The organism is Mesorhizobium sp. WSM3859 (genome assembly GCF_002295065.1).
Taxonomy (GTDB): domain Bacteria; phylum Pseudomonadota; class Alphaproteobacteria; order Rhizobiales; family Rhizobiaceae; genus Mesorhizobium.
The window spans coordinates 115,344-173,014 of the sequence record NZ_NSGG01000015.1 but is presented as its reverse complement, the minus strand read 5'-3'; the positions used below and the strand labels follow the sequence as shown (position 1 = coordinate 173,014).

At 58.6% G+C, this 57,671-nt stretch carries 43 protein-coding genes and 8 pseudogenes (1 of these 51 only partly in view); 13 read left to right on the top strand and 38 right to left on the bottom strand.

From position 1 onward, the window contains the following. The 3 genes and pseudogenes from CK230_RS26475 to CK230_RS26465 form a co-directional block, all read left to right on the top strand. Positions 1-588: pseudogene (locus CK230_RS26475) on the top strand (ornithine cyclodeaminase); it begins 475 nt to the left of the window's first position. Next, positions 585-1,526: an arginine deiminase-related protein gene (locus tag CK230_RS26470; RefSeq protein WP_095796042.1), complete on the top strand. Its 942-nt coding sequence runs from the start codon at positions 585-587 to the stop codon at positions 1,524-1,526. The pseudogene CK230_RS26475 and the gene CK230_RS26470 overlap by 4 nt, the downstream one beginning before the upstream one ends. 58 nt (positions 1,527-1,584) lie before the next feature. After that, the gene (locus tag CK230_RS26465; protein WP_095796043.1) at positions 1,585-2,472 is read left to right on the top strand and encodes an arginine deiminase family protein; all 888 of its coding nucleotides are present in this window, start codon (positions 1,585-1,587) and stop codon (positions 2,470-2,472) included. Between the two features lie 1,154 nt (positions 2,473-3,626). Here CK230_RS26465 and CK230_RS26455 read toward each other — a convergent pair. Then, complete coding sequence (locus CK230_RS26455) at positions 3,627-4,541, bottom strand: LysR family transcriptional regulator (protein WP_095796045.1); 915 nt, start codon at positions 4,539-4,541, stop codon at positions 3,627-3,629. Positions 4,542-5,156: 615 nt separating this feature from the next. On the opposite strand from CK230_RS26455, the gene CK230_RS26450 reads away from it, so the two are divergent. Continuing rightward, on the top strand, positions 5,157-6,059 hold the full coding sequence (locus CK230_RS26450) for a LysR family transcriptional regulator (protein ID WP_095796138.1): 903 nt from the start codon (positions 5,157-5,159) through the stop codon (positions 6,057-6,059). A 536-nt stretch (positions 6,060-6,595) separates the two neighbouring features. Here the strand turns inward: CK230_RS26450 and CK230_RS33745 are convergent. Both CK230_RS33745 and CK230_RS26445 read right to left on the bottom strand, forming a co-directional pair. Then, the gene (locus CK230_RS33745) at positions 6,596-6,724 is read right to left on the bottom strand and encodes a CoA transferase (RefSeq protein ID WP_245430071.1); all 129 of its coding nucleotides are present in this window, start codon (positions 6,722-6,724) and stop codon (positions 6,596-6,598) included. A gap of 169 nt (positions 6,725-6,893) precedes the next feature. Continuing rightward, entirely contained in the window at positions 6,894-8,060 is a 1,167-nt protein-coding gene (locus tag CK230_RS26445; protein ID WP_095819948.1) for a Xaa-Pro peptidase family protein, read from the bottom strand. 1,397 nt (positions 8,061-9,457) lie between these two features. Between CK230_RS26445 and CK230_RS26440 the strand changes: the two genes are divergently transcribed. Then, positions 9,458-10,579: an NAD/NADP-dependent octopine/nopaline dehydrogenase family protein gene (locus tag CK230_RS26440; protein WP_095796047.1), complete on the top strand. Its 1,122-nt coding sequence runs from the start codon at positions 9,458-9,460 to the stop codon at positions 10,577-10,579. Positions 10,580-10,591: 12 nt separating this feature from the next. Here the strand turns inward: CK230_RS26440 and CK230_RS32695 are convergent. The 11 genes and pseudogenes from CK230_RS32695 to ectB all read right to left on the bottom strand — a co-directional run. Beyond that, positions 10,592-10,696 (bottom strand): annotated as a pseudogene (locus CK230_RS32695) (transposase domain-containing protein); the annotation flags it as partial. 258 nt (positions 10,697-10,954) lie between these two features. After that, a complete protein-coding gene (locus CK230_RS33740; protein ID WP_245330178.1) occupies positions 10,955-11,227 on the bottom strand; it encodes a hypothetical protein in 273 nt (90 codons plus the stop codon). Positions 11,228-12,061: 834 nt separating this feature from the next. Next, complete coding sequence (locus tag CK230_RS33735) at positions 12,062-12,268, bottom strand: tyrosine-type recombinase/integrase (RefSeq protein ID WP_245330179.1); 207 nt, start codon at positions 12,266-12,268, stop codon at positions 12,062-12,064. A 605-nt stretch (positions 12,269-12,873) separates the two neighbouring features. Further along, entirely contained in the window at positions 12,874-13,122 is a 249-nt protein-coding gene (locus tag CK230_RS33730; RefSeq protein WP_245330180.1) for a hypothetical protein, read from the bottom strand. A 759-nt stretch (positions 13,123-13,881) separates the two neighbouring features. Next, positions 13,882-14,461: pseudogene (locus CK230_RS26415) on the bottom strand (transposase); the annotation flags it as partial. A gap of 415 nt (positions 14,462-14,876) precedes the next feature. Then, the gene (locus CK230_RS26410; RefSeq protein ID WP_095796049.1) at positions 14,877-16,109 is read right to left on the bottom strand and encodes an acetyl-CoA carboxylase biotin carboxylase subunit family protein; all 1,233 of its coding nucleotides are present in this window, start codon (positions 16,107-16,109) and stop codon (positions 14,877-14,879) included. A 542-nt stretch (positions 16,110-16,651) separates the two neighbouring features. Beyond that, positions 16,652-17,158 carry a GNAT family N-acetyltransferase gene (locus tag CK230_RS26405; RefSeq protein WP_095796050.1) on the bottom strand — a complete coding sequence of 169 codons (507 nt, stop codon included), beginning with the start codon at positions 17,156-17,158 and terminating at the stop codon, positions 16,652-16,654. Positions 17,159-17,430: 272 nt separating this feature from the next. Beyond that, positions 17,431-18,276, bottom strand: a pseudogene (gene istB, locus CK230_RS26400) (IS21-like element helper ATPase IstB). Next, positions 18,246-19,816: pseudogene (istA, locus tag CK230_RS26395) on the bottom strand (IS21 family transposase). Before istA ends, istB begins: the two co-directional pseudogenes overlap by 31 nt. A 270-nt stretch (positions 19,817-20,086) precedes the next feature. Next, positions 20,087-20,929 carry a hypothetical protein gene (locus CK230_RS26390; protein WP_176480223.1) on the bottom strand — a complete coding sequence of 281 codons (843 nt, stop codon included), beginning with the start codon at positions 20,927-20,929 and terminating at the stop codon, positions 20,087-20,089. Next, entirely contained in the window at positions 20,919-22,178 is a 1,260-nt protein-coding gene (ectB, locus tag CK230_RS26385) for a diaminobutyrate--2-oxoglutarate transaminase (protein WP_095796051.1), read from the bottom strand. Before ectB ends, CK230_RS26390 begins: the two co-directional genes overlap by 11 nt. A gap of 978 nt (positions 22,179-23,156) precedes the next feature. On the opposite strand from ectB, the gene CK230_RS26380 reads away from it, so the two are divergent. The 6 genes from CK230_RS26380 (at position 23,157) to CK230_RS26350 (ending at position 27,056) form a co-directional block, all read left to right on the top strand. Continuing rightward, the gene (locus CK230_RS26380; protein ID WP_095796140.1) at positions 23,157-23,477 is read left to right on the top strand and encodes an iron-sulfur cluster assembly accessory protein; all 321 of its coding nucleotides are present in this window, start codon (positions 23,157-23,159) and stop codon (positions 23,475-23,477) included. Positions 23,478-23,482: 5 nt separating this feature from the next. Continuing rightward, a complete protein-coding gene (locus CK230_RS26375; protein WP_245330181.1) occupies positions 23,483-23,965 on the top strand; it encodes an iron-sulfur cluster assembly scaffold protein in 483 nt (160 codons plus the stop codon). 236 nt (positions 23,966-24,201) lie between these two features. After that, positions 24,202-24,837 (top strand): 7-carboxy-7-deazaguanine synthase, encoded by a 636-nt coding sequence (gene queE, locus CK230_RS26365; RefSeq protein WP_095796053.1) that lies wholly within the window; start codon positions 24,202-24,204, stop codon positions 24,835-24,837. Then, entirely contained in the window at positions 24,834-25,187 is a 354-nt protein-coding gene (gene queD / locus CK230_RS26360; RefSeq protein ID WP_095796054.1) for a 6-carboxytetrahydropterin synthase QueD, read from the top strand. The genes queE and queD overlap by 4 nt, the downstream gene beginning before the upstream one ends. Before the next feature lie 4 nt (positions 25,188-25,191). Next, positions 25,192-25,929: a 7-cyano-7-deazaguanine synthase QueC gene (gene queC, locus CK230_RS26355; protein ID WP_095796055.1), complete on the top strand. Its 738-nt coding sequence runs from the start codon at positions 25,192-25,194 to the stop codon at positions 25,927-25,929. Between the two features lie 923 nt (positions 25,930-26,852). Beyond that, positions 26,853-27,056, top strand: a complete 204-nt coding sequence (locus CK230_RS26350; RefSeq protein ID WP_141246102.1) for a hypothetical protein — start codon at positions 26,853-26,855, stop codon at positions 27,054-27,056. A gap of 716 nt (positions 27,057-27,772) precedes the next feature. Here the strand turns inward: CK230_RS26350 and CK230_RS26345 are convergent. The 13 genes and pseudogenes from CK230_RS26345 to CK230_RS26290 all read right to left on the bottom strand — a co-directional run bounded on the left by CK230_RS26345 (position 27,773) and on the right by CK230_RS26290 (position 42,120). Beyond that, entirely contained in the window at positions 27,773-28,786 is a 1,014-nt protein-coding gene (locus CK230_RS26345; RefSeq protein ID WP_095796142.1) for a 1-aminocyclopropane-1-carboxylate deaminase, read from the bottom strand. A gap of 398 nt (positions 28,787-29,184) precedes the next feature. After that, complete coding sequence (locus tag CK230_RS33245; RefSeq protein WP_245430069.1) at positions 29,185-30,015, bottom strand: S8/S53 family peptidase; 831 nt, start codon at positions 30,013-30,015, stop codon at positions 29,185-29,187. A gap of 350 nt (positions 30,016-30,365) precedes the next feature. Beyond that, a complete protein-coding gene (locus CK230_RS26335; RefSeq protein WP_245330182.1) occupies positions 30,366-31,382 on the bottom strand; it encodes a S8/S53 family peptidase in 1,017 nt (338 codons plus the stop codon). A 1-nt stretch (position 31,383) separates the two neighbouring features. Continuing rightward, positions 31,384-32,028, bottom strand: a complete 645-nt coding sequence (locus tag CK230_RS26330) for a hypothetical protein (protein ID WP_245330183.1) — start codon at positions 32,026-32,028, stop codon at positions 31,384-31,386. Between the two features lie 1,395 nt (positions 32,029-33,423). Continuing rightward, positions 33,424-33,717, bottom strand: a pseudogene (locus CK230_RS33725) (ATP-binding protein); the annotation flags it as partial. A gap of 63 nt (positions 33,718-33,780) precedes the next feature. After that, positions 33,781-34,101, bottom strand: a complete 321-nt coding sequence (locus CK230_RS26320) for an exopolysaccharide production repressor protein (RefSeq protein WP_095796058.1) — start codon at positions 34,099-34,101, stop codon at positions 33,781-33,783. Positions 34,102-34,139: 38 nt separating this feature from the next. After that, on the bottom strand, positions 34,140-34,457 hold the full coding sequence (gene fdxB / locus CK230_RS26315; protein WP_095796059.1) for a ferredoxin III, nif-specific: 318 nt from the start codon (positions 34,455-34,457) through the stop codon (positions 34,140-34,142). Beyond that, positions 34,454-34,657, bottom strand: a complete 204-nt coding sequence (locus tag CK230_RS26310) for a CCE_0567 family metalloprotein (RefSeq protein ID WP_027033222.1) — start codon at positions 34,655-34,657, stop codon at positions 34,454-34,456. Before CK230_RS26310 ends, fdxB begins: the two co-directional genes overlap by 4 nt. Positions 34,658-35,429: 772 nt before the next feature. After that, positions 35,430-36,584, bottom strand: a complete 1,155-nt coding sequence (locus CK230_RS26305) for a TlpA disulfide reductase family protein (RefSeq protein ID WP_176480221.1) — start codon at positions 36,582-36,584, stop codon at positions 35,430-35,432. A gap of 282 nt (positions 36,585-36,866) precedes the next feature. Then, on the bottom strand, positions 36,867-36,992 hold the full coding sequence (locus CK230_RS34050; protein ID WP_280952412.1) for a hypothetical protein: 126 nt from the start codon (positions 36,990-36,992) through the stop codon (positions 36,867-36,869). 349 nt (positions 36,993-37,341) lie between these two features. Continuing rightward, positions 37,342-39,342: a class I tRNA ligase family protein gene (locus CK230_RS26300; RefSeq protein ID WP_095796146.1), complete on the bottom strand. Its 2,001-nt coding sequence runs from the start codon at positions 39,340-39,342 to the stop codon at positions 37,342-37,344. Positions 39,343-39,643: 301 nt separating this feature from the next. Next, positions 39,644-40,423, bottom strand: a complete 780-nt coding sequence (locus CK230_RS26295; protein WP_095796060.1) for a phytanoyl-CoA dioxygenase family protein — start codon at positions 40,421-40,423, stop codon at positions 39,644-39,646. A gap of 200 nt (positions 40,424-40,623) precedes the next feature. Beyond that, positions 40,624-42,120: a SidA/IucD/PvdA family monooxygenase gene (locus CK230_RS26290; protein WP_245330184.1), complete on the bottom strand. Its 1,497-nt coding sequence runs from the start codon at positions 42,118-42,120 to the stop codon at positions 40,624-40,626. Positions 42,121-43,442: 1,322 nt separating this feature from the next. Here CK230_RS26290 and pyrE point away from each other — a divergent pair. Then, positions 43,443-44,039 carry an orotate phosphoribosyltransferase gene (pyrE, locus tag CK230_RS26280; protein WP_095796062.1) on the top strand — a complete coding sequence of 199 codons (597 nt, stop codon included), beginning with the start codon at positions 43,443-43,445 and terminating at the stop codon, positions 44,037-44,039. A gap of 564 nt (positions 44,040-44,603) precedes the next feature. On the opposite strand, the gene CK230_RS26270 is transcribed toward pyrE, so the two are convergent. The 11 genes and pseudogenes from CK230_RS26270 to nifH all read right to left on the bottom strand — a co-directional run bounded on the left by CK230_RS26270 (position 44,604) and on the right by nifH (position 56,447). Continuing rightward, on the bottom strand, positions 44,604-45,770 hold the full coding sequence (locus CK230_RS26270; protein ID WP_095796063.1) for an FAD-binding oxidoreductase: 1,167 nt from the start codon (positions 45,768-45,770) through the stop codon (positions 44,604-44,606). 67 nt (positions 45,771-45,837) lie between these two features. Continuing rightward, positions 45,838-46,494: pseudogene (locus CK230_RS26265) on the bottom strand (ATP-binding protein). A gap of 124 nt (positions 46,495-46,618) precedes the next feature. Further along, on the bottom strand, positions 46,619-47,461 hold the full coding sequence (locus tag CK230_RS26260) for a universal stress protein (RefSeq protein WP_095796147.1): 843 nt from the start codon (positions 47,459-47,461) through the stop codon (positions 46,619-46,621). A gap of 97 nt (positions 47,462-47,558) precedes the next feature. Next, positions 47,559-48,344, bottom strand: coding sequence for a response regulator transcription factor (locus CK230_RS26255; protein WP_095796064.1), 786 nt, complete (start codon positions 48,342-48,344; stop codon positions 47,559-47,561). Between the two features lie 24 nt (positions 48,345-48,368). Next, entirely contained in the window at positions 48,369-48,848 is a 480-nt protein-coding gene (locus tag CK230_RS26250) for a NifX-associated nitrogen fixation protein (RefSeq protein ID WP_095796065.1), read from the bottom strand. Positions 48,849-48,865: 17 nt separating this feature from the next. Next, positions 48,866-49,363 (bottom strand): nitrogen fixation protein NifX, encoded by a 498-nt coding sequence (gene nifX / locus CK230_RS26245; protein WP_095796066.1) that lies wholly within the window; start codon positions 49,361-49,363, stop codon positions 48,866-48,868. Next, complete coding sequence (gene nifN / locus CK230_RS26240) at positions 49,329-50,711, bottom strand: nitrogenase iron-molybdenum cofactor biosynthesis protein NifN (protein WP_095796067.1); 1,383 nt, start codon at positions 50,709-50,711, stop codon at positions 49,329-49,331. The genes nifX and nifN overlap by 35 nt, the downstream gene beginning before the upstream one ends. A gap of 9 nt (positions 50,712-50,720) precedes the next feature. After that, positions 50,721-52,211, bottom strand: a complete 1,491-nt coding sequence (nifE, locus tag CK230_RS26235) for a nitrogenase iron-molybdenum cofactor biosynthesis protein NifE (protein ID WP_095796068.1) — start codon at positions 52,209-52,211, stop codon at positions 50,721-50,723. A gap of 62 nt (positions 52,212-52,273) precedes the next feature. Then, positions 52,274-53,815 carry a nitrogenase molybdenum-iron protein subunit beta gene (nifK, locus tag CK230_RS26230; RefSeq protein ID WP_095796148.1) on the bottom strand — a complete coding sequence of 514 codons (1,542 nt, stop codon included), beginning with the start codon at positions 53,813-53,815 and terminating at the stop codon, positions 52,274-52,276. 127 nt (positions 53,816-53,942) lie between these two features. Beyond that, positions 53,943-55,448: a nitrogenase molybdenum-iron protein alpha chain gene (nifD, locus tag CK230_RS26225; protein WP_095796069.1), complete on the bottom strand. Its 1,506-nt coding sequence runs from the start codon at positions 55,446-55,448 to the stop codon at positions 53,943-53,945. A gap of 105 nt (positions 55,449-55,553) precedes the next feature. Beyond that, positions 55,554-56,447 carry a nitrogenase iron protein gene (nifH, locus tag CK230_RS26220; protein ID WP_095796070.1) on the bottom strand — a complete coding sequence of 298 codons (894 nt, stop codon included), beginning with the start codon at positions 56,445-56,447 and terminating at the stop codon, positions 55,554-55,556. A 367-nt stretch (positions 56,448-56,814) separates the two neighbouring features. Between nifH and CK230_RS33715 the strand changes: the two are divergent. After that, a pseudogene (locus CK230_RS33715) lies at positions 56,815-57,215 on the top strand (IS110 family transposase); the annotation flags it as partial. Between the last annotated feature and the right edge of the window lie 456 nt (positions 57,216-57,671).

The window sequence follows — 57,671 nt, the reverse complement described above, 5'->3', positions numbered from 1 at the left end:
CATCGATTCATCGGCAACGCGCCGTTGCGTGAAGAAGGTAGCCGGCATGGGCTATGACGTCACAGCTTGCGCCTCCTCACAAGAAGCGGTCGAGAGGGCCGAAATTGTGACGACCGTGACGGCCGACAGGCAATACGCCACGATCCTCACTGACAACCTGGTCGGGCCAGGCATCCACATCAACGCGATCGGGGGGATTGTCCCGGCAAGACGGAGCTTCACCATGACATCCTGCTACGGTCCGGCATTTTCGTGGAATACCAGCCGCAGACTCGTTTTGGGGGCGAGATCCAGCAAATCGACCCTGACCACCCGGTTATCGAACTCTGGCAAGTCATCGCTGGCAAGGCACCGGGCCGCAGGCACGAGCGCCAGATCACGCTGTTCCATTCCGTCGGCTTCGCCATCGAGAATTTATCGGCCCTGCGCTACGTCCGCGACCAGCTTAGGCAGACCGGCCTCTATGAAGAGCTCGACCTCTTGGTCGATCCCGACGAGCCACGCGATCTCTTCGGAATGGTCCTGCGCGCCGCGAAGGTCCTGCGCGCCGCGAAGCCGGCTGCGGTAATGCAGCAGAGTGGCGCATGAGAAGGTTATCTGTGCAGGCGCCGACGGCCGTCGTGATGATCCGCCCTCATCATTTCACACCAAACCCAGTCACTGCGGCAGACAATGCGTTTCAAGCGCGGGATGAAAAGCGCACGCCCGATGATCTGGCCACTTTAGCATATCAAGAAGTCACGCGCATGGCGCAGGGCCTCGCTGATGCCGGGATCACTGTACACCTCTACGAGGACGTGTCGACCGCAACACCCGACTCAGTGTTTCCGAATAACTGGTTTTCAACCCACTCTGGCGGACATGCCGCGATCTACCCCATGTACTCAAAAAATCGAAGACACGAGCGCCGTGCCGACATCATCGAGATGCTCAAGACTGAGTACCGGGTTCAGGACGTCATCGATTATTCCGGTCTTGAGAAAGACAATATCTTTCTGGAAGGAACCGGTGCGATGGCGCTCGATCACATCGCCCGTGTTGCGTACGTGGTTCGTTCCAACAGGGCGAACGAAGTTGCACTCGAAAGGTTCTGCACGCACTTCAATTTCGAGCCAATGATTTTTGACGCCGTTGATCGCAGCGGCAAACCAATCTACCACACCAACGTCCTGATGTGCATCGGCACTGATTTCGCATTGTTAGGAGAGCAGTCGATCCCTGACTCTCGACGGCGGCAGGAAGTCGTTGCGAGGCTCGAGGAAGCCGGTCGTCTGGTCATCGAGCTTTCGATCGAGCAGATCGAAAACTTTGCCGGCAATGCCATCGAACTGGAGGGGAGGGAAGGCCGCATCGTCGCGCTATCAGCGCGAGCGCATGCAGCCCTGCAGTTGGAGCAGATATCGGCAATCGAGCAGGCCGCGAAACTATTGTCGTTCGATGTTTCGACAATTGAGCTCGCGGGGGGATCAGTGCGCTGCATGCTTGCCGGGATTCACTTGGCGCGGCGTATTCCGCAAATTGCATGAATGTAGTCACGGCCGAGCAAGCCGGACATAAGAAAGGCACGGGAACAAAGACATGAAAATGTGGCGGCCAAGATCAGTCTATCGGTTCAACTCCGCAATTGTTCGCGAACCCTGCACCTCTGTGCTCAACGGCGTGCGTGCCGAAGATCGAGGCAGTCCGACCTACGAAGGCGTCAAGGCCGAGCATGACGCATATGTTGCCGCCCTGCGGAATGCAGGTGTCGAGGTGACCGTTCTTCCGGCCCTTGAAACATTTCCGGACTCCATCTTTGTCGAAGACCCCGCGCTCGTTTTCAGCGAAGGTGCAATCCTGCTCCGTCCTGGAACGCCAACCCGGATCGATGAGACCGCAGAGATCGCACCGATCCTGCGCGAGATGTTCGAGACCGTGCTCGAACTGCCTTCCCCAGGGCAAGCCGACGGTGGGGATGTGATGTACACGGCCAAGGGCATCCTGATCGGTCTCTCCGCGCGCACTGACCAGGCCGGCGCTGAGGGGCTTGTCGCATGCATCGAGCAACTCGGCGGAAATGCCCAGATCGCTGAGACTCCGAACGGGGTTCTGCACTTCAAGACAGCCTCCTCGCTGCTTGACGATGAGACTGTGATTGCGACCGCTGCATTGGCGAACGCTGCCGTGTTCAACGATTTCCACAAAATGATCGTCCCGCAAGGCGAAGAGCCCGCGGCGAACGTGCTTCGTGTTAACGACATTGTCATGGTTAGCGAGAGCTACCCGCGCACGATCGAGATGCTCGACAAGGCGGGCTACAAGGTCGTGCTTCTGAAAACCGCCGAAATCGAAAAGATTGATGCCGGGCTCTCCTGCATGTCACTGCGTTGGTACCGGGAGGGTAATAGCCCGTCCCAATACCGCTCATCATCTGTGTCCGCGTTCTGGAGTTCGCATGGTGGGCATCAACATAGGGACAAGCCGTCCGAGTGATCGCCGGCACCAAGAAAAGCGGGAATTCTGGCGAAAGGATTACGCATTCTGGAGTCCACCGAACTTGAGCAAGGCTGCATACGGAACTGTAGTGCGCTTGTGGGCGTCTCGAACTTCGCTGTTCGAACAGAGTACCGGTAGCGGGTCGCTGACAGACTGGCACGGCGCTGTGCGAACGTCGCGCCGCCTTAGGCTGGTGCTCGCATGTCTGCCAATGCCGGCGAGATTGGCCGCGCTCACGCCAGGAGACTGACCGTCGCGCCGAAAACTTCGGGAAGTCGCACAGCAGAGCAACTCAGGCATCAAGTTCAAGGCATGGCTGCAAATATCTGCCACAACGTGCACCATGATGGTCATAATCGAGTTCATCGCACCCGATTGGTACAACGACTTTGCCGACGACTGAACGAAATGACGGAACGGACGTTTCATCTCGTGGCCTGGTGCTGTGGACGCCGGTGGCCTGCAAGGCCGCGTGATGTTTCACCTGTTGCCTCGGCGTGCGCCGAATGTCTGGAACATCGCTGCATGTGCACAGGCTGTTCATCCGGCGCATTCGCCTCAAATGCAGGGTCATTGCATCGTTCGACATTATTGCCTCGCGCGTCGACGTGGCCGCTGGGGCGGTTCTGTTTCGCAGACTGCCGGGGCGGTAACGCGGAGTATTCTTTCCACGCTAAGCGAATCCGTCTTGTCGATTTTGCGCACAGGTGTCCTCTCGTCGTGACGGCGCTGCCGCACGGTGCAACGGTCCTGCTGGCGAGCAAGGGCCGCCTTTTGGTGCGGAATGCCATCAGCACGTCCAGCTGGGTGGTTCGGGATGTTACTCAGCCCGACGGCCTCTATCTCGACGCAATCTGGCCAGATCGGCAGTTGAACACCGCCTCTGGGTTCTTGAAGAGCCTGACGGCCTGACGGCGCACGGGCGACTGCCAAGACCCTGTTTACGCCGGAAGCGCGTGGCCGACACTTCCTGGGCGCCGACGGTTCGATTGCGCTTCCGGGCTTCCCCCCCCGGGGACATCGCCGAACGCTGATTGACAAATCGCCGGATCCAGGCTGAATGGAAAATCCTCGCGATCATCTGCGTGACCCATCGTGTCCCAGAGTTGACGCACTACCGAGAGGAAATGATAAGCTAGGTGACATCATTTTTACGCCGAGAGCATGCTTTGCGCTGCCAGCGTGGCATACTCAACGAAAGGCAGTATGCCTGGAACGGGGCTATCTGGATTCCAACCCACTGCCATTGAAATCTCGACGGACATGTCTTCGACCAATCGGGTGACGACGCTGTCGTTCGCAACCGCAGACACCCACTCTGGCAAGAAAGTGATGCCTACGCCGGCTGTCACGAGTGCGAGAGCAGTGGTGGTGTCTGAGACAGCGATACCGCTCTCGGTTAATAGCCCGGCGCCAGAAAGCTGCTCCCAAACAGTCTCAAAGCTCGATAGGTCGAAACGCTTCAGTGCAAAGACACTATGGCCAACGAAATCGGACAATCGCAAAGCAGGTTTCTTCGCGAGTATCGATTGGCGAGGAATCACTGCGACAAACCGTTCCGAAATCAAGTGGCGGAGCCGCACTAGGTTGCTGTTCGATGGCGGGCGCATCAGTCCCACGTGGAAATCGCCGCGTTCGATCCCCCGAAGAAGTTCGATCGAATCTACTTCTTTGATGACTAACCTAGTGCTGGGATAACGTCCGCGGAAACGACTCAAAACCAACGGAAGCAATCGACTTGTCGCCGGGCTGATCGCCCCGATGATCAACTCTTCGCCGCCCGGACTTAGTCCACCAGCTTCCAATTTGGCATTGAGTATTGCTTCACCGAGTTTATGCAAGATCTCCCGGGAATGGGGGAGGAACGCGTTTCCTGCAGGAGTGAGTTCCACCCGCCGGGTCGAGCGGATGAACAGGCGAACACCGATCAGATCTTCCAATCGGCGAACCTGCTGAGTCAGGGTCGGCTGCGACATGTTTAGCCTGATCGCCGCCCTTCGGAAATGAAGTTCTTCTGCTACCACTACAAAGCAGCGGATGCTCCCCAGTTCTATTTGATAAGACATCGCAAGTTCACCAAGTAGGCAGTGCAATCAAAAACACTCAAATTTGAACGTTGTGCCCCGAGCGCACTTGCGCTCCGTCTTTACCGAAAGGGGGATAACGGCTCTCCTGGTTTCTACCGGCAAGCCGCCTTTTCAGACAACCGGGCGGGCACTCGACCGAGGACCTGATAAGGAGCTGATAGTAAGACTGTCAAGTCTCCGTCGTATGAGCAAGAGCTGAGTCACCTTCCGCATAAGCCGCCGCAAACTTCGTTACGGCGACCGAGCCATTCGGTGCAGCTACCTCGACAGCTGTTTAGGATTTGCGAAGGCTAAGTGCATACCACCGTCTTCTGCCACAAAGGTTGGCCGATCGCCCCTCCATCGAATTTCATATTTTATGTTTTTGGTCTCGCGACCCGGCGCAGCCACCATGCCATGGGTGCCGCAAGAATGTGCGCGTAGACCCTATCGTGGCCCGCCACAATTTACCCTCCTCGGCAGTGGAAGGAGTTGACGAACTCACCACGCTGCATTCCGCGACAGGACCCCAATCTCTAGAGCAGTTACTAAAACCTTGCTTTCCATGCAGCAAGAGCACTAATGAGAATAGGGCAAAATATTGTGGATGGAGCTATGATACAGTCGCGACAGCTGGAAGCTTTTCGGGCCGTAATGCTGACGGGCGGAATGACGTCCGCAGCCGATCTTGTAAGGATCACCCAGCCTGCGATCAGTCGCTTAATCCGAGATCTCGAAGAAGAAGTTGGGATCAGCCTCTTTGAACGAACGGGCAATCGGTTACGTCCCACACATGAGGCCCGTATTCTGTTCAAGGAGGTGTCGCGGCATTTTAACGGCATTCACCACATTGAGCAAGTTGCGGCCGAGCTGAAGAAATCTCACATGGGCTCCTTGAGGGTCGCCTGTTATACCGCACCAGCCTTGAGCTTTATGTCTGGGGTCATCAAGTCGTTTATCGCCGACCGCCCCGATGTGTTAATCTATCTAGATACAGTCCCGTCTCAAACGGTTCTTGAACTGGTTTCGCTCCAATACTACGAACTCGGGATATCGATCCTCGCTGGCGACTATCCAGGCCTCACTGTTGAGCCAGTGCCTTCTTTTCGCGCCGTCTGCATCCTGCCAACGGGGCATCGTCTCGTGGACAAGCAGACTATTCATGCAACCGATTTGGAGGGAGAATCCCTTATTTGTCTGTCACCGCTAAGTCATCTGCGTATGCAAACAGACGCTGCGCTCGAGAGTCACAACGTGAATTGCACCCGCAGGATAGAGAGCAGCCTGGCGCTGAACCTGTGCGATTTGGTGAGCAAGGGATTAGGGGTGGGAATTGTCGACCCTTTTACAGCGGATTATTACACCGCAAACAATCTCCACCAGCGGCCGTTTGCCCCCGCTATTCCATATCACTTCGCAATAGTGCGTCCGAGCGACAGCTCTCCACCGCGTTTGGTGAGCGAATTCTGTGCGGTGTTACTCGATGCTCTAAAGGCGCTGCCGTATGAGACCATTTAATTGCACGGTGCTGAAGAAGGAACCGCCATCAGCCGGGATTACCCCAGGCTCTGCGGCTGTCCCGTCTCTGAACCTCGCACTGTCTGACGAGTCGCGCTCGAAGGGGTGCGTCAGGGAAAGCCCCCGCTGGCGCTGACACGGCCCTTGAGACGCGCTACTACCTCCTCGGGGACGGTCTTCGTAATGGAGCCAAAAGCCGGAACGGGGCGCCGCAAGGGGGCGCTCAGAGTTGAAGATCGCCGCCGGCCGCTATCTCACAGAAATTTACCCATTCGCGTTCATTCTGAACCGAAAAGATGATGTCTTTGCTCTCGCCGCAATGCTAGGCGCGCCCGCGGCGTATTGCGTGATAACTGCTATAGTCGTGTCGGAGCGAGTGCATCGGACAGGACACCTGAATGCCAGTCCCCTCGCGGTGATATAGGGCCTCAAGAATGGCACTTTGTCCCGTCATGCTCGCTGAGACATCGCAAACGGACACCCTAGCCGGGCCGGTCCTTGTTGCGTAACCTGTGATCGCGCGATCGCGCACAAACCTATTTCGGCCTGAACGAGATCATAAGCCTTCCGGCGGGAAACAGGCCCGCATCCCCGAAACCGGAGATGTGGCAGGTGATCAGCGGCGGCAAGCGTCGGCGGAGATCGGAAGACCCGAAACCGAGTATTTCGATGCAGCCCGGCTTCAGGTCTGGATGAAGATGTCAGCAGCGGCGATGAGCGATTTCAGGATGGCGCGGTGCGCCTCCGATCTCAGCGCACACAAGCAGACACTTAGCGACGTCGTTCGCTTGCCTCCTCCAATCTAAGGAAAAGTATTGGCAAAGCTCGGCCCCTTCAACTTGCACGATGCAGCGTGTGAGGCGTCCGGCTGAGTATTTCCGCGCCTCGCTCTGTCACCATGACGTGCTCGCTGGTTCCAATCAGGTAACCGCTTTCTCCGCGCAGGATGATTGGCATATGCAAGGTCATGTTGGGCTCAAGTATGTCCAACGCACCGGGCTCAAGGCTGATGTTACCGCGCTCCCCCCAGTTGATCCCGGTTTGGTAACCGACCCGATGATTCAGAAACTCAGGATGTCCGTGTCGCTTGAGCACCTCTCGCCCGGCGGCATCAACTTCACCGGCGGTCGCACCAGGCTTGATCGCAGCAATAACGGCCTCCAGAACTTCAACCGAGAGATCGTGCAGGAACTCAGTCTCCGCGTGTCGACCAAGGACGGCGCTCCGGACCAGCCCGCAGGCGTAACCGTGTTTTATGCCAGCAAGCTCCATAAAGGCTGGTTCGTTGTTTCTGATCGGATGCTGCTTCGGACTGCCATGCGAAAGCTTCGTCCGCTCACCAAACAGCAGAGTCGTGGAACTCGCCCGTAGCACACCCCCGGCCTTTTCAACTTCTCGGTCAATGTTCGCAGCCACTTCCGCTTCCGTAATTCCGTCCCGCAGGGAATGCTGGAATGTTCGAACGGCCATGTCAGTCATTTCCATTGCGAATCGCATGGCTTCGAGTTCCATCTCCGTCTTTACAGCTGCCACCGTCGCGACCAGACGAGTCGCGTCAGCAAATTTCATATCCGGAAGTTGCGCCTGAAGTGCACTAACGTCCGCTGGCGCAAGATCCCAGCAGCCGAGCTCAAGCCCAATTCTGCGCCCCCTCAAGCCGAAACGCCGAACAGCAGCGGCGCATACCGGGGCAAAATCGAACTGCTCCCGATATGTAACTATTTCCTCGACGCAGCTTTCTAGTCGGACGCTGCCCAACTCATACTCTCGCACGACGAAGGTCGGTTCTCGTCCCGGTACGAGGATCAATGGGAACGGCATGAAATATGCGCCGCGCCCGTTATATCCGCCAAGATATTGAAGATGACCGTGAGCGGTTACCAAGAGGGCGTCGAGGTTGGCTCTTTCCATAGCCTCGAACACTCTCTGTTGACGGCGTTCATACTCAGTTCTAGGGAATGGAAGGCCTATGGTTGGAACTGCCGACGACGTAGTGGTCATAGATCACCTCATTCATGAATTGTTGCTTAGACGGCGGGCATCCCGCAACTCGAGATTCGGCGACAACCAGGATGAGCGCTCTTCAGGCCATTGGCTGTTGACCCTCCGTATGGCAGTTTGAGCGCAAAACGGCATTAGCTTTTCGGCGTGTCTGATTTCAAACTTGCAGTGAAGGTACCAGTATCAGCGATCCGCGGTCGCAAAGATTTTGTAAATTTTATCTGAAGCAGCTGTTACTACTATTGACTCTCGGGGTGTGGCACGAAGCCCCTGGACCAACTTCCGAGATTAAGAGAGCACGTCAATTCTGAGACGTCGGGCTGGCGACGACGTTCATTTTGCGGCGAATCGCGCCAGGGTTCTCGACAATGCAAACGGAGTGCTCTTTCATGAATAGGCGAGTAACGCCGCGCCGCCGTTCAGCATCCGGTTTTCTCGCTTGTCTTCTCGAACCCAACACGTTCGTTACCCACTCGGGCCAGAAGACAGGCAAAGTCAGGCATCGCCATACATGCGAGACGGAAGCGGCAAACGGGTCCCAGGCGAGCATATGCTGCTAGGCAATTCGCTCGCGCCAAAGATGGCGTTGGCCGCCGACCACTGGGCCGGCATGAGGCACAGATTTCACCCGGCAACTTTCGTGCGCCACCAGAGAATGCGTCACTATCTGTAACTAATTGGATATACAACTGTCCGGTTGTCGCGTCCGCGACACAGTGGTGTTCGACCTGAGTTCCTGCCGCACTTTCATGTAAGCCGTTGATCAGTGTGCGGAAAATTCCTTCCGAGACTCCATCAGCGGCGTGGCACGACTTTTGAAGCTATCTCGTCGCGAGACAGCAGCTGCTGACCGCTATCATCTCGGGGTGATATCGCGATCAATGGAGCGAAGGAAGAAAAGCCATATGTCAGGTCCGAATTCTAACGGAAAGGAACATTGTCGAATCCGAAAGCCCGATAGGCCTGATCGGCATTGACACTCGTTATCGCTCAGCATCGGCCAAGGCCGACCGTGGACTCAAACATGGGGTTCGACAAGCAGTGCTTCCCTGTGTTCTTTCGCGTGGACTCAGGAGCCCGGCCCGAGCTGGATGGAGGAATATCAGAGCGGCCCGCTTCGAAGCTGCGCAATCTCACGGCAATTTTGTCTTCATTCATCACTTCTTCATTCCGACAGAGAACCTGCAATCTGCGCTTATGGGCAGCACAATCCTGTCGGGGGGTTCGATATTTGGATTGGCTCCGCTTTACTGTTCCATCCGGCATGGACCTCGAAGTGCTTGGTCTGTTGTTCAAAGCGGTAGTCGAGATGTAGCAGGCCCCGGTTTCCGTCAGCCTACCTGTGTTCACCAGGCCAAATCGCTAGACAAACGCAACTCAACTAGGAAGAGGGAGCGATGTCTTCCAAACTGTCAGTCTCAATCATTGGTGCCGGAAATTGCGGATGCTCTTTCGCGGCGGATTTGGCCCATCGTGGGGCCGACGTCCTCCTCTACGGACACCCCAATCACCGCCGCAATATCAACGCGATCCGGCGAACCGGCAACCTTACCGCTCGTATGAAAATTGAAGGCCAATTCTATCCGACCATAACCACCGAGATGGCCAATGCGGTACAATTTTCGCATGTTCTGGTGATTGCCGTTCCATCATACGGGCACGACGTAATTGTCAACGAACTGAAAGACTTCGATCTGAGCAGTCACATAGTTGTCGTAATCAACGCCAATTTCTTCGCGTTAGCCTGCTCAAAAAAGCTGAACGCCCTGGCTATCCTTGAAACCAACTCGTCACCATATTCGTCTCGGGTCCAGGACGGTGAAGTCTTGATCAAGGGTATCAAGAATAGCTTGCCAATAGCCGCTTTCCCGAACAGTCTAAATGAGAGGCAGTGGTCCCAAATCGCGAAGATATTTCCTGCGCCGCTCCAGTGGTCCCATAACGTCTTCGATATTGGAATGCAGTCCAATAATGGAGTTATCCACCCGATCACCGCCATATTAAACACTGGGTGGATCGAAAGCACAAGAGGAGACTTCTACTTTTATCGCGACGGAATTTCACCTTCAGTCGGGCACGTCATCGAAGCGGTAGACAGTGAACGCCTGAAGATTGCCGAGGCCCTCGGTTTCCGACCGCAGACGGTTCTGCAGGAAATGGTGGGCTTCTACGGTGGCGCTTTCGACAAATTCTCGGACTTTGCCTTCCACACGAAAGTTCACAATGCGACCAAGATAGCGCCCGCCCACATGCAAGACAGATATGTGGCCGAGGACATACCTTATGTTTTGGTCCCTTGGTGCGAACTCGGCATCAAAGCCGGCATAGACGCTCGGACCATGAGGGCATTAGTGGAGATCGCGTCAGTCATTAATGGCGTCGACTATTTTGAAACGGGCCGAAATCTCAGGAGTCTTGGCTTGGATCACATGTCAAAAACCGAATTCTTGAGGTTTGTCGACAGCGCTACTTGCCGCCCGCCATGGTCGTCGAATGCCGAAAAGCAGTCGGGCTTATAGGACGAAATATAGTTAGGCCAAGGGCAGGAGGTCATCGATCTGGCTGTTGGGGTGGCCGATCCTGGAGAGGACATCGGCGAGATTCCCAAGCGGCTCAACGCCGTTGAGCTTGCAGGTTATGCCGACCGCCGAACTATGCCGAGTGCCTCTTCCGATCATGGCGGTATGACGCGCTTTGCCCGCCATTTCGACCAAGAACCGGTCGTTCACACTCGGCATAGTTCCTCATGCTCAAAGGGCGTTCAGGAACGCAAGAAGCCGGTCGTTTGGTCGAAATCGTTCGGCCTTTGCGCGTTCGATGGCTTCAGCTTGGCAAGTGCGGATTCCTTCAGCTCAAGATGTGCGTGAAGATAGGTCAGCGTTCTTTCCATCGCCTCACGGCCCAGCCATAGGCGATGACCGAACAATCGACGCCCGCCTGCAGCAGCAGTGTTCGCGAGCCTTGGCAACATATTTGTTCAGCAGCGCCTGCACGCCGTCGGCGCTCAGCCTGCCGCCGTGCATGTTCGGAAAGAGAGCCCTTGCCCCCCGCTTTCTAGGCTCGTCGAGCCAGCCCCGAAGGGCTTGCTGTGCAACCTTGGTGAGCGGCGTACTTCGCTCCTTGCGGCCCTTACCAACGCATCGCGCGTGGGCACCGTGCCCGAGCATCACCGAGTCTCGGTCGAGGTCGATGATCTCCGCAACTCCGTTTGCGCGGCCAGCAACAGCAGAGTGTGATCACGGCGTCCCAACCATGTGCTGCGATCCGGACAGGCCAGGATTGCTTCAATCTCGGGCCTGGTGAGAAACTGAAGCTGTCGCTTGTCGCATCGCTTACTCGGATCGCGAGCACGCGTTGAATCTGGGCGCTATGGGCCGGTCTCCTCGAACGACGCATATCTGAAGAAAGACCGAATGGGAGTGAGGCGGAGATTCCGGGTCCTTACTGAAGCGGATCGCAGTGTCTCGAGGTCCTCCGGGAATGCGCCGATGAAAGGCGCGTCCAAATCCCGCAGTGTCAACTGCGACGGAGACCTGCCAAGGCGTGTCTGCGCGAATCAACAGGAGCCGGAAGGTGTCGCGATAGGAGGCGATTGTGTCGGAGCTTACGCCTCGATATCGCATGAGCCGATCGGTGAACCACCGCTCGATCAGCACGGCCAGACCTTTCGAGGCACTCATGAGCGACTCCCTCCGCTCATCCAGCAGTCGCGCGGCACGGGTCATTAGCTCCGGCGCGACGGATAGATACCAGTAAGTGTCGCGAACATTGGCGGGGCCAAGAAAGGTCGAGAGGACCGGCAGTTCCCGCTCGACATTTCGCTCACACGATACCAGTTGGTCAGGGCTTGGACGGCGGAACGGTGACGAAGATCGTGAATCCGCGGACCATTGCGCTGCCCCCGCTGCGGCAGATCGATCTGTCGCGACAGCTGCCAGAACACCCGGTGCACGTATTGGTGCAGCAATCTGCCGCCCTGCTGGGCGACAAAGAAATAGGGGTTACGAGGCGCGACGAGATGCGCGTCGCCTCGCGCGGCATAGTCCGGCGACCGTCGTGGCATGGAGCGGGACCAGCCGCGACTTGCCGAACTTTGTCTCCCGAATGGTGAGGATACCTTGGTCGAGATCGACGTCGTTTCGGCGCAGGTCGAGCGCTTCGGAATGGCGTAGCCCGGCGACCGTATCAATCCGAACCGGCAATGACATCTCCAGCGACGCAGGGCGTTGGCCGGCGGCAGCGACAGTGCCGCCGCCAGAAGCGCCGTGATCTCAGCATAGGTATAGATGTAGGGCTTGCACGCCGCGCCGGCGGCACAGCGTCTTGAGGTGGCACTTCCGTCATGGCGTCGAAATGAGCGAGGTGCTGAGCGAAGCAGCGCACAGCGGTCAGGCGGATGGACCAACTCGGTTGTCGGCCGATCAACGTCACCCAGTTCATCGCCAGCGCCGTGGTGACGGTCCCGCGCCGCGAGCCTCCATAAAGGGGACGAAATCCGACAACCGTCGAGCGGGGCCATGATACCTGTATCCCAATCCCTGGCGCCTGCCCACATAGCGCTTGAGCGTTGTTCGAAGACGGCTCATTGGACACCTCCCGGCCAGGGCAGGCTCAGTCGCGCCGCTTCTCGATGTCGAGCTTGGCATAGATCCTGGTGCTGTCGAGCTCCGGAACGAAGCAACTGGTCGATCTCGGCAAAGCTGGCCCCCGACCGCAGCAGGTCGGTCGCAACGCGGAAGAGGTGCGTGCCGTGGTGCGCATAGTCTGAGCGCGGCAACCTCGCTGGCGCGCAAGCCCAGCTTGGCCAGCGCCATCAAAACCGCATAGTCGCGAAGCCCCTTTGCGGTGGTCCGATCGCAGGCATCGAGAACACCTGAACCTTCTGTGGTGGCAGGAAGGTTGGTAGGCCAGCAAGCCGCCAGCGACGGATCGACGGCACACAATCGGCCAAGGCCACCGAAATGAAGCCCTTCAGATGCAAATAGCGCAGGAAGGCGCGCACCACCCCCGCACATCGCCTTGCCGCTGTCGGCGGAGCCATCGAGAGCATGTCGCTCGACATATCGAATAACCGATGACGATCTCCGGGATGAGCGCTTGCAAACCCATCTGCGCCGGACAGACCTCCTGCAGAAATGGCGTGAGAGCAGCTTGTGGCTTTCCACCGTCAAGGCGGCGAGCCCTCTCTCATTCGTGAGGTAAGCCGCGAACACATCAACAATCTGCTTGTACTCCGTGCGCTCAATCGGAAGGGCGGTTGGTATCAAACCTTCTTGCCGTAGCGGCAAGCAAGCGCCGAAGCGCCGATCAGTCGCCCGAATCGATGCTCCAGTGTTTGGAATGGTGCTCCAGAAACCGCTCAACATGAACTTCGCTCAGATCCCGGAGATTGTGCCCGTTACGACATGCCAGTCTCTCAGCTCACGAAACAGGCTTAGCGATCGCCAGGTGCATTGCCGACCGAAGCCAACGCGTGCAAACTCGGCATATGGCCCGTGGATCAGCTTCCGATAAGCGTGCTGCGTTGCAGATAGTCACTTGCGTTCATGTGTCCTCTCCTTCGCGTCAATTGCGACAGAGAGAGCCTAAGCTATGCCGATCCACCTAACGTTACGTTGAGGAAAGTGTTGGTAAAAACTTGCTCACCCGGCATAGTTCGGCAGTCGGCATAAACCGCCAAGATGAACAATGCCGATCCGCATGCCTGGCTCACCCAACCCTCGAGCGCATCGCCGATGGCTGGCCAAACAGCGACATCAGGCGCTCATGCCTTGGAACTACCAGCGCTAAACGGCATCAGCTACGCGGCGCTTACGCAAGAGCCGTCGACCTGCAGGATTCTGCCCAAGCCTGTGAGATACGCGATCGGACGCTCGGCCTTCCGGTCCCCGCGGATAGACATAAGCGACGCTTGGCGGGTCACCGCCATTCCATGGTCGGTCATCGCGGGCACAGGCCCCGAGTTTGGTCGGTCTTCATCTTGCCGAGGCGGGGATCGAGTACCGGCGCGGTCAGCAAAGAGCTACGGCGAAGCCTTCAGCTTGCTAAGCAGCCGCTCATTCACCGGACGCAGATGCCAAACGACGCGACCGACCCAGTCGGCGAGCGTCGAGCGATCACGATAGATGCCTTGCCGGGCATAGAACTGCGTCTGTCGATAGAGCGGAAGGTGATCCGCATTTTTTGAGACCAGCACCTGGGCGACGGCTTTCTCGGTTGGAAAACCAGCCTCAATTAGCCGTGCGGGCGCCGGAGCCTGAACGACCGCTCGCTCACATCCCCGCCGATCCGATGCAAGTCATTGGGGCGGCACGGCAGACATAGTCCCTCGATGTCGACGACCATTTCGTGCGTGGCAGGTGGGATGGCAACGCACCACGGTTCGCCCGGCGCTTGGCGACACAGCGGCTGACGTTCGCTAGAAGCGGTCTGTGCCTGCTCTTCGTCACCCAGCCTCGATGATGCGGTCTCGGCCGCTCCGCGCCGGACGCCGGACTAAGAAATGAAATCTGCACCACCTCCCCGCCTCGATCTGGCATATGAGTTAGCGGAGGAATGATCGGCAAGCAGCTTCAGCAATTGTTGGAATGCCGCCGGCTCGAGATAGCAGGCCGCGCCAGGCGGGGCGTAACTGTTGGAGTATCTGAAACCGCAGACGCGCCGGATCGTTCGTCGATCTCGGCGACGATCCCGACCTTACCGTCGAAGTGATCTTGCAGCCGATCGAGCTTCGACCTCGATCCTAGGAACACGATCATTAGGTATCTATCCGGAACCATTTTTTCTTCCTCAGCTCGAGAGGTAAGGGGGCAGGGATTATCTCTGTTCAACGGTCGGAAATGGTGAGATCTTCCAATCGATTAAGCCGACGGCACGCTGGAGGATCGCCTCGGTCTGAGGACGGCTGGGTGAAACGGCGATGACCTCTCCCATAGAGTCTCGATAGTCGCCTTTCCGGACGATCGGCGTCTGGCGTTTAACGTGCAATTTGACCTCGGCGACACCTGGTACGGCAGCCGCCCAACTGTCGCCATTGATCCAATCGAGGATACCATCGCGATCAGGAAGTAGGGATCGCCAGGCCACAATATGCGAATGCCTTCTCCGCAAATCCCATTCGTCGCCGATGACAAGCTTGATGTGCTCGGTGACAAGATCGACACCGTAAGCCAGCTGCACCATTCGAGAACCGCCAGGAAGGCGTGGATTGACTTCAATAACGACTGGCCCACGTTTGGTCCACCGGAATTCAATGTTTGTTGGGCCCCAGCCAAGGCCGAGAGCTCGCAAGCAGCTCAGCGAAACATCGGCCATACGCTCATGCTCATCATCAGTTAGCAGGGCTGGAAAGGTGGATTCACGATAAACGAAATGCGGTGGGCGGCCGAACTTATTGGCGACAATCCCAATGACCTCATTTCCCATTATATAAGCGACATAATGCGGACCTTCCGCGAATTCTTCGACCAGTATCCTTGGCGAAGACCGCCATATGTGCTTCCCACCCAACAAATAGGTTGTATGTTCGGCCAACTCGCCGACATTACGGCACAACCTCACACCGAGGCTGCCGCTCCCTAGGACTGGCTTAAGAATCACCGGCAGGCCGATTTCCGCAGCACAGCTTTCTACTTCCATCGCATCCGCTGCCACCCTATAGGCAGGCATTTGCACGCCAGCGTCCGCGAGCAGTTGACGTTGAGTGAATTTGTCGCAGCATTGTTCAATCGATGCGGGATGTGGTCCTGGCAAATGGAAGAATTGGCAGAGCTTGCCAACTGTCGCATACACCGACTCGTCCTCGCCCGCAAAGCCAGTGATGCCCGCAATGCCATAGGTCGCGTGCAGCCGGGAACATTCCTGGATCAGCGCATCGATATGGTCGGTTTCGACCCGGATTGCCTCAAGCCTATGACTCGCAAGGTAGTGGTACTGAGTTGGATCAGCCGACAGGGTAATTGGATGAAGACCAAGACGCTGTGCCGCTTGGACGTATCGCAGACCGTTACCCCTATGACCTTCAACCAGGATGAGCGCTCTTCTTGTCATTGGACCCTCCGTTGCGTGCTGTACGACGGTCTGAGGCGCATATCAGCATCAGCTTTTTATCCGCGCCTCAACTCAGACCTTGTGTGAACCTACCAGAGCCGACGATTTGCGGTCGTGAAGATTCTGTAAATCTATTTTAATGCTTGGTTAATCGGCTGGACGACTTTGCCGTTGTTCTTTAAAACAGGCCGCCTGTCAGTCACGCAAGTAGGACGGGGGACGTTAGTTTGGAAAGTTATTTCCAATATGTTTCGCTAATTGACCAATGGCTGGATGGGTTTAGTTGGATGCCGTTGAGGGAGAGCCTCCTCCAATGTAGCGGTAAGCGCTTTACCCGCTATTTTGACCGAGAACCGTTCGTTGACACTCGGTATAGTTCTCGCGTGACAAGGGCGCTCAGGAGAAGTCGTTCAGCTTTTGGTCGTTCCTATTGCTTCAGCTTGACCGGCACCTTCACAGGCCATCATCAACGGTCATAAGCAGAGCCAGATTGACGAAATCTCCTGCAGTGGAACTTCACCTCCTGACCATGGGCAAAATGGCTAAGCGATAAGGCGACTCACCATCACGACATCATCGATCTCCCTGCCTTCATGAAGAAGACCGCCAGGAATTCTGCCGACCTCACGGAAGCCTTCCCGAAGATAAAAACGTAAGGCTGCTGGATTCTCTGCACTGACAGACAGTTCCAACTGCAAAATGCCGATTCCACGCGCAAAGTCCACAATCGTGTTCAGAAAATACCCGGCAAGCCCCGTTCCCCGCAGGTTCTTGCGCATATAAACCATACTAATCGTGGCGCGATGAACCATTTTGCTCTCGCGTTGTCGATGCAGACCGATTATGCCCACGGGTTCGTCATCCCGAAACGCGACAAAAACTGAATCCGTCAGGCGTTGCTGCCACTCTTCAATGGAAAGAGTGGCCCAGTCTTCATAGCTGCTCGCATAGCAGGATGGTTCCAAACGAAGCGCTTCCAGACGAACGCGGCGAAATGCATCGACATCGTCTGCTTGAATATGCCTGATTGTCAAACAGCTTCCATCCATCGCGACCGTCCTGCGACTTGCAGCTAATCTCAATAAGCGTCAGCCAACCAATGAAGTCAGCAATCATCTCAGATCGTGAATTCGCAACACAGCATACGTTTAGTTGTCATAGCTGCTCGCATAGAGTTGGAACGACTTCCTTCCAGACGAACGCGTCGAAACGGATCGACTTCGTCTGGTTCAAAACGCCTGATTCTCATATAACTTCCATCCATAGCAACCCTTGCGAGATGCAGCTAATCTGCGCATTTGGCGGAATGTGGGCGGCGATTTCACGCGATCTCGGGCACGTGTTTCACGCGATCGTGGGCAGCCATTTCGCAGTCGCGGGCACGGCTGGTCCACGATTGCATGGAGTCAGGCCTGGGGGTTTGGTAAAGTGGTTTCGTGATTGCCCCGCGCCGCCGCAGGCTTTCACCTGAGAGGGTGAGGCGGTCGGCATTGTGGACGAGCCGGTCGAGGATGGCATCGGCGAGGGGCGGGTCGCCGATGGTTTCGTGCCAGTGATCGACGGGCAACTGGCTGGTGACAATAGTCGAACCGCGTGCATAGCGATCCTCGAGGGCTTCCAGCAGGTCGCGTCTTTCCGTGGTGGTCAGGACCGACAGCCCCAGTCCTCCAGGATCAGCACCTCCACGCGGGCGATGGCCTTGAGTATGCGGGCGTGCCGCCCGTCGCCCCTGGCCATGGCGAGCGCCTTGAACAGGCGCGGCATGCGAGGGTAGGCGGCGGCGCGGCCATCGCGGCAGGCCTTGTGGCCGAGCGCAGGCGATCCAGCTTTTGCCGAGGCCGGTCGAGCCGGTTATGAGCAGGTTCTCGTGGCGCTGGATCCAGCTGCCGTCGATCAGATGGGCCATAATGGCGCGGTCAATGCCGCGCGCGGTGCGCAAATCGAGATGCTCGACGCAGGCCGACTGCCGGAGGGCTGCGGACTTCAGCCGAGCGATCCGGCAGTTGGCGTCGCGGTCCGCGGCTTCACGGTCAACCAGGAGGCCGAGCCGGTCTTCGAAGCCGAGCGGCTCGAAGGTGGTCTGGGCCTGACGCCGTTCATCCAGCGCCTTGGCCATGCCGGTCAGGCCGAGCGTCATCAGTTGCTCGGAGGTGGGGTGACTCCGCAAGGGTCAGTCTCCTTTTTATGATAGTAACCTTGGCCAAGGATATTGGCTTGTTGCAGAGGGCGCTTCTCGGGGACCTCGTCCAGGAAGGCCGTCGAGATCGGTCCGAAGGATCGAGCGGATCGAAGCGACGGAGCGCGCGCGGATCGACAGCCCCGCCGGCAGGCGGCATCGAGGTGCGCCACATCATAGCTCCTGGTCAGGGCCAGAACACCAAGGCAGGTGCGGAAGCCTTGCTCCGGGTGAGGACGATCAGCCATCACCGCCTCGCAGAAGGACATGACGGACGGGCCGAGTCTTGCTGCTGTCGCCAGTACCCGGGCCGGGGTCCATTCGGCATGGCGGCGATGCGCGGAGGGCATGCGCGGGCAGCGTCACATGGCTGCGCCTGCCAGGGCAGCGGGGATGGGTGGCCACCCGGCGGCCGCTATGGAATATCTCGACGATGGCCCCCCAGACCCGGGCATCCTGCCGGATCAGACTGAAGGGGACGGAATACCACGAACTGTCCACCTCGACGTGGTAATCAGGCGCGACGCGGCAGCGCTTCCAGCGCGCAAACACATAGGGGTCTCCAGGCAGCGGTTGCATATACGGCCGATCCAGCGTGCCGAAGAGATCAGCGCGGCTGGCGCCGGAGCCGCGCATGACGCGCATGTTCAACTCGTCCAGCAGCCGCCGGATCGCCGCCTTCAGTTCGGTCAGGGAGAAGAACTGGCGATTGCGCAGCCGGGCGCGGATCCAACGCTGAGCCACCTGGACCGCGACCTTGACCTTGGCTTTATCCTTGGGCCGACGTGGTCGGGTGCGTAGGATCGCCGTTCCGTAATGCGCCGCCATCTCGGCATAGGTGCGGTTCAGCCCGGGATCGAAGCGGTCGGCCTTGAGCACCGCCGCCTTGAGGCTGTCAGGGACCACCACCTTCGGCACGCCGCCGAAGAAGGCGAACATGCGGACATGGGCGCCGATCCAGTCCTCCAGCCCCTCGGTGGCGATGGCCTCGGCATATGTGTGGTTCGAGGCCCCCATCGCCCCAACGAACAGCTTCATCGCCCGCGCCTCGCCGCTCACCGGGTCGATCTGGCCGATCGCGTCGCCGGCGAAGTCGACGAAGACCTTCTCGCCACCCACATGCATCTGCCGCATCGTCGGGCGAACGCGGCCCTTCCGGGCATCGAAGTGGGGGCAGAACCAGGCATAGGCAAAGCCGTTTGGATGGACCGCCCGGTATTCTTCCCACAACAGCATCCAGGTCACCCGGGGGCCCCGCAGTTCTCGATCGATCATTGCCCAATCCGGGATCGGGCGATCCGGATCCGGCACCGTCGGCGACGCCGGAAGCAGAGGGAGTTCCAGGCCGTCGTCATCAAGACCGCCCAGCAAGGGCCAGCCCAGTCCGGCCTGCCGCGCCCGCAGGACAAAGGCGCCGACGTTTCCCTTGCCAGACCGAGTGACGCGGCAAACGCCCGCTCGCTCAGCCCTTGGCCAAATTTCAGTCGCAAAACAACCCGTATTCGGCGCTGGCAAGTCGTTCCGTCGGCATTTCGCCCCTCCCCTCATTTAAGAAGGGATGCTATCGTTAGTCTGCCGACCAGACCCGCCTACTATCCCGCAAAAATGCTGCCCATCATTGCGCGAAACGCGCGCCCATCATCCTCCGCAATCAGTGCCATCACCCCAAAACACGCAGCTAATCTCAAGAAGGGTTACTCCTATGGATGCAACATGGTCGGCATCCATTTAACAGTTCTGGATTCGTAACACCGCTTACGCCTTAACTGCGGCGGAAGCCGGCTCGCAGTCGATTGCCCCGTCAGGTCCACCAGAGAACAAGATTCGGCCGCGCAAACCCGAAAAAGTTGTTCAGCAGAACGCGACGCTTTCCGTTGCCTGATTGACCGCTGACCCCATGAACGAAACCGCCATCAAGAAGGGCGATATCCCCGGCCTTGAGCTGGATTTCGCGGCTAGGTACCGCTTCGAGATAGGCTGCGGAGTAGGGATATCCCGTGGTCTCCAAACCCTGCGACTTTCGATCCGCGACTGTCGGCTTGTGACTCCAGAGCCTCAGGTTTCCACCTTCCTCAGGCATACTGGGATAGAAGTTGAGCGCTGCGACGGTGTTGTGCGCCACCGCAGAGAGCTCGTAATCGTTCCCGGCACGTAGGACTTGAGCGACATCGTCGTGGGGGTCCAAGGAAAATGTGCCGCTGCCAGACCAACTGAGAGCGCGACAGACGTTAGCCTGACCATGTTCTGAACGGGCCAGCCGCAATTCTATGCCCTGCTTGTGAAGCTCGCGCTTCAGTGCTTCGAATACTGCTCGGACCGGGTCAACTAAATAGCCAAAAAGGGCCTCAACGTGCGGCCGTGCATTTTCCGCCTGCCTGAAGTAGGTGGCTGCATCCTTCCTATAGTGGGAAGCGCCGACATATTGTCCGGGGACACCATCTTTGCGCTCGTTAAGACCGGGACTGGCAAAAAAATTCGCGGTGATCTCGTCGGCTATTTCGCTGCTGAAAGCTTGCTTGATATGCAGAGCCGTAATCTCACCTTTCAGGACCGAAATGATTTCCGCAGTGCTGATCGAGCCGGTTCGTTCTTTGATCGTAAGAGGCGAGATGGCCGGCGATTGAGGTACTTTATTACTCACCATTGGTTTTCTCCTGTAGGGCCTGATCGAGGATGGCAATGCCGTGATCGAGTTCGTCATCTGAGATGGTTATCGGGGGAAGGACTTTGATGACGTCGCGATTTGGCCCCGAGGATTCGATCAGCAGGCCGTTTTCGAACGCGACATCGTGCACACGGCCGACAAGGGCCTGTGAACGGCACTTGAGGCCGGCCATCAGACCGCGGCCGCGCTTCTGTTCAATGGAATTAGGAAATTTCGCAACGAGGCGATCAAGGTGTTCTTGCAGTTTGACGGCCGTCCGCTCGACGGCTGTAGTGAACTGCCTATCGGACCACATTGTGCACATGGCCGCGGAAGTCACGAAGGCGAGATTATTGCCTCTAAAGGTCCCGCTATGTTCTCCCGGCTTCCATATGTCTAAGTCGGGGCGAATCAGAACTATGGACAACGGATTGCCTGAACCGCTTAGCGATTTTGAAAGACACACGATGTCAGGCTCGATTTTCGCGAACTCGAACGAGAAGAAATCGCCCGTTCGTCCCGAACCTGCCTGAATGTCGTCGACGATGAAAACAACATCGTGCTTACGGCAAATGCGCTGAATTTCTGAGAGCCATGGTGCTGATGCGGTGTTCATGCCGCCTTCTGCCTGGATGGGCTCCAGGATGATTGCGGCCGGCTTTTCTATCCCGCTGCCTGGGTCGCCCAGCACGTGGTCAATGTAACTCGCGGAATCGAAAGTTTGGTTCGGATAGTTCTCGTAAGGGACGCGGATTACATCGTGGCGAGCAACGCCGCCAAGCTGTCTGGTAGACGCTGAACCCGAGACCGCCAAGGAGCCGAGCGACATGCCATGGTACGAATTTGTGAAGGCCATGACACTTGAGCGGCCGGTGTATTTTCGCGCCAGCGCTAACGCCGCTTCGTTAGCGTTTGTCCCCGTCGGTCCAGGAAACTGTATCTTGTAAGAAAGGCCCCGAGGCTTCAGGATCGACTCGACAAAAACTTTGATGAAATCACGCTTTGCGGCTGTATACATATCAAGCGACAAGACAATATTTTGCTCGGCGAGATATTCGATTGCCGGAGCCATGATACCCGGGTTATTATGACCGTAGTTGAGCGCGCCCGACCCTACAAGGAAATCAATATAGGGCTTGCCGGCCTCGTCCCAGATTGTCGCCCCAAGTGACTTTTTAAAGACCGTTGGAAACGACCGTCCATAGCGACTAACGTTAGACTCGTAAGCTGCAAAAATGTCGATATCCATTAAAGGCCCTCTCTGTATGCGGCTTGCAATCAACGTTGCAGGTTCTATGTTCACGCATTCCAAACCGTTGAGTTGGACGATTAGCTACGGCCAATCTCGGACTCAAAGGAACATAGCATGGTCAGCGACTTGCATTCGCAAAGAGTCTGTAAACTTGTTTGACGAATCTGTTGCAACGCTTTCGATAGCGATAGCGGACAGTCGGTACCCGCCTTGCGGCTACTCTATCGGCGGCGTTGTTGGCGGGGCCAATGACATAACCGCCCCGGATTTCCAGCATGATTGAAACCACGATGCTTGGGTATTTCTCTGTGGCGGCGGGACGGGATCCTTGCCCACGAGTAGCTGTGACAGATAGCGATTTCTCTCCTTCGATGTGACGGCGAGACCGGTGCTCGCTCGAATTTCGTTTTGGAACGCGGACGAGCCAGATTTGCGATAGAACTGGAGCTGACCGCGGCCTCTAATCGGAGCCGTTGGCTGCCATGCCGGTGATTGGGCTGTTCCCTGGGCGGCGCGTTGGCCCGCCCGGCTGGACGGCATTTACAATGCCTCAGTCGGCCCTCGCTAGCTGACGGCCGCACTGCGGCCACGGGCCGAGCACGCGAGTTGTGTTCGCCACCCATGAGGTGACGCAGAAGGCGCCTGCTTCGAGAAAGCGCGATCGAAGCGGCATCGACAACCACGGTGTTCGCCACCGCACCGGTGGGGACGACGGCGGGGCTTTTGGAGCGCGGCACGACTAAATGTTCCCACCCCGGTCCACATTCGTATGATCGAAAACGCAGGCTGGCTCAGGCGGACACTGGCGATTTGTCCGATGCCGCTTTTTGTACGCAAGGTTTCAGTTTGTCCGATATCCGACAATTGTTGGATGTCAGACAGGGGGTCAAATCAGCCAACCCGTTATTTTTAATCCAATTTCCACTCTGGCACGTTCTGTGCGGCGTGGCTTGCGAATGCATCAGGAAGAATCCGATGATCACACTCACTGAAAACGCTGTCGCCGCCGTCAAGGCCGCGCTTTCCCGCGCCGACGAACCGGCGGAAGGCTTTCGCATCATGGTCGAGCCGGGCGGCTGCGCCGGGCTCAAATACCAGATGGGTCTGGAAAGCGTCTCGCGCGAGGGGGATGCCATCATGGAGGCGAACGGGGTCAAGGTGTTCATCGACGCAAGCTCCCAGTCCCATCTCGCCGGCATGACCGTTGACTTCGTGACGAACCTGGAGTCCTCGGGCTTTGTATTCGACAACCCCAATGCGCGGGACAAATGCGCCTGCGGCAAGTCCTTCGGCTAGGCGCCATGACGACAAGGATCGGCGCCGTGCGGGATGATACCGACAACGTCTACCTCATCAGCGACAAGGTCTATTTCATCAACCCCAACAATGTCGGCGCTTTGGACATCCCCAAAGCGGCCGGCAAGGTCGGCGCCGTCGCCTACGGCGATGGGCTTAAATTGACGATGGCTTTCGACCGTAAGACGCAGACCATCTCCGCCGCAACGTTCCAGACCTTCGGCCGCGGCTCGGACATTACCGCTTCCTCGTCGCTTGCCGAATTCATCGTCGGCAAGACCATCGATGAAGCCCTTCAGATCGCCGATGAGGACATGGCGGGTTTTCTCGGCGCCATGCCGCCGGACACGACATACTCATCGCTCGACAGCCTCATTCTGGAGCGCGGCTTGCGGCTGATGAGCGAGTTCTTCCGTGCTGTGAGGCAGGCTTTCGAGGAGACGCCAGGATTCTCACGCCTGGTCCTCGTCAAGGCGTCATCACCATGAGCGACGTGATAGCGGCATTTCTCGTAGTAATAGGCTTCGAGGAACCAGAGACCCTTCCCCACAGCCTTCCCCCGCTGAAATCTGATTCCGCGTGGAGTTCGGGCGTGTGGGTTTTCCGCATCGGGCCCCGACGGTGGAACGAGCTGAAAAGCGTGCGGCGGGACATTTCCCACCTTTTGCCACGTCTCAGAAGCCGGCAGAGATGTTCCCTTGCTCACTCGAAGGCCGCTTAAGCAATGTCATATGCGGTCAAGGAAATTTTCTACACTCTCCAAGGCGAAGGACGAAATGCCGGGCGGGCTGCCGTATTTTGTCGTTTCGCCGGCTGTAACCTTTGGTCGGGACGTGAAGGCGACCGGGAAAGAGCATTTTGCGGATTCTGCGACACTGATTTCGTTGGGGTAGATGGCCCCGGTGGCGGACATTTTGCCACCGCACGGGAGCTTGCGTTGGCGGTCGAGCAAGCCTGGCGCGGGTCGGGACCTGGGCAGCGTCTTGTCGTGCTCACCGGAGGGGAACCCCTCCTCCAGGTCGATGACCAACTCCTGGAAGCGCTGCATTCCTTGGCGTTTGACATTGCCGTTGAGACCAACGGTACCATTTCCGCGCTCGCCGGCATCGACTGGCTGTGCGTCAGTCCGAAATGCAATGCACGCCTCGTGGTCACGGCAGGGGACGAGCTAAAGCTTGTATACCCTCAGATTGGCGCGGAGCCCGAACATTTCGAAGTTCTCTCGTTTGAGCACCTTTTGCTTCAGCCAATGGATGGGCCCGAGCGCGATGCGAATACGGCCGCCGCAGTGGCCTATTGTCTTGCCAACCCACGTTGGCGCTTGAGCCTGCAAACCCACAAGCTTCTCGGGATCCCATGAAAATTACGCAAGTGTTCACCTTCGAGGCAGCGCACCGTCTTCCGCGCGTGCCAGCGACCCACCGCTGTCACCGCTTGCATGGCCACTCATACCGTGTGGAACTGCGCCTGGAAGGGCCTGTCGATCCAGACACGGGGTTTGTCATCGATTTCTTCGATGTTGAGGCTGTGTTCGGACCGCTTCTGCAACGTCTCGACCATCAGTATCTGAATGAGATTGAGGGTCTCGATAATCCGACCGCGGAAAACATTGCAGTCTGGATCTGGAACCAAACTAAGCCGCTTATTGGCCAGATGTGCTCGGTAACGGTCTATGAGACGCCGCTGTGCTGGGCTGAATACGAGGGTTGACCTGATGCAACGAGATTCGGGAACCGCACTGGTCCTTTTCTCCGGCGGGCAGGATTCGACAACCTGCCTGACCTGGGCGCTGGAGAACTTCGAGCGCGTCGAGACAATCGGCTTCGACTATGGGCAGCAGCACCGGATCGAGCTCGATGTGCGGCCATACCTGCTCGGGCGCATTCGAAAAGACTTTCCGGCCTGGGGTGGACGACTAGGCGAGGACCACATGATTGACATGACCGTGCTCGGCCAAATCAGTGATACCGCGCTCACGCGCGACGTCGAGTTCGCAGTGAACGCGAACGGTCTAGCAAATACCTTCGTGCCTGGCCGCAACCTTCTGTTCCTCGGCTTTGCGGCCGCGATAGCTTACCGGATCGACGCAAAACACCTCGTGATCGGCGTGTCCGAGATGGATCGTTTCGGCTACCCGGATTGTCGAGATGACGCAGTTAAAGCGATGCAACTTGCCCTGAACCTTGGAATGGAGACGCGTTTCGTCATTCACACACCCCTTATGCGGCTGGACAAGGCGCAGACCTGGGCGCTGGCGGATTCGCTGGGCGGCGAGCCGCTGGTGAAGCTCATCTGCGAAGAAAGTCACACCTGTTATAGCGGAGACCGCGAGCATCGGCATAGCTGGGGATTCGGTTGCGGGACCTGCTTTGAGTGTAATCTTCGCGCAGCAGGATGGGAGCAATTCCGATCCTGCAAAGAGGCACCCTTGGCCTCCCATGAATTGGCGTGAGCGCCCGAATCCAGGCCGACGGTGGCAATCTGCTCCACAGATCGTTTCCTTCTCATGATGGTGTTCAGCACGACCAGGTACGCCCCTTCGATGCCGTTTCGAAGGGCTGTTCCATATCATTGACCTTGATGACTCGCCGTTCGCGTGGTGCTGTTTTGGCAGCACCATGGCGAGGAGGCTGCGGTTGTGATCCTTGATCCCGGTCGGATTGGGCGTGGAGCGTACTGCCGAGAAAAAGGAGAGGTTGTGTGGTTTCGACGAGAGGCGGTTGATGCCCCAGCGTGCCCTTATGTGGAGATCGTCCATGCACGTCCATAACCAGCATGGCCGCACCATTCATTGAAGCGACGGATGACGACCTCGATGCCGGCGCCTGTGTAAGCCGGGCGGGTCAGGCGCCTGCGGCGAAGGGATGTTGCGGATATCGCTCTCTGGCCTAGGTCGGCCCACTCGAAGGATTTGTCAATCGCGCCCTGCAAATGCGCCCAGTAGAGCACCTTGTCGGTGCTACACCGATAATAAGCCAGTTTTGCTTTGAGAAGGTATCTTGCTTAGCCGCAGCGAATATCCCCGGCAAAAAATTGCCTGCAGCGCGTCGCGCTTAGCGCTCGCTGGGCGGAGCTGGTCCGGGTTGCGAGCCCGGCGAGCGCGGGATCGTCTTGGACTATGTGGTGATCAGCCGCGGTTCTTGAAGCGCCAGGATTCATGTCCGATTTCGATAATCTCGCAATAATGTGGGATGATCGAGCAGTGCGCTCGTTGTCGCTTGAAGTAGCGGCGGCGCCCGCCGTCGCGGATGAGCGCGCGGGCGATGGCAATGGCTCGATGCGAGTTCCCGTTCCGGGCCAACAATCAGCACACCATCGAACAAACGCTTGCAGGGGGAGATCTCAACCGCCCGCGGTGGCGAAGAAGAGAAGAAAATGATGGAACGCAAGCTTGACGTGATCTCAGCCCTCCCCGAGGAGTGTCGGGAGCGTATCGAGGCGCGTTTCGAAGGTTTAGAGGATGCAGGTGTCGAGAGCTTCGGCGAGTCGAGCCGTGTGGCTGGGAAGGCTCAGGCAGAGATTGTCTCCGACCCTCAAGATCAACCACCTTGGGTCTCGAAGAGGGATAAGCAGGGCTGATATGTGACTGTCGACACTTCAGAGCTACTTAGAGGCAATGGGGGGAACAACTCGATCTCATCGTCGCCTCCCCTCGCGCGCCCCTTCCCATAGAGCGGCTCGGTGAAGTCGTAAACCCAAACCCTGCTCCGCACGAGTGCTAAAAGAGCGCCAGATGGACGAATCCGCGAAGGCTACGCGCGCCGGCTGAACGCGCTGTTTCGGTCAAGACAGATGAAGGGACGAGGCCTGGTCGACGCTCGCAATATAAGCAAGCCCTCGTCAAGCCGTTACGCCGGATATCGACCTGCCTGTTGTCACGCTCGCGGGGGACGCCTCTTCCCCCGCCCATGCTGGCCCAGTTCACCTCCGCGCCAGGGTGTCCGGCGATGTGCTCGCCGAGCACGACCAACTCGAGCACGCTTGGTCACAGCTTCCGTACCTGATCAAGTAGATGCCTCAGCGCCTGCGCGACACTTCCGTGGTTTGCAATTTATCAAATTCATGGCGATCAGTGCTACATCCGCTAAATGACAAAAAAGTTAAACGGCCATGTCTGCTGTCCCTTATGCGGTTCCAGGCCACATTGAGCACAGGCAAAAACTGGTAAGCATGCCAGCGCCACGACCACCACGTCGTGGCGGCAGTTATCAGCCCATAGGGTTTCCCAACGGCCATCGGACAAACTTGGCGCAGCGCTGTCACGGCAGACACGGCACATCGAGACCTGTCGAGCGTCAGCCGTTGCGAAAGGTGTAGCCGTAACCGTTGATCGCCGGCGCGCCGCCGAGATGGACATAGAGGACGCGCGATCCCCCTGGAAAGAAATCTCTCTGGACGAGGTCAATCATCCCTTGCATCGATTTGCCCTCATAAACCGGATCGGTAATCATACCCTCGAGCCGAGCGCACAGGCGGATTGCTTCCTTGGTTTCCTCGGACGGAATGCCGTAACACGGATACGCATAGTCTTCGAGCAACACCACGTCGGCCTCGACGAGGTCCGTTCCCAGCTCAACGAGCATCGCTGTATGTTGGGCAATACGAAGCACCTGCGCCTTTGTCTTTGCAGGCGTGGCGGAGGCATCGATACCAATCACGTTGCGCCGTCGACCGTCCTCGGCGAACCCGACGATCATGCCGGCATGTGTTGAACCGGTGACAGTGCAAACGACGATGTAGTCGAAGGCAAACCCAAGCTGTTTCTCCTGGGCGCGCACCTCCTCGGCGAACCCGACATAGCCGAGTCCGCCATTCGGGTGAACAGATGCGCCCGCTGGTATCGCATAAGGTCTGCCGCCCCTCGCCTTGACCTCATAGAGTGCTTTTTCCCAACTGTGGCGAATGCCGATGTCAAAGCCCTCGTCGACCAGGCGCACCTCTGCTCCCAAGATGCGGCTCAAGAGAATGTTGCCGACCCGGTCGTAGACGACATCCTCATGCGGAACCCAGCTCTCCTGAACCAGAAGACATTTCATGCCGATCTTGGCGGCAACGGCGGCGACCATGCGCGTGTGGTTGGACTGCACGCCCCCGATGGTGACAAGGGTATCGGCATCCGATGCGATCGCCTCGGGGATAATGTATTCGAGCTTGCGGAGCTTGTTTCCGCCGAACGCCAGACCGGAGTTGCAGTCTTCGCGTTTGGCGTAGATGTCCACCTTGCCGCCCAGATGCTCGCCGAGCCGGTCGAGCTTCTCGATGGGTGTGGGTCCAAAGGTGAGCGGGTAACGCTCGAATTTTTCCAGCATATTCTCTCCGGCGATGATCATTCAGCTGAAATAGCCACGCAAACTCGTCTCATAAGCGCTGCTGGGATTGGTCGGCCGCGCTCTTCGACCCCCCATCCGAGCCTTGGGGATTTCCAGCGCTTTCCTCGCGATTGAGACGAAGCGATGAACATGTCGGCATGCTGCGATGAGGCGACCATCGCCTCGGAAACGTACGACGACACCCGGTCGGCATCTGCGTTTTTGCCGGCTTTGCGAGCGCAGCCAGATCCAAATCAAAAGACTTCGATAAAAAAGCAATGGCTTCTTTTTTGCGATTGGACCGGCAGGAACCGCACAGTTGCCGAGCCGAGTTCTGCGAGGCGATTTTGTGGCGCTCAACGCCTCACAGAAGTTTCAGCTGCTCTCGACGTGTTCGTCTACCTGATCGAGACGGGTGCCAATGCCCTCGAAAGGCTGGCCTCCCCGCGTCCGTAAGTCGCCGCATCATAGTTGACGAGCGTGTCGGTCCTGGCTGTATCCAGCAGCTGATTGGTAATCTGTGTCGGTGTTGCGGACGTGAATTTGCTGCCAAGGATGGCGGCATAGCCTGCAACCACAGATGCCGCGACAGACGTTCCGGTTAGGCCAGTCTTGTCGCTCTCGACACCCACCGTCAGGAAGTGGTTCTGCACCTCCGAATCTGAACCGGCGTAATTCGAATAGGAGGCGAGCTTTGCCTTGTTTTCGGGAGTGCCATTGCGCTCTAGCGCACCCACAAAAATTGCCGATTGCTTCCCAATCAGGTCGAGAGCAAGGAAATCAATATCCCCATCGGCAATGGTATCTACCGCTACGGACCCGTTGCCGGCTGCCTTTGTGAAGACCGCAGCACCCGCCCGAGCCGCATCGACAATCGACTGCTCAAGCCGGTACCCGCTCACTGGTTCCTCAAGGCCATAGCTCAAATTAATAACATTGAGGCCCTGCTTCAGCGTGAGCGGAACTTGTTCCGAATAGTCAAGCTCGGTTATGTTTGCGCCAGGCGCGACCATGCCGGCTGCTTGAGCGACCCACTGCCCATGTCGCCGCCATTGGGAGCCATGGCCGAGATCCCCCACCTGTCCCATGTTACCTGTGAAGTCATCTATGATAGTTACCGACACGCCAGACCCATTATAACCCGAGGCCCATGCTGCGCCGACGTCCGGGCTCATCCAGCAAAAGGTGCCGTCGGCATTTTGTGGGCAACGCGAGCTGCTGCCGTCCATGGCTGGCCTCGCAGCCCCGCCATCGCCGGCGAGCCTGGATTGGAGGTCATCGGCGAAACCGGGTGGTGCCGACGTCCATAGGACAAGACTGGCAAGGTACGCCACCGGCAACAATCGCTTTATCTGCATTCAACTCTCCTGTTTGAACTGTTCGTCATCAACAAGACGAAGCATTTCACCATGGGTAGAACGACCTCGGAACCAGAGACCGATGTTCAGCAGGTTCAGATGAGCGTTCGCCAGGTATTTCAATGTGTCCGCCGGCCGGAGCAGCGACGCCACGGACGGCAATTCACCGCCTGGGCGCCGCGATCCACCCACGTTCGGACGCATGAGGGCAGGGTGGCAGTCTAGTGAATCGAAACGGGTGCCAGCGCCCTCGAAAGACTGGCTTCGCCGCGGCCGTAAGTCGCCGGATTGTAGTCGACGAGCGTATCGGTCCTGGCTGTATCCAGCAGCTGATTAGTAATCTGTGTCGGAGTTGCGGACGTGAACTTGCTGCCAAGGATGGCGGCATAGCCTGCAACCACAGGTGCCGCATAAGACGTGCCGTATAGGCCAGTCTTGTCACCCTCGACACCCACGGTCAGGAACTGGTTCCGCACCTCGGGGTTTGAGCCGGGATAATTCGAGTATCGGGCCAGCCGCGTCTTGTTCCCGGGAGTGCCATTATGGTCGAGCGCACCCACGAAGATTGCCGTTGGCGCCCCGATCAGCCCGAGGGTTAGCTCATCGAAATCCCCTTCGTGCGGCCTACCTACCTCGTTGCTGCGGTTGTCGGCACTCTTTGTGACGATGGCAGTGCCCGCCCAGGCGGAATCGACGATCGCCTGCTCGCGCGGATGCTGGCTCAGTGGCTCTATGATGCGGTAGCTCGCATTGATGATATTGAGGCCGTCCTGCAGCCCGATCGAAGACCCCTCGAGATAGTCATACTTGAATATGTTTGCGCCAGGGGCGACCATGCCGGCAATTTCAGCGACCCACTCTCCATGTCGCTGCCTCTGCGTGCCGCGACCGAGGTCTGCATCAAATGGCTGTTCCTTGAAATCATCTATGACATTTATCGATACGCCGGAACCGATAAAGCCTGATGTCCATGCTTCACCAATATCCGGGCTCATCCAGCAAAACGTGCCGTCGGCATTTTGTGGACAGCCCGAGCTACTGCTTTCCGCGGCTGGAGTAGCGGTCGTTCCTTTGCCGCTGACACCGGCATCGAGATCACCAGCAAAACCGGGTGCCGTCAGCAGGCCCATGAAAAGACTGGCAACGAGTCCTACCGGGGACAATTGTGTTTTGTGCATAATCAACTTCCTATCTGATTGTTCTTCATCAACGAAATTTACGGCCTTGCCTTTCACCATGCTAAAATTCACCCCTGAACCGAAGGTCTAGTTTCCATCGGCTTGGCTCCAGGTTTGTCATGTATTTCAACGTGTCCGAGGGCCGCAGTTGCGAGGCGGCCAGACGGCAATTCACTGTATGGAAGCCGCCGACGGCGCCATAGTCAGCCGTGCAAGGTCGTTCCGTCAGATTCCCGCCCAAAATCGAACTGACGGTGAGAGAAAGCGTCGTGGACGGCGTCGGTCGCTTTTGCAGAATAAAGCCGAGTTTCACACTTGGGTCGATTCGGACCTTTTCGGCGCGTTGGCCGGTGCTCGCGCCCCACAGGAGACCGAAATCATCCGACAGCTGCGTCAACATTTCAAATCGCATGTCGATCCATTTGCTGTGGTACCACTTGTCGAAAGACACTTTGGTACCACCCGACAGCTCGTATCCGCCTTGTCCCAGATGGTTGGCGGCCGCGGTTAGCTCCGAACCCTGATAAATGCCGACAAGGCTGGTCTCCTGTCCGTTCGCTGTCATAGCGCTGACGAAGAATGCCATCACGAACAGGACGTAGCTCGCCAACCGTATGCACATCTGCAGCGCCCATTGTTGGACCCGCGAGCAAATCATGTAATCGACACGCGTACTGAAGTCCCTCGCCGCATCTTCAAACCGCACGGAGGCTCTAGCCGCAGACGCAGGGCCGCCAGCGGGCAACGTATTCATTCGCAACAAATCTGTGATCCCCCGTCCTTCAATTTTGTCGAGCCATCTCTTCGCTCTTCCCTGGCAAGCTGCTCCCGCCCTCTCAACGGAACTAAGCGTAATTCATGCCAATCTGGATGACGGGGGAAGGGAACCAATTGTATGTTTGTTATCAGCGGCTTAGACAAAAACGTTCCAAGATGCCGGCCAACCAAGGCTGTGTCGTCAAACCGACAAAGCCGACACAATTGTCGGATGTCGACGACCACGCTGAGTGTGAACCCACCCGCATGGGCAACACTCCCTTCTCGCTCCGGCCATGCATCGGAGAGCCTCGCAACGGCCATCATTTTTCATTCGACGCGATCCTCTTCAGCCGGGCGTTGCGTCGCCTAATTTGAAGTTCTGAACGCGAGTACGTCTGAAAAGGCATGCCCGGCAGTGACGGAGCTCTCTGCCGGGCCGGCTTCGCCTTGGGAGGTGGCGTAAGCTAGCGACTTTCGTGGCGGTGGGACCACTCAATCCGTGCGTTTTGCGCAATAGCGAGCATGTACCGTGCCAAGCCAAAAAGCATCTAAAAAACACCCGAGAGTCAGCTTCCTCTTCGTTGCGTACCCGACATTGTCGGCTATCGGACAATGCCGAACGGGCCTCTCGGCATCGACCTGCGCCTGAACCAGAGCGCACCCGCAAGGCCGTTCGCTGCCAGTTCAACCTGGCGAACTGGTGGTGACCGGGTTTTAGCTCCGAACTGTTCGCCGGCTGACGGACGGGCGGATGTCGCTTTTTTCAAGCGCAACTGTCTGTAGCTTCAATTCAAGAGGGAGGGTGCAGCCACGAGAGATGGCGCGGCGAATGCGGTCGGGGCAGTTGATCGCGATCGCCACGATCGGCATGGACGCGCCGTGGCCAATCACGATCTCGCGATGTTACGCCCAGCAAGTAAGCCGGCGAGCGCACGAAGAACGAGGGTAGACGCGTTTTTCCGGCTTAGCCCAGACTTAGAGGATGAGGCGCGCGAGCGCACCTCAGGCGGTGCTTCGAAAACATCGCGGGCCAGGTCGCCTCGGCACGGAGGTAAGTAGGGTGAAAGATATCCTCGCCTGAGACGGCGAGCGGGCGACAGCAGGACCGTCGCACGACATGGCAATGCCGATAGCTCGAACGGCGGTACGGCGATGTCGCCGAGGATGCGGACAGCTGTTCTGCGACGCACCATAGCGGAGACCTGAGAATCGGCGCCGAACTTTGACCCCTGCGTCAACTTATAGCCCCCGCTTGCATAAGCGCGACGAGGAGCGCTCGCCGGGCGGAGCTGGTCGGGTTGCGCAGCCCCGGCGAGCGCGGATTGTTTGGGCGGTGGGGGCGTCAGGCGCGGTTCTTGAAGCGCCAGGATACGTTTCCGGCCCTATGATCTCGCAGTGATGGGTGGGCCTGTCGAGCAGCGCCGTGTCATCTTTGCGTCGCTGGCAAAGAACTGGGTCATTCGCCGGATGCCAGGTCGGTGGTGACGATGATGGACGTGCGTTCGTAGAACAGACTTATGAAATGGAAGAGAAACTGCCCGCTGGTGCGAGCGAAGGGGACATAGCCGAGTCGTCGAGGACGACGAAGGCCAGTGAGGTAGTCAGCGATGCGTCCCCGCTTGCCGTTTTGGTGCTCCTGACCTCGATAATCAACTTGAAACAAAGTGACGAATCTGAGCTCTGATCTTGTTACGGCGCCTCAAGGGAGGAGCAGCGATATGCCGAGCGTTTGATTGCGCTGTGGCACATCTTGGGTTTCATTCATATGCTCATCGTCACGCGACTGGTACCGAACTTCCTCGGCCCTATCGAAAAGCTCAGCCCCTTGCCCGGCTTTGCCAGCGCAGCTGGATCGCCAAATCAGAAAGAGCACACTTGCGAAATAGCCCAGCTGAAGAAGTAGCGAACTGCCCAGCGTCGTGATGACTGCTAGACGGAACGAATGCGAGGCGAAGTAAACCGTCACAGCGTTGCCGCACAGGACCAGCCCGGCGAGCCGACAAAAGGTGATGAAACGCAATGCCGTTCTCCTGATTTTGTCTCGTCAAATCGTGCAGCTCATGCTGCGATCTGGTCGGCCGCGACATGGGTCTGGCAGTTCTTTGGGCAGACGCGGCCGCAGGCTCCGCAGCCAATGCAGCGGCCGGCATGGTCGACAACCATGACCATGCGATTGAGCTCACCATCGAAATCGTCGTCACTGTCGTCGCAGGCGCCGAGGATTTCACCCGCGTCATCGACGCCATAAAGATGCATGACCTCGCGCGAGCAGACTTTGAAACAGCGGCCGCAGCCAATACAGATCTTGCCATCTATAGCTGTCAGGTATTGCGGCACCCATAAGGAGCCGTCCCGGCTGATGAATGTGCTCCTCATCGCAAAGTCTTCATTTTGGCGAGCTCTCTCCTGGCACCATCCAGCTCGGCGTAAACGGCGTGCGTTTTCTCGGCGACTTCCTCTATCTCAATCCATTTGACCGGGAGACCCTCGGCAAGGTCGCGCAAATTCGTCTTGGCGATTGCCGCGCGCAGTTGAAGCTTTCGGACTTTTTTCGCCATCTCATCCAGATTTGACATGATCCTTCCTCGAAAATCGGTTTCTTCACGCCCGCGCCACGTCCCGGTAGGCAATAGCTGCAGTCGCATCGCCGACCAGTTTCGCCCCCGGTATCCGCGAGTTTCCGGAGAGTCTCGAAGCCGAATCGATAGATGCCTCGACAGACCGGCGAACTGCCCGACCATGAAAAGCACGCGCCCGAAGCTCGGTTTCATTTTTGTTGTTGACTATGTCATCACGTCTGAGCGCTCCTCGATCGAGCCGCCCAGCAGGTCCGGATCCCGATCGCCAATGATCGGATATTCCGCTGCAGTGCCTTGGTGATGATGAAATTGGCCAGCAGCCCGGTGTCCGATTTCCCTTGGCGTGAGCCATGGAAGGAGAGCACGGACAACCGCGGGAGGCGGACGGGCGGGCAAGGGCCTCGCCGTCCTTGTGACGGCAGGGCCATGCGCCGCGTGCGACATTTGGTTTCCTCGATTTCAGGGCTCGAATTCTGCTTTCGGGTACGCCAACTCCGGGCCCGGTTGCGCACCCGACGTCCGACCTGGCCGGGCCGATCCCACGCCATCCCTTGGGCTGACCCCGTCCCGGATCGCGACGTCTTCCACGATAGGCCAAATTCGCCTCGAACATCTATTCCGCGCCGATCCGGTGAGAGGTCACTAAGGTTCGAGCCTTGACCTCGGGCAAACGATTGACCCCTGCGCTGCCTGGACATACTTGCTGCGGGCGCGCCGCAGAAACTGGCGGATTGACCAGGGTTCGTCTTCACTTGTCGTCTCTTCGTTCTCAGGCGACTGCGCTTTGATTTTCAGGAGCCTTGTTTTGCGGAACCACGCAAAGACCCCCGGAGCATGCGTTCTCATCCGTGTAGTTGGCCAGGGCTTGGAGCAATGGGGTAAGGTAGTATTGTTTGATATGGTCCGGCATCGTCCCTGGATTACCCAGAGATTTCAGCGCCACGTCGATCAACTCGATCGCGCGATCCTTGTTGCCGCTCTCGTAATAATACTGAGCGACCGGGACGTACCACCGGAATTTAAGAGGCCCCTCGCCGTGCGGGGGATTCAGTGTCAGGATCTGTTCCGAGAGCTCGTCGCCCATCGCGAAGCGTTCAGCACGGGGGATATGAGAGTTGTCCATCGCGGGATCGAAGAGTTGGTTCAGGGCCATGACCATCCAAGAGACGGCCTCGAATTTTTTGTCGATGGCGTCCTGGACCAACTGGCGCATGGCTGGCAAGCCGGTCTGCATGTCGCGCAGCTTGTGAAGCAGTAGATCCGCGTGCGTTTCTCGGAACCCGATATAATCGGGCACTAAGGCGAGGCCTTCTTCGATGGCTGAGAGTGCCGCCGTCCAATCCTCGGCCTGCATCGCCGGCTGAAGCTTGGCGTAAATCGGTCCGGTCAGCGCTAGTTCGCGCGCCGTGCCTTGGTTAGTAGCGATCCGCCTTGCATCGGCGCGTTGAGCTTGATCGCTGTTGCGCCAACTGCCGTTGAGAACTTTCGGCAAAACGTCATCGAGTTCCGCCGGGTGTCCTATGAAAGCGATGTGGCCGTCGCGGTCGACTAAGAACGAGGCGGGAATCCCGAGAGATGAACTGGGTTCCATCCACAGTCTATTCATTTCGCCTGTGTAATCGAACGCGATACGATAATTCAGATTCGGGAACCTCTCTGTCAGCCAAGCATCCAAGCTAGTCCGCGTCTCCTCCGCGGTCGGGCCCTGTTCCCTCGCTGCGACTCCGATGACCTCAAATCCGCTGTCTTGATACTTCTCCTGCAGTTGCGTCAGATGGGGCATCACCGCCACACAGGGTCCGCACCAAGTCGCCCAAAATTCTAGGAGGTACACCTTGCCGGGGTGAAAGTTGGCGAGGGGCTCGCCACGCAGCCAGTCGTCCACTTTGATCGGAGGAGCCGGGGACTCCCTACGCAACACCATGTTGTTCTCCAAAGTCTATTCTCACACCTTTCGGGCGTTTCGGACGAGCCGGTTCTCCTCTCAGAAATGGAAGAAACCGGCTCGGTGACCAGCACTCGTCTTGCGCGTTCGCATGCGGCTAGTCCTCACCCATTGTCGCCGCATCTCAATCAGCAAAGGTCGTGCCAGCCCGCTTAGCAAGTGGTAAGTGTGTGGTTAGCTCGGAAAACCTTTGAGCGTCGAAGATGGCCGATTGTTTTGAACCCAACATGTTTCCTGCCGCTGTCTGGTTTTCGACACGCATCACTCACGCTTCTCACGCTTGAGGACCGAAGACAGCTTGGCTGTCTCGCCTGCGGCAATGTTTGGCGTCGAGCCGTCTAACAGCATCATTTCGGGGCCGGTCGAAAGTGCGCGGGCGATCTCCACGACCGGCTCCCGCCTGCAGCCACTGCGTCCTGGCCTGCTGATGGCTGAGCCTTCCTTCTAGGGCCGGGTCGGTGAGGCGGTGAGGCCCAGCGCGTCGACTGCGAGCCGCCGCCGTAACCGCTTATGATGTTTCGCTAGACGGCGGATCCCGCATTCACCAGCCGATATTTCGTGAAAGAGCTTTGGAAGCATTGCAGGTTTCCTGCGTAGACCACCCGCTGCTGCGGGCATTCGCGACCGCTTCGCTGAATCGGAGGCTCCAGATGGGCCAGTCTGGTCTCAATTGTCTGGTGGCGGCCCGTAGAGATGTCGGGTTACGCCGCGCAGATCTCGTCAAGATTCGGATGGGTCATAAGACCTTCGGTTCATTGAGCAAAGGATTGTCGGATCTCGCGTAGAACCCCAGTACGGGTCCGATATCAAAGATCGTCCCTGGCGGAAGGGGCCGGACGGACGCAGGCCATTTTTCGGTTGAGACGCCGATGCCTCTCGCAAGCGTGCTGGCAAATCGGGGCATCAGCGGTGCGAGTGTCTGCGCCAGGATCGCAGCGGCTGTAGCCTGAAGCGCGAGCGAAGTCCGGGTGCGGGAGGGATAGAGACGTCGCGCCGCTGCATAGTCTTGCGCCTGACGGTAGATCAGGCAATCGCGCACGAAATCGCAGGCCTGCGCGGCCGCGCGCCGGACCGAGAAGCCATCATCCGAATAGGCGCGTTCCATCGCCGCGCGATGGATCTCTATCCGAGCAAAGAAAGCGCGATCGGCGGGACACCAGTCGCCTGCGTCGGGCACGCAGCCGCCAAAGTCCTGTTTGATTTCCCGGTGAAGCGCATCAAGCCATTTCAGCCAGGTCCCTTGGAACACCTCGTTCTCGGTGCGGCGTAACGCGTTTAGCGTAAAGTTCGTCCGCTCACCTTCCGGGCGTGTCAGGCCCAAATGAAGCCGCACGGCGTCGACTGTCTTTGGGCCCAGAACCTCTTTGCCCCAGACCGCATGGCCGCGGCTGGTCGAGAACTTCTGGCCGTCGAGCAGATAGAACTCGTTCACATGATACCGGATACGCGGCGTCCAGTGGGAGAACACCTCAGCGTAAAGCGCGGGATAAAGTAGCGCGTGGTAGAAGGAATTGTCGAAGCCGAAGAAATGGACAATCTGCCAGTCATTGCTTGGCATCGCCGCGTTCCAGTCGCGCCCCAGCAAGCGAGCTAGCGCCTGGATGTTGTAAAGGAATCCGAAAGCCATCTCCGGCCAAACCCAGATCACCTGCCCCGGGAGCCCTTCGGCCGGCAGGCCCCAGTCCGAGGGGTGGGTGATGGGCACGGAAAAATCGCCACGTTGGCGTACACGCGCGAAGAGGTCCATGATCCGAGCGGGAGCGCCCGACGCCCTTAAATGCCGGTCGATCTTGTCGTAGCATCGATCCAGCGCAAGTTCGGGACGGCGCAAGGAGCCGACCACCGGCGCCTCGGCCGAGTGCCGCGACCGGACTGCACCTAAGTCATGGCATAAGTTCGGCGCGCCGCATTCCTCGCAGATGTTGCCGCTAGTGGAGCCGCCGCAATCGGGGCAGAGGCCGCTTACATCCGGTTCGTAAAGGTAATCGCCTGTCACTGCATCAAATAGCGCAGGGCTCTGGCGCAGATCTACCGCCGTGCTGCTCAAAAGAGTGCGGAAACACGTGGCTTGAAACTCTGCGTAAGCGTCATCCCCCAACGTGGGCAGGAAGCTGTGAACCTCACAGTCGAGAAGCGCAAGCGTGGCTCTGATCTCGTCGGCGTAGTGGCGCGCCACCTTTGCGGGCGTCGATTGATCGGCACCGGCACGCGTGGCGACGTAGCTCTGGTGATCGTCGCTCCCAGTCAGGTGGTAGGCTTCGGCCCCATTCATGCGCAGGAAACGCGTGTACACGTCGGCGCCAAAATACGGGCCTGAAAGATGCCCCAGATGCAGATCACCATTGGGCGTCGGCGGCGTGGAGAAGACGAAGATCGGCCTGCGGGGAGTCGCGACCTGTGCAGCAGCTTCGAGGGCGGCCTTGCCGTCGCGCCAATAGATATCGACGAAATCTAGGTCTTCGTCCCCATCGTTGCACAGCACATGCGCTTCAAAGGGGTGCAACAGAACGACGTCGCCGGCTTTGACCGGGGTTTCCCCAAGGTCGGTCCTGACCTTGCCCACCCCAGACAGGACTACGAAGGCCTCGATTTCGTCGTGCCGATGAGGCTCGGATGTGACCCCCGGTGCTACCTTGCCGAATGAAAACCCGGTGCCCGCGCTTCCCGTTCCAAGCGTGGCCATGTCGATACCGAACGCACGCGACAGCTCCGTTCGAGAAAACCTGTATTTGCGCATGACGAAGCTCAGCCGTTGAAGCAGTGGTATCTTCGGCTGCGAACGCAACAGCCTCTGTTGCAAGTTGCGAAGAGAGGCGGCAGCCCGGACCGGTTGGCGGCCCCCGCGAGAACAATCCGGCTCTAGCCCACAGGCGGGCGAAGACTGCGCGCCAGTAGAAATTTGGCGGCCCGGTGACTACCTCCGTCCGACGTGCCGAAGCGTCGTAACGGGACTGCGGCGATACTCCAGCAGCCCACAAATCAGAACGCCATGCTCCCGCATTTTTTAGCGGTCGATCAGTTTCGTGTGCATGCCTCGCTCAGTCGCGATAGAAAATGCCGTTTGGCGGCTTGAGATTGTCTAGATCGGCCACTTTGCCCTCGGGCGGATTAAGAGCGCGCTTAAGCACGTTGTATTCAGCGCGGGTCGGTCCGCCGGTCGAAGCACGCTGGAACACCAAGTAGAGCGTTCGCCGCGAACGATTGCTTTTATTCGGCTGCGAGTAATGCGGTGCGTAATCGTCGAAGATGAAGATGTCGCCAGCCTTCCATACTACGGGTTCCCAGGAGAATTTCTCGGCGACCTCAGGATCAATCACCCCACCGGCATCCATGGAAAATACTCCCTTCTTGTGGTTGCCTGGGCTAAAGAAAAGGCCGCCGTTGTCCGGGTCGGAGTCGTCAATGCCTATGGCGACGACCGCATGGACCATTCGGTCGGGGAGCCTGTGTGGAATGTGATAAATGTCCTGATGCGGGCGATAGCCGCCGCTGTCGGGATAGTGGAAAATCAGCAACTCCTTGAGCCTGCGCGAGCCTTCGTCAAGCAGCTCCTCGACCGCAGAGTTAATGCGCTGATCGGCGAGGAGTAGATCACGCAATGGATCATGGAAGTCGAGAAAATTCTCGACCTTAGAGGTGATCTTTCGATTGTCCGTCGTCTTCTCGAACCACAGCATCCATTTATCATCGCTGACGCCCCAGCCTGAAATATCATCGACAAAGCTGGAGATACGCTCCACAGCCGCGGGATCGAAGAAGCTTTCGATCCTGACATATCCGTCTTTCTGCCACTTTTCTCTTTGTGCATCAGTCAACATGCGAAAAGCCTCCTGTTGGAAAGACTGGTTGGTCGAACATTCCGGTTAGGGCAATCGGGCGCTGGTCAGGTTGTGGGTCGACGGAAACAGTACTCAACGGCCTATGGGCGACGCTAAGTGCGTCTCGCTCTCCAGCCTCCGCTGCAGTGAAGGCGGAATCATTCCTTGGATGCCACCGCTAGTGATCCGCAGTCGCCCGGTCATATCCCGCTGCCCATTTCTTCTGCGATGGTGTCGGACCAGCACTCGACGGAGGTAGGGCTGATGAAGCCGGGATGCTCGGGGTTGGCACGCGGCGCGCGCCCCAGAAGGCTGTCGAGGATGCGACGCGCTCGCCAGGCCAGCAGGCTTAGATTCGGATCAGCCAGCCCACGCTGTCCTGGGCTCGCGTTCTGTACGAAGATGCGGCTGTCACGCGGTCCGTCCCAGCACACCGAAAAATCTTGGCGAATAGCCAATTCGTTGTCGATTATTTCAAGCCGGTTCGCGATCGGTTCCAAGAAGCCTGGCACCGCGTTCTCGTAACCGGTGGCCAGGATGACGGTGTCGGCGGTGACTTCTTCGACCACCTCCATGCGGTGCTGCAGGGTGAGTCTGTGGCCCGCGCCGGCGTTGATGCAGTGCGAGACAGTGCAGCCCGGCCGCAGTGTGATTTCGCATCGGTTTGGCTCTAGAAACGCGTGACGGTATAGCGCCTGGTAGGCCGCGCGCAACGTGCTTTCCGAAATGCCATCCGAAGCAAGCACGAAGCGCCGCAGGAACAGCTTGCGCTGCGACTCGCTCATTGCCGCGAAACGATCCGAAAAGCAGGGCATGAACAACTCGTTTGTGAACGGGCTGTTGTCGATGGGCAGATAGTTTTCGCGCTGCGAGACCCAGGTTATCGAGACAGGCCGCCGTTCTTTTGGCAGGCCAACAAGGTGCAACAGCACCTCGGCTCCGGACTGTCCTCCGCCGACCACGCAGACATGGCCATTGTGCGCCTCAGGATGAATGTGCAGCAATTCAGATGAGTGGAACAGGTTGCGTCCAGTCCAGCCCTGAAACTGAGGCGGAATATGCGCCTGCTTGCCAATGCCGACCACGACGTTTCTGGCGCCGAGAACCGCCTTATCGGTGCGCACCCGAAACTCGCCGTCAAAGCGGATTTCGCGCACGGTCTCGCCGCCGCGGACGAGCGGGTTCCTGTGGAAGGCCCAGTTCAGGTATTGCTCGAACTCAGCTCGGAGCACGGCTTCGAACTGTGCATTCAGGAAGTGGTACAGACGCCCGTTCTCATGCAGGTAGTTCACGAAAGTGTAGGCTGATCGCGGGTTCACCAGCGTGACCAAATCCTTGAAGTGGCTGACCTGGAGTTCCGAGGAATCGAATGCGCTGCCTGGGTGCCAGCGGAAGTCGACTTGCCGATCCAGGAACAGTGCCCCTTGCCCAATTTGCTCGTGCATCTGGCACGCAAGGCTCAAATTCGACGGCCCAGCTCCCACTCCAATGCAAGAGAGCTCCACTTGTCTTGCTCCTTTAGGTGCTTCCCAACTGGGCGATGTTCGCGAGGAATGTCGGCTCTGGCCATCGGCTTCAGTCTCCACGCGGACCATCTCGACTTCGGTGCCGCAGGATTTGCTGGATTTTGTCCCCGCTTTGGTATGGTCGGGCATGAAGCCCATGGATCCCGGCCAAGTGATGCGATCGACACTCATGTCCACGACTTGTGGGCGTGGACGGGATCGACGTATCTCCGCCCGCTTCGATGATCGCGTCTCGGTCAGCGAAATGCTTTCGAGCCTTGTTCCGTGTTTCAATCGGCAAGGTCGCCCGCCTCCACAATGATACGCCGACCTTTGACCGAATTGGGGATCGGCGAGGGCGCGGTCTCGAATGCGACGACATTGAGCTGCTCATAGGAGGGCATCCGCTGATGTTTTGCGGAAGATCCCCCGCATCAAACGTGCCAGAAGGAAACTTTCATGGAAGCAACGGATAGCGGGTTTGTGATCCTGTCGGGTATCCGACAATGAGGGGGAAACCTTGCGCCGGTGGCCGATTTGCCGCGTCGCCGTCCTCTTGCCATGAGCCACTAGCTAATCGGGCAGCTCCGCATCGGAATTTTCTCTCGGGACGGCCAGCAACCCAGGTTCACGGACTGTGGCGCGGTAAAAGGCTCTTGCCCTTCTCGCGGCCGGAATCTGAAAAGGCGCCTTCGGAAGCCGGGGTCCCAGGAGGTCTCTCCCGTCTTGCGGAAGATTGAGACGAGATCCGGATTTTGAGACGCAGAACCCAGCTAAAGGCGGTCACACCGCTATGTCGAGGCCATGTGCCACATCCTGCAGCACCACGAGCCGGACAGTGCTCGTGTGACCAACCAGACGCATTCGGTCCGCAGCATTGTCGAGGTTGCCCAGGCCGGTCGGAAGGAGATATTTTGGGACGGCGAAGGTGTTGACGGTTGGGCCGCAACGCAGGGATAACCAGGCGCTGATCCAAAAAGACAAACGTTGTTTCGGGGCAATCGAGGTTGGACCTGCTGATCGGTCGTCAGACGAAGCGAGCCGAAATGTTGCGCCGCGGTGCTGATGAACGAAATTCTCGCGGGCTCGAACTTTACCGCCTTACGAGGAGGTTGCACGAAAAGCGCGGCCTCGCCCAATCGTCACCACAAGGGGCCGACATGGCGGCCGAAACGCTCGCCTCATGTGCAACCTGGTTAGCTGGCGCAACGGAGCCGAGCGAGGCGGAACTCGAGGGGACGAGGATGAAAGCGCCCAAATCCTCAAAGAGACGGCCCGCGTCGAGAAAACCCGTGCCTGGCCGAGATCAGGCAAGGGTAGCCAAGGCTACCCAGCCGTCGCGAGGCCCGTGATCACGCTTTAGGCACCCAATAACGATAATGGATCTGCGCGGGTACGGCCGCACCGGTATTGACATTAATTGACACACCCCGCGAACACTTGCAAAAGCCACATAGCGGTAGTGACTAGGTGCATGCCGCACCCAAATTTTCCCTAGGGGCGAGGTCTGATCCATGGCGGCACTGGCGAAATTCAGACCAGTTGATTCCGGCCAACACGACAAGGACGAACTCCGCGAGATCGTCCGTGAGCGCTCTTTTCGATTCGGACGCTACACGCTCTCGTCGGGCATAGAGAGCGACATCTATTTCAATATGAAGCCTACCATGATGGTGGCGCGAGGCGCGCAACTTGCCGCTCTTGAGTTCCTAAAAATAGCTAAGCAAGTGAAAGCAGAGTACGTCGGCGGACTTGAAATGGGAGCGGTCCCCGTAATCGGATCGATGGCGGCTGTCAGCTCGGTGATGAACAATCCCATAAACACGATCTTCGTTCGCAAGGCTCCAAAGGCCCATGGCACAAGCGATGTGATTGAAGGTCTTGGGCCTAAGGAGGATCTTCAGGGAAAAGTGGTCCTGATCGTTGACGACGTTGCCACAAGCGGCAAGTCGATATTGAAGGCGACTGAAGAGGTTCGCCGCGTCGGCGGCATTGTGGGTGACGCTGCTTGCCTCGTGGACCGTGACGAGGGAGCTACGGCCCTGCTAGCCCAACATGGCGTCACGCTGCACTCCGTACTGCATGCGAGCGAATTTGTGGAACGCCACTGACAATCTCGTACAACGTCTTTCCGGCGATCTAGCCTTGGAGGACATTCCGCCGCTTTGCAGGGAGTGCAGGCGGCTCGCGAGCAAGAGCGATTGCCCTTGCCCATCCTCCCTGCTTTTGGTGCAACATATGCTCGCTGCCGTTCACCAGCGGCTTGACGCTATTGACTACCTCTCAGAGCAACGCGCCCTCAGACTGAATGGCTTTTACCGGCTATCTGGCGGCGGTCGTTCGAATAGCTTCAGAGAGAGGCGACGCGGCACCCTGGATTGATCTAGCAACCCGGTTTAGCGCTCTTTTCGGTCCCGACGAGGTTGCCCATTAATCTCGCGCTTATCGCTTTTTCGTGGAACGAGCAGCCCTCGTCGGCAAATGAGTCATCGATCGCGAGCGGCATGCCGGCGCATATGCGAGCGTAAAAGCGCCGAGCAGCCGGTGCTGAATCTCGAACGTGACGACGCCGATTGGCGCGATGGCGTCGGCTCGGGGCCCTGTGCCCAAGTATGGTGCGTTGCCATTCCGCAGCATTATGCTGCAGGGCAGAGGGGGGTGCTGTCCCGCCAGTGTTAGATCACATTCAATTCCCTGAACGCGCGCCCCTCCGCGACGCGGCTGTACCCAAACGCCGAGCAGTCCACCGTGCGGTAGACGCCATGCACGATCAGCTCGGCCAGCGCCTTGCCGACCGCCGGCGCCTGCTGCAGGCCGTGGCCGGAAAAACCGTTGGCGAAGAGGAAATTCCTGACCTGAGGATGCGGGCCGATCACCGCGTTCTGGTCGAGCGTGTTGTAGTCGTAATGGCCGGCCCAGGCGCGCGTCGGCTTGATCGCCTCGAAGGCTGGAATGCGGGTGGCCAGCACCGGCCAGATCACCTCTTCGAACAGCGGCCAGTCGGGCTCGAAATCGGCAGGATCAGCAGGGCCGTCGCCCTCTTCCGGCTCGGCGCCGCCGGTGATGTAGACCGAGCCTTCCGGTCTGACGTAGATGCCGGTCGTATCGACCAGCAGCGGCATATCGTCATATTTGTCGCGTGCCTCGAAGATGAAGACATTGCGCTTGCGCGGTTCCACTGGCAGCGCCAGTCCGGCCATTGCTGAAACTTTGCCGGCATTCGGCCCGGCGGCGTTGACGACGATGCCGGCCTCGAGCCGCTCGCCATTGTCGAGGCTCACCCCGGTAACACTGTCGCCTTGCCGTTCGATGCCGGTCACTCCAGCGGTGATGAAATCGATCTTCTTCTCCCGCAGCGCCCTGCGGAACAGCATCAGCATGGCATGCGCGTCGAACCAGCCCTCGCCCGTGCGGCCATAGGCGCCGGCGGTGATGCCCTCGGCCGACAGCCATGGAAAGCGGCGGACGAGCGCCTCCGCATCCTCAAGGACGATGTCGGCGCCCGCGGCCATCTGCGTCTCGTGGTTGGCCTTGAGGATCGGCAATCCGTTGTCGCCGGCAAGGATGAGATAGCCGCCTTCGCGAAAGCCGATATCGGCGTCGGCCCCGAATTCTTCCGTAAGCCGCCGGAACAGTTTCAGCGTGAACTGCGACAGGCGGATGTTTTCGGGAATCGAAAACTGCTGGCGGATCGAAGCGCACGACAGCGTCGTTGCCGCATGAGCAAATTGCGGGTCGCGCTCGACCAGCGCGACCGAGCCGGAAAACCCTTCCTCGCGCAGATAGTAAGCGATCGAGGAGCCGACGATGGCTCCTCCGATGATGGCGATGTCGTAGAGCATTTTTTCGCTTCTTCAGTTCTAGAGCATGATCCCGAAAGCCGGTTTTCGGAAAAGTTCGTGCTCCAATTCAAACAACCGGCAGGATGATCTCGAAGCGCATAGCGCGCTCAACTAGGCGGTTCATGCCATCATGCGCTCTCAGGAGGGCCAGCACGAAGCCGAGGCAGGCATGCCGGTGCCGCCGAAATCGCGGCGTGTGGTGAAGAATGGCTCGAAAATGCGGTTCCGGTTGCTGGGCGAAATACCGCCGCCCTCGTCGCTCACCAGGACAATGGCCTTGCCGTCCCCGTCGCCGCTGTGATTGAAACCAGCGTGGCGCCATGCCTCGCCGAATTGTCGATGAGATTGGCGAGCACATCGCCGCATTCTCGGCCGATATGCGCAGGCCGGTCTCTCCGCCGGCCTCGACGCGAAGTGCCGGCCTGTCCTGGGTCTGCAGCAGTGCCAGCCCGGCACCAATCGACGTGCTTTCGTCACTGGCGCGAGATTTTCGGCGCGCCAGGTCGAGCAGGCGGCTCTCCAGCAGATTAAGCCGCCCCGCGTCGGTGACGATATTGTTCGAAAACCGCCGCCGCTTGGCCTCATCCATTGCGCTGTTTGGGTGCCAGCGGAAATCGACCTGCCGATCCAGGAACAGTGCCCCTTGCGCAATCTCTTCGTGTATCTGACACGCAAGGCTTAAATTGGATGGGCCAGCACCGATACCAATGCAAAAGAGCTCCACTTATCTTGCTCCTCTGGGAGTGTTTTCCAACTCAGCGGGGTGTTCTCAGCGACCCGCATTGGGGCATTGCGAATGTCACAGGCACAGTGAAGCTTCGAACGGCATCGGTGCGGCTTCGGAACCGTCATCGGGCCAAAAACAGCGGCAATGTCGGCTTGTCAAAGATCCATCTGGTCACACCGCCAAAGAGCCGCTCACGCAGCCGACGGCTGCCATAGGCGCCCATGACTATCATGTCGGCAGAAATGTCGATTGCGTGCTGCGCAAGCACCGTGGCCGCCGATTTGCCGGCACTTGGCAGTAGATCAACCGACACCCGAGCACCGTGCCGGGTGAGATAGGCAGCGATGTCGGCTCCGGGCTTCGCCCCGTTCCCATTGTAGTTGGCCTTTGGATCGACCAGGGCGACACGAACTTCCTCAGCAACGCATAGCAGACCCAGCGCTTCGCGAATCGCACGGGAGGCCTCGACTCGCGTATCCCAACCGACCAGGACACGGCGTGGCCACAGCGTCGCCTCAGCACCCTTCGGCACAACGAGCGCCGGTTTTCCCGTATCGAACAAGCAGCCGTTGACCACAGGAGGTCCGAGATTCTCGTCGTTGAGGAGCCCTGGTCCGATGATCGTGAGGTCGGCGCAGAGCGCCCGCTGTCGTGCCACTTCACCGAGGCTGGCCGGATCGCAATAGACGGGGTCAACGTCATAGGTAAGCGACATAGATTCCAGCAGTTTCTGGATATCGCTGGAGCGCTTTTCCAGCCTGACCGCGTCCTGTGCAAATCGATCGATTCCTACCGGCCACTCGAGGACACCATCTCCGATCCGATGCCACATAAAGAGCGTCGCAGGGGATATAATCAGTACGGAAAGATGAGCGCCGATTTCCGCACACAAGCCGGCAGCAGTTCTGACGTCCTGATCGGAATGGTCAGCGCCGGTGAAACAGAGTACGGTTCTATAGGCCATTTCCTGCTTCTTCCTGAGTATTCGTTGACGGCGTTTCAGGCCGCAAGACCGGCTCACAGCGCGAGGAAAAGGGAGTGGCACCACACCCGGACTTGATTCAGCCGTCCAGCTTCTCGAGCGAGTAGCCGGACGACCTCACTGTACGGATGACGATATCGGTCGAGGCCGTCTCCAGCGCCCTTCTGAGCCGACTGATGTGGACATCGACTGTGCGTTCACCGACATGGATATTGGCCGGCCAGGCCGCGCCGATCATCTCGTCCCGGCTGAAGACCTTGCCGGGAGTCTCGAGCAAATGCCGCAGCAAGTTGAACTCGATCGGTCCGAGATGAATGTCATGGCCATTGCCGCAAACCCGGCGGGCATCGAGATTCATCTTAACGTTGCCAAAAGAGAGCCAGCTGCCGTTTTCAACCCCGTTTGAACCCGGCTTCGCCAGCCCCAGCTTCGACCGCAAACAGTCGAGCAACTTGGCCGGCGCGATCGGCCGCACAAAGTTCTCGTCGATGCCTGCCTTCAATAGATCCAGGTGCTGGTTCTCTGCGCCGGGCGCGATCAGGGCAATGATTGGCACGCCCCCGGTCCGGGGCTCCCGCTTGAGCCGGGCGCAGATTGCGGATCCGGTAAGGCTTGTTGGACCGCAGTCCAGCACGACGGCCTGGAATTCCCGTTCGTCGGCCTTTGCAAGCGCCTCCTTGGCGCCGCCTGCCGGCTCACTGGCGAAGCCGTCCACCTCCAGTATATGGCTGAGGAACAGATAGAATTCCGCATCTTGCGAACAGATCAGGACGCGTGGCTTCATCAGGGCTACCCCGAGAACCAAATTGGCCTCGACCGCGTTGGCCGCGTGGGCTGGCCATCGCGGCTCCTCAAGGCCTGACATGATCCTCTTGCTCGAAAATCGGTTTCATGCGCGAGCCACCTCGGGATAGGCCTCGATGGCTGCCATGGCATCGCCGACCAGTTTCGTACCGGCCGCGGCGAGTTTGCAGAACGCCTCGAAGCCGAAACGGTGGACGTCGCGTAGGGTCTTGGACAGAACGACCAGCCGCCCGGCGGTGAAAAGCACGCGCCCGAAGCCCTCATGGCTCATTTCGATCATCGGCGATGCCATCAGGCCGGAGCGCTCCTCGATCGCAAGGGCGACGGCAGTGTAAAACTTGTCGAGTCTCCACAGCACGTCCGGATCGGGATCGCCGATGATTGGAATCGCACGGCGCAGTTCCTTGCTGATGATGAAGTCGGCCAGCAACTCGGCGTCCGCTTTGCCGTCCCAGGACCCGTGGGAATCTTGAGCACGGATCAGCCGCACGAGGCATTTGACGAACGGGCTGGCAAGGGCCGCCTCGTCATCGTTGACAGCAGGGCTGATCGCGACTTCAAACATTTTGCTCTTTCCTCGTTTCAGTCCTCGTCCTCGAAGGAGGGTTTCTTTTCGGCGACACCAGCGTCGGCCAGCACCTTGCGCAGCCAGGGCGGAGGACATGTCCTCAGCATCATCTGCGTGCGCAACAGCACCTCTTGGATCGTTTGTGGCTGCGGCACCTTGATCGGATGGATTTTGGCAGAAACAACTTTGGCTGCCGAAGGGCCGCCGATGGCCAGACAAAACAGCAGATGGCAGCCCTTCAGCGCCTCCACCTTCGGCGTGATGCGGTCATCGCCCTCGGTCCGACGCATCCCGCTCTCATCGGAAACGTCATCGAAGGCCACGGCTTCCACGAGATGCCACTCCTTGCGCGTCACGTCGTAGACAGCAAAGCGCCTGGCCGACCCGAAATGGGCATTGAGATCCTTCATGTCATGCGTGGCGATTGCTACGCGCAATGCGCCTGCTCGTCGTTCAGGCATCGGTGCGCGAACCTCGTCAGTGACGAGTGAGAGGCGACGAACGGAGCTCATCTGGCATTTCTCGTTTCCGGAATGGATCAAGCGCCTCAGGCGTCGGCGCGTGCTGATTGGCCTGGAAGATGTTGGCAACCTCGAAGATCAGGTCGCGGGTCCCCTCATAGAGGATTGTGAGCTTGTGCTGGCTGCCGAGCCGGTCGAAGATCGGGAAGCCGACGCGCATGAGCGGAATGCCAAGGCGTTGCGAAGCCTGGCGACCGTGGGAGTGAGTAACGAGAAGATCCGCGCCCGCGGCAAGAGCTTCCAAATCGCCGAGATCGCCGATCTGAACCCACTCCGCCGGTACTTTTTCCAGAATCTTCGACATATCGGTCGTCGTGACCGCCGCCGCGATTTTGGAGCCCATGCCGGCGAAGAAGGTTGCGAGCTGATAGAGTTGGTCTGGTTCGGCAGCGATCGCAATTTTCTTGCCTCCGAAATGAAAATGTCCGTCGAGCAACGCATCCTCCAATTGCGCCCGGCGACGGCGCACCCGGGCCGGCACCGCCGCGCCTGAAACCGCCGACAGCACCGAGACGAACCGGTCGACAGCCTTCAATCCGGTCAGCGACTGCAACACCACGTAAGGCACGCCGGTCAACCCGTGCAGCATTTTCGCCGGGTGGCGCATGTGCTCGCCGATGACGATGCATTGCGCGGCTGTGCCAAGCTCGCGGATTTCTTCGACGCTGGTGCCGCCATAGGTAGTCGTTACCCAGCGGTCAGGGACCGTACCGTCGAGCGAGCCGGAGACGTCCGGCAGGATGATCGGCTTGAGGCCAAAACTTTCAACCATGTCACGCAAGTGCTCGACGTCAGCGACAGTGAGGTTGCATCCGGGCAGGATTGCGATCTTCTTCGGTTGCCTGGTCCGTGCGCCCGACCGTGTAATCCCTTCGATCATCGCCGCGACAGCCTTGGCCCAGCCTTCTTCGATCGCGCCGTCAAAATCAGGCGTGTTGGCCAGCACGACCTCCGTACCTGCGAGCTCTTCCGCGTGCTTCAGCTTGACGTTGGCGATATCACTCGCGCAATCTTCGCCACGGGCCTCGACCAGCGCGGTCGTGCACACTCCTATCAGCTTTGGCTTAGTGCGAATTTTGAGGTTGAGGATCGCCTCTTCCAGATGGTCCGCTCCGCCGAGTATGGTGGCCACCTCGTCCATCGCCGTTGTCTGCAAGGGGATCGCTTCCTTGAAATGCCGCACGAAGAGCACGAGCGCGAAGCTGGTGCAGCCTTGGCTGCCATGGAACAGGGGCATTGCACCGTCGACTCCAAGAAAAGCGAAGGCGGCACCCAGCGGCTGTGACGACTTCAGTGGGTTGACCGCCGCTGATTTGGTATTGCGAAGGATGCGGACCATCGGATTTCCTCAACGCTCGCCTAAGCGATGAGCCGTCGCGCCGACGAATTCATTGAAAGCGTTCACAGTCGCGGTCCCGTTCTTCGTGCTCGCCAGATCGTCCTCCCCGGCAGGCTGGCAATCCCACGGCGCCGGCTCCCGCACCTGGCCCCAGATCGGGTTGTGAATGGCGAGGTCGATCTGCCGTACAAGTTCCACCATGCCGTCATAGCCGGCATAAGGATGTTGGCGCTCCTGGTTGATATCGAGCCAGGGTGTCTTGGCTTTCAGCGCGATGAATTGCGTGCGTCCGCCCGACAGCATGATGTCGGCCTTGTGTTTTGAGAGCATGGCGTAAAGATCGCGCGCTGCCATCTGCTCGAACATGTGGTTTTCGTCCTTGAGGATCCGTTTGATCCGCTCCTTGTCTTCGACGGTGGATTTCTTGACCGAGGTGCCGACGATCTCCATGCCGATCTCCATCAGCGCGTGGACGACTGACCAGGACTTCACACCGCCTGTGTTGAGCAGCACGCGCTTGCCTTGCAGCCGCCGGCGGTAGGCCTCGAGCTTCTTCCACGCAATCGCCTCCTGCTCAGCAATCAGCGTGTCTGTGCGATCGAGGATCTCCGCATCGGCGCCCTTCCTCACCAGCAGCTCAGCAAGGTTGCGAAGCGCTTCCGACGTATCGGTTATGCCGTAGAAGGAGCCCTCGAAAAACGGGATGTCCCAGCGCTCCTCCATCTTGCGGGCCAGATTGATGAGTGCGCTTGAGCACACCATCATAGTCGCACGGGCGCGGTGCGCGGATGCAATGTCGATGTACCGCGCATCGCCCGGAATGCAGGCGCGCACCCGGATGCCGATCCGCTCAAGGAGCGGCTTCACCAGCCAAAATTCGCCGGAGAGGTTGAATTCGCCAAGGATGTTGATGTCGTAGGGCCCGGCATCGTCTGGTTCCACTGTGCCGATGACATGATCGAGCAGCGCTTCGGCGGCGAGTTTGTTGCCGAGGTTCTTGGAGCCGGCCAAGCCCGGCGCATTGATCGGCACCACGGCCAAGCCGAATTTTTCGGCCGCGCGTTTGCACACGGCATCAATGTCGTCGCCGATGAGCGCCGTCACGCAGGTCGAATAGACGAAGACTGCCGCCGGCGCATATGTTTCCTTGATCTCGCGGATCGCCTTGAAGAGCTTCCGCTCGCCCTGCCCCATAACGACGTCGAGTTCGGTAAGGTCGGTCGTGAAGCTTGTCCGCCACAGGGTTGGCCCGGACGAAGCTGCGCCTCTATTGTCCCAGGAATTACCCTCGCAGGCGATCGGTGCATGGACCAGGTGCGCAACGTCGGTGATCGGCTGCAGGACGATCTTGGCCCCGTCAAAGGCGCAGCCGCCGGCCGCCGCCCCGGGGGTCAGCGGCTTCGAGCAGCCCTCCTTGCGCGCCTTGGCATCCTTGCCGCGGTTGTTATCGCAGGCGGGCTCGTCGAAAACGTCCTGGATCTTGGCACTGAGCGAGGTCATGGCGTCAGTCTCCGAAGTCCATTGGGCGATGGGGGGCCTCGGCGAAAAGCCGGCACCGGCTCTTAGCGGGTGAGGTCATAGGAATAATCCGTCACGCCAGTCTCGCTCGACTCGCGATCGAGCTTGTCGAATATCTTGTCGAGGATCGTCGTCAGCACGCGTAAACCGCCCTGGTAGCCCATCAGCGCAAAGCGATGGTGATGGTGTCGGTCGAAGATTGGAAACGTCAGCCGGATCAACGGCGTGCCGGTATCCCGCTCCAGATACTTGCCATAGGAATTGCCGATCAGCAGGTCGACCGGCTCTGTAAAGAGCAGCGAGCGCATTGCCCAGAGATCCTTGCCCGCCCAGACCTGCGCATCCTGGCCGAAAGGCGAGGATGCAAGCAATTCCTTCATCTCGGCCTCCCAGGCCGAGGTGCCGTTGGTCGCGAGGCAATGTGTCGGCTCGCCGCCGGTCTCCATGACGAAGCGGGCCATGGCGTAGACGAAGTCCGGATCCCCATAGATTGCGTACTTCTTACCGTGCAGCCATGACTGGCTGTCGGCCATGGCGTCAACCAGTCGGCCGCGCTCCATCCGGATTGTCTCGGGGATCTCCTTGCCGGAAATCGCCGAGACCTTCATCAGGAATTCGTCAGTCGCCTGGACACCTAGCGGATAATGGAAGGACGCCGTCGCCTGCCCGACCTCGTCGCAATGTTCCAGCGTCTTGCGGGTGTTGTAACGCTGCAGCGACAGTGTCGCCTCCGCGTTGAGTGCCCCTTTCACGTCTGCGATTTTTGTGCCTCCGTCATACATGCGGTATTCGCCGTCCGACGGCGTGTCGAACTGGTCGGAAGCGTCCTGAATGAAGGTATAGGTGACACCCATCAGGTCGAGAAGGCGCTTGAGTTCCCGGTTGTTTCCGACGCAGAATCCGTCGAAGCCTGGAATGATGTTGATGGTGCCAGTGACTTGCGAGCGCTCGCTGCCCTTCCAGAAATGCTCCAGCACGCCCTTCACCATGCCGTCATAGCCATCGACATGGCTGCCGACGAAGGCCGGCGTATGAGCGAAAGGCACGTCGAAGTCGCCCGGGACAGAGCCTTCGTTCTTGGCGTTCTCGATGAAGCTGCGCAGGTCGTCGCCAATGACTTCAGCCATGCAGGTGGTCGAGACGGCAATCATCTTGGGGTCGTAGAGCTTGTAGGTATTGGCGAGCCCGTCGACCATGTTCTTCAGGCCGCCAAACACTGCCGCGTCCTCGGTCATCGAGGAGGAAACCGCTGACGAAGGCTCCTTGAAATGTCGCGACAGATGCGAGCGGTAGTAAGCAACGCAGCCCTGGCTACCATGGACGAAAGACATGGTCCGCTCGAAGCCCGCGGCCGCGAACACTGCGCCGAGCGGCTGGCATGCCTTGGCGGGATTTATGACAAGCGCCTCGCGAGCGAGGTTCTTTTCGCGGTATTCCCAAGTCTTGGTCAGTTCGCGTTGGTCGGTGACGATCTGATCAGGGTGCGGGCATTCAAAATTCAGTTTCTTCTCGGCAAGCATTTGTCTGTATTCCGGCTCGCGGAACAGGGGAGCATGGTCGAGAACTTTTTCGGCCGATTGCGGCATGGTGGTCACCTTTTCCATCTGGCCGCGCCAAGCGGCAGCACAGGGACATCAAGACGTTAAGGGCCTCCGCGTGGATCGAGTGCCCAAAGTATTTGCGGCCTCCCTGCCTGGCAGGGAGGCCAACTCCTCATTCGGCGGCGACCGCCGTCGGCGGCGCGTCCTTTATCTTCTTCCACGGCGCGCGGTAGAGACCCCAGACCGGGTTGTTGATGGCCAAATCCATGTCGCGGGCGAAAATGGCGAAGCCGTCATAGCCGTGATACGGGCCGGAATAGTCCCAGGAGTGCATTTGGCGGAACGGGATGCCCATCTTCTGCACCGGGTACTTCTCCTTGATACCGGAACCAACGAGATTAGGTCGGATGCCTTCGATGAACTTCTCCAGCTCGTACCCGGTGACGTCGTCATAGACGAGCGTGCCATTCTTCACGTAATGGCCGGTGCGCTGATAGTCGTCGTTGTGGGCGAATTCGTAGCCGGTGCCAACGATCACCATGCCGAGGTCCTCGTAGGCAGTGATGACGTGACGGGGGCGCAGGCCGCCGACATAGAGCATCACCGTGCTGCCTTCGAGTCGCGGTCGGTACTTGGCGGTGACAGCATCGACCAAGGGCCGGTACTTGGCGATGACCTTTTCGGTCTTCTCCTCGATTTGCGGGCCGAAATGCTTGGCGATGTTGCGCAGGGAGCCTTCGATCTGGGAGGGGCCGAAGAAATTGTATTCCATCCAGGCGATGCCGTACTTTTCCTCCATGTGCCGGCAGATGTAGTTCATCGACCGGTAGCAGTGGATCAAATTGAGTTTGGCCTTGGGCGCGCGCTCTATCTCGGCGAGCGTGGCGTCGCCCGACCAGTTGCCGACCACCCGAAGCCCAATCTCCTCGAGCAGGATTCGCGACGCCCAGGCATCGCCGCCAATGTTGTAGTCGCCGACGACGTTGACGTCATATGGGCCGGACTCGAACTTGACATCTTCCTTATCGAAGACCCAATCGCGGATCGCATCATTTGCAATGTGGTGACCGAGCGATTGTGAAACGCCGCGGAAACCTTCGCAGCGCACCGGTACAATCGTCTTTTCGTGCTCCTTGGCCTTCTTGCGCGACACTGCCTCGATATCGTCCCCGATCAGGCCAATCGGGCATTCGGACTGTACCGAGATGCCGCCATTGAGCGGAAACAGGTCCTCGATTTCGTCGATGATCTTTTCCAGCTTCTTGTCGCCGCCGAAAACGATGTCCTTTTCCTGGAAGTCGGAGGTGAACTGCATTGTCACGAACGTGTCGATGCCCGTCGTGCCGACGTAATAGTTGCGGCGTTGCGACCAGGAATATTGACCACAGCCGACCGGCCCGTGCGAGATGTGGACCATATCCTTGACCGGACCCCACACCACGCCCTTGGAGCCGGCATAGGCGCAGCCGCGGATGGTCATCACGCCCGGAATGGATTTGATGTTCGATTTGACGTCGCATTCGGAAAGGCCCTTGTCCTCCGCTGTGGCCTCGTCCTTGCTCGTTGCGACACTGAGGTGCTTCTTGCGACGCTTCGCCGCCTTGTCTGGATATTGGGACAGCACGTCTTCGATAAGCTTCGCATGCAAAGCGCCGTCATTCTCATAGTCGAGGCCCATGGGACCTGCCCCTTTCAAGGTTCGGGTAACGCCTCGCCAACGAGGCCTTGTTTCGTAGAAAGGGGCGCCAGATCACGGTCGGCGCCCCCCTGTCGGTAGGGGCGGTTACTGAGCGACGGCCAATTTCGCTTCCTTGGCCTGAAGCTCCGCAAGCATCTGCTCGTCGCTCTTCATGATGCCGAAGTCGAGCAGCATGTCCTCGAGCTCTTCCATGGTGATTGGGGTCGGGATGGTGCCCTGACCCGAATTGAGATGGATCTTCTGGGCCAACGCGCGGTACTCCCCTGCCTGTTTGGAGTCTGGCGCATATTGGATAACGGTCATCTTCCTCAGTTCGGCGTGCTGGACGATGTTGTCGCGCGGCACGAAGTGGATGAGCTTGGAATTGAGCCTGGCGGCCAGCGCCTCGGAGAGGTCGAGCTCGCGGTCAGTCTGGCGCTCGTTGCAGATCAGCCCGCCGAGCCGCACGCCGCCCGAATGGGCGTATTTCAGGATACCTTTCGCGATGTTGTTGGCGGCATAGAGCGCCATCATCTCGCCGGACATGACGATGTAGATTTCTTGGGCCTTGTTTTCGCGGATCGGCATCGCGAAGCCGCCGCACACCACGTCGCCCAGCACGTCGTAGGAGACATAGTCGACATTGTCATAGGCGCCGTTCTCCTCAAGGAAGTTGATCGAGGTGATGACGCCGCGGCCGGCGCAGCCGACACCCGGCTCGGGGCCGCCGGACTCCACGCACTTGATGTCTTTGTAGCCGATCTTGAGCACGTCCTCGAGTTCGAGGTCCTCCACAGAACCTTCCTCGGCGGCGAGATGCAGAACCGTATCCTGCGCCTTTGCGTTCAGGATCAGGCGGGTAGAGTCGGCTTTGGGGTCGCAGCCGACGATGAGGATCTTCTGTCCGAGGTCGACCAGAGCGGCGAGAGTATTTTGAGAGGTGGTGGACTTGCCGATGCCTCCCTTTCCGTAGAATGCGATCTGACGCAGACCTGACATGTTGCTTTCCTTCCTTCTTTCGATCCATAGCGGCTATCCGCGACTTGAAGTCCGGTCGGCAGAACCCGGCGCCTCGCACTGATCGTCTCAAAACTCGTGCCAATTTGGCCGGTTGGATCGAAGAAGAAATTTTATGATTGCTTTTCAGCTATTTAACATTTGGCAAAAATATTAAATGGGCTAAATAAACTTGTGTGGCGGACCTGACAAAGGCGACAGGGGATGTCGGATGGCGTTGAGTGAGACGTCGGCCGGAGCCCGGAAAGAAGCTAGTTGCAAAATCTGATGGAGTAGATGCCCCTCCGGACGCCATGGCGATGTGCCGGTTTGGTGATTGCCAGAATCGACCAAGACAGAGAGGGCATCCATGGAACAAGTTACCATCATTGGAATCGATCTCGCAAAGCGTGTCTTCCAGGTTCACGGCGCCATGAGTGACGTGAAGGTTGTCTTTCGCAAGAAGCTGTCGCGCGCAGTTGCTGCCGTTTCTCGCCGGACAGCCCCTGCTCGGGCATGCCGTCCGGCTCCTGCCGCCTGTCTAGGTGAAACCCTTTGTAAAGCGGCAGAAGAACTTGGCTGACGCGGAGGCGATCACGGAAGCGGCCTCCAGGCCGACAATGCGCTTCGTGGCTGTCAGAACCGAGGACCAACAGGCGCGGTCGATGACATTCCGCACGCGCGACCTCTTGGTGCGCCAGCGCACGCAGCCTGCGCGGCCACCTCGCCGAGCACCGGGTCGTCGCCCCACGCGGCCCGGCCCACTTGAAGCGCCTTGCGGGTGTAATCGAAGACGAGGAAAGCCTCACCCAGCCGATCGTCCGCGTTGGTCGTCTCTACTGCAGATCGCCATCTATAGCGAGAAGATCGCCGAGTTCGAGAAGACCTTGTCTGTAGCTCATCTGGGAGCTCGCCCCGCTGGATTTGGTCTCACTAAAGGCTGCTATTTTCGGGTCGATGGGGAGTGCCGCCGGCATCGGATCACCCGGAACAATGCGATTGCGGTCGGCCGGCACACAACATTCTTCATTTAGTCGTTGCCGAGCATTTCGAATACGCACTGAAAGAGCGGGGATTCAGCAAATCCGCGAGCGTGTTTTTGCGACGTCGATGCTTCGTTCGAATCGATGGACTGAGATGCGCAGGGGCTCAATGCGGCTGACGATTGGCTTCCCTTTGATTCTTTGATAAAAAATCCTCGGACTGTAGTCCCTTAGTGCCGAGCTC

Bases quoted from the DNA above. Each gene is read 5' to 3' on its own strand.
- nifH (WP_095796070.1), bottom strand. From the start codon at position 56,447: ATGTCAGGTCTGCGTCAGATCGCATTCTACGGAAAGGGAGGCATCGGC.
- queD (WP_095796054.1), top strand. From the start codon at position 24,834: ATGAAAATTACGCAAGTGTTCACCTTCGAGGCAGCGCACCGTCTTCCG.
- CK230_RS33740 (WP_245330178.1), bottom strand. From the start codon at position 11,227: ATGCTCGGGCACGGTGCCCACGCGCGATGCGTTGGTAAGGGCCGCAAG.
- pyrE (WP_095796062.1), top strand. From the start codon at position 43,443: ATGGCGGCACTGGCGAAATTCAGACCAGTTGATTCCGGCCAACACGAC.
- CK230_RS33735 (WP_245330179.1), bottom strand. From the start codon at position 12,268: ATGTCATTGCCGGTTCGGATTGATACGGTCGCCGGGCTACGCCATTCC.
- CK230_RS26255 (WP_095796064.1), bottom strand. From the start codon at position 48,344: ATGTCAGGCCTTGAGGAGCCGCGATGGCCAGCCCACGCGGCCAACGCG.
- CK230_RS26470 (WP_095796042.1), top strand. From the start codon at position 585: ATGAGAAGGTTATCTGTGCAGGCGCCGACGGCCGTCGTGATGATCCGC.
- CK230_RS33730 (WP_245330180.1), bottom strand. From the start codon at position 13,122: ATGTCGAGCGACATGCTCTCGATGGCTCCGCCGACAGCGGCAAGGCGA.
- ectB (WP_095796051.1), bottom strand. From the start codon at position 22,178: ATGGATATCGACATTTTTGCAGCTTACGAGTCTAACGTTAGTCGCTAT.
- CK230_RS26465 (WP_095796043.1), top strand. From the start codon at position 1,585: ATGTGGCGGCCAAGATCAGTCTATCGGTTCAACTCCGCAATTGTTCGC.
- CK230_RS26405 (WP_095796050.1), bottom strand. From the start codon at position 17,158: ATGGATGGAAGCTGTTTGACAATCAGGCATATTCAAGCAGACGATGTC.
- nifN (WP_095796067.1), bottom strand. From the start codon at position 50,711: ATGGTCCGCATCCTTCGCAATACCAAATCAGCGGCGGTCAACCCACTG.
- nifD (WP_095796069.1), bottom strand. From the start codon at position 55,448: ATGGGCCTCGACTATGAGAATGACGGCGCTTTGCATGCGAAGCTTATC.
- CK230_RS26250 (WP_095796065.1), bottom strand. From the start codon at position 48,848: ATGTTTGAAGTCGCGATCAGCCCTGCTGTCAACGATGACGAGGCGGCC.
- CK230_RS26445 (WP_095819948.1), bottom strand. From the start codon at position 8,060: ATGACCACTACGTCGTCGGCAGTTCCAACCATAGGCCTTCCATTCCCT.
- CK230_RS26295 (WP_095796060.1), bottom strand. From the start codon at position 40,423: ATGTTGACTGATGCACAAAGAGAAAAGTGGCAGAAAGACGGATATGTC.
- nifK (WP_095796148.1), bottom strand. From the start codon at position 53,815: ATGCCGCAATCGGCCGAAAAAGTTCTCGACCATGCTCCCCTGTTCCGC.
- CK230_RS26390 (WP_176480223.1), bottom strand. From the start codon at position 20,929: ATGGTGAGTAATAAAGTACCTCAATCGCCGGCCATCTCGCCTCTTACG.
- CK230_RS26300 (WP_095796146.1), bottom strand. From the start codon at position 39,342: ATGCGCAAATACAGGTTTTCTCGAACGGAGCTGTCGCGTGCGTTCGGT.
- CK230_RS26270 (WP_095796063.1), bottom strand. From the start codon at position 45,770: ATGCTCTACGACATCGCCATCATCGGAGGAGCCATCGTCGGCTCCTCG.
- CK230_RS26410 (WP_095796049.1), bottom strand. From the start codon at position 16,109: ATGACAAGAAGAGCGCTCATCCTGGTTGAAGGTCATAGGGGTAACGGT.
- CK230_RS26290 (WP_245330184.1), bottom strand. From the start codon at position 42,120: ATGAGTGTCGATCGCATCACTTGGCCGGGATCCATGGGCTTCATGCCC.
- CK230_RS26350 (WP_141246102.1), top strand. From the start codon at position 26,853: ATGATGGAACGCAAGCTTGACGTGATCTCAGCCCTCCCCGAGGAGTGT.
- CK230_RS26455 (WP_095796045.1), bottom strand. From the start codon at position 4,541: ATGTCTTATCAAATAGAACTGGGGAGCATCCGCTGCTTTGTAGTGGTA.
- CK230_RS26450 (WP_095796138.1), top strand. From the start codon at position 5,157: ATGATACAGTCGCGACAGCTGGAAGCTTTTCGGGCCGTAATGCTGACG.
- CK230_RS26380 (WP_095796140.1), top strand. From the start codon at position 23,157: ATGATCACACTCACTGAAAACGCTGTCGCCGCCGTCAAGGCCGCGCTT.
- CK230_RS26440 (WP_095796047.1), top strand. From the start codon at position 9,458: ATGTCTTCCAAACTGTCAGTCTCAATCATTGGTGCCGGAAATTGCGGA.
- CK230_RS33245 (WP_245430069.1), bottom strand. From the start codon at position 30,015: ATGGACGGCAGCAGCTCGCGTTGCCCACAAAATGCCGACGGCACCTTT.
- CK230_RS26345 (WP_095796142.1), bottom strand. From the start codon at position 28,786: ATGCTGGAAAAATTCGAGCGTTACCCGCTCACCTTTGGACCCACACCC.
- nifE (WP_095796068.1), bottom strand. From the start codon at position 52,211: ATGACCTCGCTCAGTGCCAAGATCCAGGACGTTTTCGACGAGCCCGCC.
- nifX (WP_095796066.1), bottom strand. From the start codon at position 49,363: ATGAGCTCCGTTCGTCGCCTCTCACTCGTCACTGACGAGGTTCGCGCA.
- fdxB (WP_095796059.1), bottom strand. From the start codon at position 34,457: ATGAGGAGCACATTCATCAGCCGGGACGGCTCCTTATGGGTGCCGCAA.
- queC (WP_095796055.1), top strand. From the start codon at position 25,192: ATGCAACGAGATTCGGGAACCGCACTGGTCCTTTTCTCCGGCGGGCAG.
- queE (WP_095796053.1), top strand. From the start codon at position 24,202: ATGTCATATGCGGTCAAGGAAATTTTCTACACTCTCCAAGGCGAAGGA.
- CK230_RS26260 (WP_095796147.1), bottom strand. From the start codon at position 47,461: ATGGCCTATAGAACCGTACTCTGTTTCACCGGCGCTGACCATTCCGAT.
- CK230_RS26310 (WP_027033222.1), bottom strand. From the start codon at position 34,657: ATGTCAAATCTGGATGAGATGGCGAAAAAAGTCCGAAAGCTTCAACTG.
- CK230_RS26305 (WP_176480221.1), bottom strand. From the start codon at position 36,584: ATGGTGTTGCGTAGGGAGTCCCCGGCTCCTCCGATCAAAGTGGACGAC.
- CK230_RS26375 (WP_245330181.1), top strand. From the start codon at position 23,483: ATGACGACAAGGATCGGCGCCGTGCGGGATGATACCGACAACGTCTAC.
- CK230_RS26335 (WP_245330182.1), bottom strand. From the start codon at position 31,382: ATGGTGAAAGGCAAGGCCGTAAATTTCGTTGATGAAGAACAATCAGAT.